General features: G+C 29.0%; 69 protein-coding genes, 1 tRNA gene and 1 riboswitch (2 of these 71 running past the window's edge). Of the genes, 7 read left to right on the forward strand and 63 right to left on the reverse strand.

Annotation, left to right across the window (positions count from 1 at the left end; genetic code table 11):
* Nucleotides 1–506, forward strand: partial view of an ABC transporter ATP-binding protein gene (locus AC4FQW_RS09865; protein ID WP_491148852.1) — the final stretch only. Its footprint begins 1,369 nt before the window's first position; 506 of the gene's 1,875 nt are visible here — the last part of the coding sequence; the start codon falls outside the window, past its left edge; it ends in the stop codon at nt 504–506.
* A 42-nt stretch (nt 507–548) separates the two neighbouring features.
* Here the strand turns inward: AC4FQW_RS09865 and AC4FQW_RS09870 are convergent, their stop codons facing one another.
* The 3 genes from AC4FQW_RS09870 to AC4FQW_RS09880 form a co-directional block, all read right to left on the reverse strand.
* A complete protein-coding gene (locus AC4FQW_RS09870) occupies nt 549–1,646 on the reverse strand; it encodes a hypothetical protein (RefSeq protein WP_491148854.1) in 1,098 nt (365 codons plus the stop codon).
* A gap of 95 nt (nt 1,647–1,741) precedes the next feature.
* Nucleotides 1,742–2,896 carry a tRNA uracil 4-sulfurtransferase ThiI gene (thiI, locus tag AC4FQW_RS09875; protein WP_303130603.1) on the reverse strand — a complete coding sequence of 385 codons (1,155 nt, stop codon included), beginning with the start codon at nt 2,894–2,896 and terminating at the stop codon, nt 1,742–1,744.
* Complete coding sequence (locus tag AC4FQW_RS09880) at nt 2,893–4,038, reverse strand: cysteine desulfurase family protein (RefSeq protein WP_491148857.1); 1,146 nt, start codon at nt 4,036–4,038, stop codon at nt 2,893–2,895. The genes thiI and AC4FQW_RS09880 overlap by 4 nt, the downstream gene beginning before the upstream one ends.
* A 191-nt stretch (nt 4,039–4,229) precedes the next feature.
* Between AC4FQW_RS09880 and AC4FQW_RS09885 the strand changes: the two genes are divergently transcribed.
* Together AC4FQW_RS09885 and AC4FQW_RS09890 are read left to right on the forward strand one after the other, a co-directional pair.
* The gene (locus tag AC4FQW_RS09885) at nt 4,230–4,394 is read left to right on the forward strand and encodes a hypothetical protein (protein WP_491148858.1); all 165 of its coding nucleotides are present in this window, start codon (nt 4,230–4,232) and stop codon (nt 4,392–4,394) included.
* 70 nt (nt 4,395–4,464) lie between these two features.
* A tRNA-Met gene (locus AC4FQW_RS09890) sits at nt 4,465–4,540 on the forward strand.
* A gap of 88 nt (nt 4,541–4,628) precedes the next feature.
* On the opposite strand, the gene AC4FQW_RS09895 is transcribed toward AC4FQW_RS09890, so the two are convergent.
* Nucleotides 4,629–5,261: a cyclase family protein gene (locus AC4FQW_RS09895; RefSeq protein WP_491148860.1), complete on the reverse strand. Its 633-nt coding sequence runs from the start codon at nt 5,259–5,261 to the stop codon at nt 4,629–4,631.
* 436 nt (nt 5,262–5,697) lie between these two features.
* Nucleotides 5,698–5,804: riboswitch (TPP riboswitch) on the forward strand.
* Nucleotides 5,805–5,840: 36 nt separating this feature from the next.
* On the opposite strand from AC4FQW_RS09895, the gene thiT reads away from it, so the two are divergent.
* Nucleotides 5,841–6,542, forward strand: coding sequence for an energy-coupled thiamine transporter ThiT (thiT, locus tag AC4FQW_RS09900; protein WP_491148861.1), 702 nt, complete (start codon nt 5,841–5,843; stop codon nt 6,540–6,542).
* A 52-nt stretch (nt 6,543–6,594) separates the two neighbouring features.
* On the opposite strand, the gene glmM is transcribed toward thiT, so the two are convergent.
* The 8 genes from glmM to cdaA form a co-directional block, all read right to left on the reverse strand.
* Entirely contained in the window at nt 6,595–7,941 is a 1,347-nt protein-coding gene (gene glmM, locus AC4FQW_RS09905; protein ID WP_491148863.1) for a phosphoglucosamine mutase, read from the reverse strand.
* Nucleotides 7,942–8,014: 73 nt separating this feature from the next.
* Nucleotides 8,015–8,329, reverse strand: coding sequence for a YerC/YecD family TrpR-related protein (locus AC4FQW_RS09910; protein WP_491148865.1), 315 nt, complete (start codon nt 8,327–8,329; stop codon nt 8,015–8,017).
* A gap of 89 nt (nt 8,330–8,418) precedes the next feature.
* Nucleotides 8,419–9,246 carry an AIM24 family protein gene (locus AC4FQW_RS09915; protein ID WP_491148867.1) on the reverse strand — a complete coding sequence of 276 codons (828 nt, stop codon included), beginning with the start codon at nt 9,244–9,246 and terminating at the stop codon, nt 8,419–8,421.
* Nucleotides 9,247–9,367: 121 nt separating this feature from the next.
* Nucleotides 9,368–10,435, reverse strand: a complete 1,068-nt coding sequence (gene buk, locus AC4FQW_RS09920) for a butyrate kinase (protein ID WP_491148869.1) — start codon at nt 10,433–10,435, stop codon at nt 9,368–9,370.
* A 23-nt stretch (nt 10,436–10,458) separates the two neighbouring features.
* Nucleotides 10,459–11,367, reverse strand: coding sequence for a phosphate butyryltransferase (gene ptb, locus AC4FQW_RS09925; RefSeq protein ID WP_303130385.1), 909 nt, complete (start codon nt 11,365–11,367; stop codon nt 10,459–10,461).
* A 190-nt stretch (nt 11,368–11,557) separates the two neighbouring features.
* On the reverse strand, nt 11,558–13,156 hold the full coding sequence (locus AC4FQW_RS09930; protein WP_491148871.1) for an NAD(P)/FAD-dependent oxidoreductase: 1,599 nt from the start codon (nt 13,154–13,156) through the stop codon (nt 11,558–11,560).
* An 11-nt stretch (nt 13,157–13,167) separates the two neighbouring features.
* Nucleotides 13,168–14,472, reverse strand: coding sequence for a CdaR family protein (locus AC4FQW_RS09935; protein WP_491148872.1), 1,305 nt, complete (start codon nt 14,470–14,472; stop codon nt 13,168–13,170).
* Nucleotides 14,442–15,296, reverse strand: coding sequence for a diadenylate cyclase CdaA (gene cdaA, locus AC4FQW_RS09940; protein ID WP_303130390.1), 855 nt, complete (start codon nt 15,294–15,296; stop codon nt 14,442–14,444). Before cdaA ends, AC4FQW_RS09935 begins: the two co-directional genes overlap by 31 nt.
* Before the next feature lie 166 nt (nt 15,297–15,462).
* Here cdaA and AC4FQW_RS09945 point away from each other — a divergent pair, with 166 nt between their 5' ends.
* Nucleotides 15,463–16,467: a hypothetical protein gene (locus AC4FQW_RS09945; protein WP_491148874.1), complete on the forward strand. Its 1,005-nt coding sequence runs from the start codon at nt 15,463–15,465 to the stop codon at nt 16,465–16,467.
* A 62-nt stretch (nt 16,468–16,529) separates the two neighbouring features.
* Nucleotides 16,530–17,153, forward strand: a complete 624-nt coding sequence (locus AC4FQW_RS09950; protein WP_491148875.1) for a cell wall hydrolase — start codon at nt 16,530–16,532, stop codon at nt 17,151–17,153.
* Between the two features lie 28 nt (nt 17,154–17,181).
* Here the strand turns inward: AC4FQW_RS09950 and AC4FQW_RS09955 are convergent, their stop codons facing one another.
* The 14 genes from AC4FQW_RS09955 to AC4FQW_RS10020 form a co-directional block, all read right to left on the reverse strand.
* On the reverse strand, nt 17,182–18,639 hold the full coding sequence (locus AC4FQW_RS09955; protein WP_303130396.1) for an NADP-dependent glyceraldehyde-3-phosphate dehydrogenase: 1,458 nt from the start codon (nt 18,637–18,639) through the stop codon (nt 17,182–17,184).
* A gap of 246 nt (nt 18,640–18,885) precedes the next feature.
* Nucleotides 18,886–20,433 carry a nitrite/sulfite reductase gene (locus AC4FQW_RS09960; protein ID WP_491148876.1) on the reverse strand — a complete coding sequence of 516 codons (1,548 nt, stop codon included), beginning with the start codon at nt 20,431–20,433 and terminating at the stop codon, nt 18,886–18,888.
* A gap of 489 nt (nt 20,434–20,922) precedes the next feature.
* A complete protein-coding gene (iadA, locus tag AC4FQW_RS09965) occupies nt 20,923–22,128 on the reverse strand; it encodes a beta-aspartyl-peptidase (protein WP_491148878.1) in 1,206 nt (401 codons plus the stop codon).
* Nucleotides 22,129–22,242: 114 nt separating this feature from the next.
* Nucleotides 22,243–22,881: a biliverdin-producing heme oxygenase gene (locus tag AC4FQW_RS09970; RefSeq protein WP_303130404.1), complete on the reverse strand. Its 639-nt coding sequence runs from the start codon at nt 22,879–22,881 to the stop codon at nt 22,243–22,245.
* Nucleotides 22,882–23,130: 249 nt separating this feature from the next.
* Complete coding sequence (locus AC4FQW_RS09975) at nt 23,131–23,661, reverse strand: chromate transporter (RefSeq protein ID WP_303130405.1); 531 nt, start codon at nt 23,659–23,661, stop codon at nt 23,131–23,133.
* Between the two features lies 1 nt (nt 23,662).
* The gene (locus tag AC4FQW_RS09980; RefSeq protein WP_303130407.1) at nt 23,663–24,199 is read right to left on the reverse strand and encodes a chromate transporter; all 537 of its coding nucleotides are present in this window, start codon (nt 24,197–24,199) and stop codon (nt 23,663–23,665) included.
* 148 nt (nt 24,200–24,347) lie between these two features.
* A complete protein-coding gene (gene ptsP, locus AC4FQW_RS09985; RefSeq protein WP_491148880.1) occupies nt 24,348–25,967 on the reverse strand; it encodes a phosphoenolpyruvate--protein phosphotransferase in 1,620 nt (539 codons plus the stop codon).
* Nucleotides 25,968–26,406: 439 nt separating this feature from the next.
* Complete coding sequence (yjeM, locus tag AC4FQW_RS09990) at nt 26,407–27,906, reverse strand: glutamate/gamma-aminobutyrate family transporter YjeM (protein ID WP_303129673.1); 1,500 nt, start codon at nt 27,904–27,906, stop codon at nt 26,407–26,409.
* A 363-nt stretch (nt 27,907–28,269) separates the two neighbouring features.
* On the reverse strand, nt 28,270–29,307 hold the full coding sequence (locus AC4FQW_RS09995; RefSeq protein ID WP_491148881.1) for a ribonucleotide-diphosphate reductase subunit beta: 1,038 nt from the start codon (nt 29,305–29,307) through the stop codon (nt 28,270–28,272).
* Between the two features lie 22 nt (nt 29,308–29,329).
* Complete coding sequence (locus tag AC4FQW_RS10000) at nt 29,330–31,519, reverse strand: ribonucleoside-diphosphate reductase subunit alpha (protein ID WP_491148966.1); 2,190 nt, start codon at nt 31,517–31,519, stop codon at nt 29,330–29,332.
* A gap of 311 nt (nt 31,520–31,830) precedes the next feature.
* Nucleotides 31,831–32,187 carry an arsenate reductase family protein gene (locus AC4FQW_RS10005; RefSeq protein WP_303129670.1) on the reverse strand — a complete coding sequence of 119 codons (357 nt, stop codon included), beginning with the start codon at nt 32,185–32,187 and terminating at the stop codon, nt 31,831–31,833.
* Nucleotides 32,188–32,243: 56 nt separating this feature from the next.
* Entirely contained in the window at nt 32,244–34,109 is a 1,866-nt protein-coding gene (locus AC4FQW_RS10010; RefSeq protein ID WP_303129669.1) for a HAMP domain-containing sensor histidine kinase, read from the reverse strand.
* On the reverse strand, nt 34,087–34,770 hold the full coding sequence (locus AC4FQW_RS10015) for a response regulator transcription factor (RefSeq protein ID WP_303129666.1): 684 nt from the start codon (nt 34,768–34,770) through the stop codon (nt 34,087–34,089). Before AC4FQW_RS10015 ends, AC4FQW_RS10010 begins: the two co-directional genes overlap by 23 nt.
* Before the next feature lie 83 nt (nt 34,771–34,853).
* Nucleotides 34,854–35,015: a hypothetical protein gene (locus AC4FQW_RS10020; RefSeq protein ID WP_303129663.1), complete on the reverse strand. Its 162-nt coding sequence runs from the start codon at nt 35,013–35,015 to the stop codon at nt 34,854–34,856.
* A 264-nt stretch (nt 35,016–35,279) separates the two neighbouring features.
* Between AC4FQW_RS10020 and AC4FQW_RS10025 the strand changes: the two genes are divergently transcribed.
* On the forward strand, nt 35,280–36,137 hold the full coding sequence (locus AC4FQW_RS10025; protein WP_303129661.1) for a YitT family protein: 858 nt from the start codon (nt 35,280–35,282) through the stop codon (nt 36,135–36,137).
* 43 nt (nt 36,138–36,180) lie between these two features.
* Here the strand turns inward: AC4FQW_RS10025 and AC4FQW_RS10030 are convergent, their stop codons facing one another.
* The 37 genes from AC4FQW_RS10030 to rpsS all read right to left on the reverse strand — a co-directional run.
* On the reverse strand, nt 36,181–36,741 hold the full coding sequence (locus AC4FQW_RS10030) for a Fe-S-containing hydro-lyase (protein ID WP_303129659.1): 561 nt from the start codon (nt 36,739–36,741) through the stop codon (nt 36,181–36,183).
* A gap of 10 nt (nt 36,742–36,751) precedes the next feature.
* On the reverse strand, nt 36,752–37,594 hold the full coding sequence (locus AC4FQW_RS10035) for a fumarate hydratase (RefSeq protein WP_491148883.1): 843 nt from the start codon (nt 37,592–37,594) through the stop codon (nt 36,752–36,754).
* Nucleotides 37,595–37,805: 211 nt separating this feature from the next.
* Nucleotides 37,806–38,465 carry an N-acetylmuramoyl-L-alanine amidase gene (locus AC4FQW_RS10040; protein ID WP_491148885.1) on the reverse strand — a complete coding sequence of 220 codons (660 nt, stop codon included), beginning with the start codon at nt 38,463–38,465 and terminating at the stop codon, nt 37,806–37,808.
* Nucleotides 38,466–38,578: 113 nt separating this feature from the next.
* The gene (locus AC4FQW_RS10045; protein WP_303129655.1) at nt 38,579–40,198 is read right to left on the reverse strand and encodes a Na/Pi cotransporter family protein; all 1,620 of its coding nucleotides are present in this window, start codon (nt 40,196–40,198) and stop codon (nt 38,579–38,581) included.
* Between the two features lie 239 nt (nt 40,199–40,437).
* Complete coding sequence (gene rpsI, locus AC4FQW_RS10050; RefSeq protein WP_024615630.1) at nt 40,438–40,830, reverse strand: 30S ribosomal protein S9; 393 nt, start codon at nt 40,828–40,830, stop codon at nt 40,438–40,440.
* A gap of 28 nt (nt 40,831–40,858) precedes the next feature.
* Entirely contained in the window at nt 40,859–41,293 is a 435-nt protein-coding gene (rplM, locus tag AC4FQW_RS10055; RefSeq protein WP_024615629.1) for a 50S ribosomal protein L13, read from the reverse strand.
* A 160-nt stretch (nt 41,294–41,453) separates the two neighbouring features.
* The gene (gene truA / locus AC4FQW_RS10060) at nt 41,454–42,191 is read right to left on the reverse strand and encodes a tRNA pseudouridine(38-40) synthase TruA (protein WP_303129648.1); all 738 of its coding nucleotides are present in this window, start codon (nt 42,189–42,191) and stop codon (nt 41,454–41,456) included.
* Nucleotides 42,192–42,206: 15 nt separating this feature from the next.
* Nucleotides 42,207–43,007: an energy-coupling factor transporter transmembrane component T family protein gene (locus tag AC4FQW_RS10065; protein ID WP_303129646.1), complete on the reverse strand. Its 801-nt coding sequence runs from the start codon at nt 43,005–43,007 to the stop codon at nt 42,207–42,209.
* Nucleotides 43,008–43,883, reverse strand: a complete 876-nt coding sequence (locus tag AC4FQW_RS10070) for an energy-coupling factor transporter ATPase (protein ID WP_491148888.1) — start codon at nt 43,881–43,883, stop codon at nt 43,008–43,010. It abuts the gene before it with no gap.
* Nucleotides 43,868–44,713: an energy-coupling factor transporter ATPase gene (locus AC4FQW_RS10075; RefSeq protein WP_491148889.1), complete on the reverse strand. Its 846-nt coding sequence runs from the start codon at nt 44,711–44,713 to the stop codon at nt 43,868–43,870. Before AC4FQW_RS10075 ends, AC4FQW_RS10070 begins: the two co-directional genes overlap by 16 nt.
* 224 nt (nt 44,714–44,937) lie before the next feature.
* Nucleotides 44,938–45,279 carry a 50S ribosomal protein L17 gene (gene rplQ, locus AC4FQW_RS10080; protein ID WP_303129641.1) on the reverse strand — a complete coding sequence of 114 codons (342 nt, stop codon included), beginning with the start codon at nt 45,277–45,279 and terminating at the stop codon, nt 44,938–44,940.
* 12 nt (nt 45,280–45,291) lie between these two features.
* Nucleotides 45,292–46,239: a DNA-directed RNA polymerase subunit alpha gene (locus tag AC4FQW_RS10085; protein WP_024615623.1), complete on the reverse strand. Its 948-nt coding sequence runs from the start codon at nt 46,237–46,239 to the stop codon at nt 45,292–45,294.
* 93 nt (nt 46,240–46,332) lie between these two features.
* On the reverse strand, nt 46,333–46,953 hold the full coding sequence (gene rpsD / locus AC4FQW_RS10090) for a 30S ribosomal protein S4 (protein ID WP_024615622.1): 621 nt from the start codon (nt 46,951–46,953) through the stop codon (nt 46,333–46,335).
* Nucleotides 46,954–46,981: 28 nt separating this feature from the next.
* Entirely contained in the window at nt 46,982–47,371 is a 390-nt protein-coding gene (gene rpsK, locus AC4FQW_RS10095) for a 30S ribosomal protein S11 (protein ID WP_303129638.1), read from the reverse strand.
* Between the two features lie 15 nt (nt 47,372–47,386).
* Complete coding sequence (gene rpsM, locus AC4FQW_RS10100) at nt 47,387–47,752, reverse strand: 30S ribosomal protein S13 (RefSeq protein WP_024615620.1); 366 nt, start codon at nt 47,750–47,752, stop codon at nt 47,387–47,389.
* Nucleotides 47,753–47,986: 234 nt separating this feature from the next.
* Nucleotides 47,987–48,100: a 50S ribosomal protein L36 gene (gene rpmJ / locus AC4FQW_RS10105; protein ID WP_003373491.1), complete on the reverse strand. Its 114-nt coding sequence runs from the start codon at nt 48,098–48,100 to the stop codon at nt 47,987–47,989.
* 39 nt (nt 48,101–48,139) lie between these two features.
* Nucleotides 48,140–48,358 carry a translation initiation factor IF-1 gene (gene infA, locus AC4FQW_RS10110; RefSeq protein ID WP_024615619.1) on the reverse strand — a complete coding sequence of 73 codons (219 nt, stop codon included), beginning with the start codon at nt 48,356–48,358 and terminating at the stop codon, nt 48,140–48,142.
* Nucleotides 48,359–48,365: 7 nt separating this feature from the next.
* Nucleotides 48,366–48,647 carry a KOW domain-containing RNA-binding protein gene (locus tag AC4FQW_RS10115; RefSeq protein ID WP_491148892.1) on the reverse strand — a complete coding sequence of 94 codons (282 nt, stop codon included), beginning with the start codon at nt 48,645–48,647 and terminating at the stop codon, nt 48,366–48,368.
* Nucleotides 48,648–48,721: 74 nt separating this feature from the next.
* Complete coding sequence (gene map / locus AC4FQW_RS10120) at nt 48,722–49,471, reverse strand: type I methionyl aminopeptidase (protein ID WP_491148894.1); 750 nt, start codon at nt 49,469–49,471, stop codon at nt 48,722–48,724.
* Entirely contained in the window at nt 49,471–50,121 is a 651-nt protein-coding gene (locus tag AC4FQW_RS10125; RefSeq protein ID WP_303129593.1) for an adenylate kinase, read from the reverse strand. Before AC4FQW_RS10125 ends, map begins: the two co-directional genes overlap by 1 nt.
* A 24-nt stretch (nt 50,122–50,145) precedes the next feature.
* Nucleotides 50,146–51,423 (reverse strand): preprotein translocase subunit SecY, encoded by a 1,278-nt coding sequence (gene secY / locus AC4FQW_RS10130; RefSeq protein ID WP_303129591.1) that lies wholly within the window; start codon nt 51,421–51,423, stop codon nt 50,146–50,148.
* Between the two features lie 2 nt (nt 51,424–51,425).
* Nucleotides 51,426–51,866 (reverse strand): 50S ribosomal protein L15, encoded by a 441-nt coding sequence (gene rplO / locus AC4FQW_RS10135; RefSeq protein WP_491148896.1) that lies wholly within the window; start codon nt 51,864–51,866, stop codon nt 51,426–51,428.
* A gap of 21 nt (nt 51,867–51,887) precedes the next feature.
* Nucleotides 51,888–52,067, reverse strand: a complete 180-nt coding sequence (gene rpmD, locus AC4FQW_RS10140; protein WP_303129587.1) for a 50S ribosomal protein L30 — start codon at nt 52,065–52,067, stop codon at nt 51,888–51,890.
* Between the two features lie 13 nt (nt 52,068–52,080).
* Nucleotides 52,081–52,578 (reverse strand): 30S ribosomal protein S5, encoded by a 498-nt coding sequence (gene rpsE, locus AC4FQW_RS10145; RefSeq protein ID WP_303129586.1) that lies wholly within the window; start codon nt 52,576–52,578, stop codon nt 52,081–52,083.
* A gap of 19 nt (nt 52,579–52,597) precedes the next feature.
* Complete coding sequence (rplR, locus tag AC4FQW_RS10150) at nt 52,598–52,957, reverse strand: 50S ribosomal protein L18 (protein ID WP_303129585.1); 360 nt, start codon at nt 52,955–52,957, stop codon at nt 52,598–52,600.
* A 23-nt stretch (nt 52,958–52,980) separates the two neighbouring features.
* Complete coding sequence (gene rplF / locus AC4FQW_RS10155) at nt 52,981–53,520, reverse strand: 50S ribosomal protein L6 (RefSeq protein WP_303129584.1); 540 nt, start codon at nt 53,518–53,520, stop codon at nt 52,981–52,983.
* A gap of 73 nt (nt 53,521–53,593) precedes the next feature.
* Nucleotides 53,594–53,992, reverse strand: coding sequence for a 30S ribosomal protein S8 (gene rpsH / locus AC4FQW_RS10160; RefSeq protein ID WP_024615609.1), 399 nt, complete (start codon nt 53,990–53,992; stop codon nt 53,594–53,596).
* 32 nt (nt 53,993–54,024) lie between these two features.
* Nucleotides 54,025–54,210 carry a type Z 30S ribosomal protein S14 gene (locus AC4FQW_RS10165; RefSeq protein WP_024615608.1) on the reverse strand — a complete coding sequence of 62 codons (186 nt, stop codon included), beginning with the start codon at nt 54,208–54,210 and terminating at the stop codon, nt 54,025–54,027.
* A gap of 12 nt (nt 54,211–54,222) precedes the next feature.
* Entirely contained in the window at nt 54,223–54,765 is a 543-nt protein-coding gene (gene rplE / locus AC4FQW_RS10170; RefSeq protein ID WP_303129583.1) for a 50S ribosomal protein L5, read from the reverse strand.
* 22 nt (nt 54,766–54,787) lie between these two features.
* Nucleotides 54,788–55,102, reverse strand: coding sequence for a 50S ribosomal protein L24 (gene rplX / locus AC4FQW_RS10175; protein WP_303129582.1), 315 nt, complete (start codon nt 55,100–55,102; stop codon nt 54,788–54,790).
* 15 nt (nt 55,103–55,117) lie between these two features.
* The gene (gene rplN / locus AC4FQW_RS10180) at nt 55,118–55,486 is read right to left on the reverse strand and encodes a 50S ribosomal protein L14 (protein WP_024615605.1); all 369 of its coding nucleotides are present in this window, start codon (nt 55,484–55,486) and stop codon (nt 55,118–55,120) included.
* Nucleotides 55,487–55,518: 32 nt separating this feature from the next.
* Nucleotides 55,519–55,773, reverse strand: coding sequence for a 30S ribosomal protein S17 (gene rpsQ / locus AC4FQW_RS10185; protein ID WP_024615604.1), 255 nt, complete (start codon nt 55,771–55,773; stop codon nt 55,519–55,521).
* Between the two features lie 22 nt (nt 55,774–55,795).
* Nucleotides 55,796–56,008 carry a 50S ribosomal protein L29 gene (rpmC, locus tag AC4FQW_RS10190; RefSeq protein ID WP_024615603.1) on the reverse strand — a complete coding sequence of 71 codons (213 nt, stop codon included), beginning with the start codon at nt 56,006–56,008 and terminating at the stop codon, nt 55,796–55,798.
* Nucleotides 56,008–56,442 (reverse strand): 50S ribosomal protein L16, encoded by a 435-nt coding sequence (gene rplP / locus AC4FQW_RS10195; RefSeq protein WP_029699407.1) that lies wholly within the window; start codon nt 56,440–56,442, stop codon nt 56,008–56,010. Before rplP ends, rpmC begins: the two co-directional genes overlap by 1 nt.
* A gap of 24 nt (nt 56,443–56,466) precedes the next feature.
* A complete protein-coding gene (rpsC, locus tag AC4FQW_RS10200) occupies nt 56,467–57,132 on the reverse strand; it encodes a 30S ribosomal protein S3 (RefSeq protein ID WP_491148900.1) in 666 nt (221 codons plus the stop codon).
* A 19-nt stretch (nt 57,133–57,151) separates the two neighbouring features.
* On the reverse strand, nt 57,152–57,484 hold the full coding sequence (rplV, locus tag AC4FQW_RS10205) for a 50S ribosomal protein L22 (RefSeq protein ID WP_491148902.1): 333 nt from the start codon (nt 57,482–57,484) through the stop codon (nt 57,152–57,154).
* Between the two features lie 26 nt (nt 57,485–57,510).
* A protein-coding gene (gene rpsS, locus AC4FQW_RS10210; protein WP_491148904.1) for a 30S ribosomal protein S19 crosses the window boundary here: on the reverse strand, nt 57,511–57,671 show its 3' portion. 115 nt of this gene lie beyond the right edge of the window; the window shows 161 of its 276 coding nt (coding positions 116–276); its start codon lies off the right edge, out of view — the gene reads right to left on this strand; the stop codon is at nt 57,511–57,513.

Consider the following 57,671-nt stretch of genomic DNA (forward strand, 5'->3'; position numbering starts at 1 on the left):
GTATGGTTCTACAAGACACTTGGCTATTTAATGGTAGCATTAAAGATAATATAGCTTACGGAAAAGAAAATGCTACTTTTGAAGAAGTTGTAAATGCAGCAAAAGCTGCTCATGCGGATTATTTTATAAGAACATTACCTCAAGGTTATGACACAATATTAAATGAGGAAGCTTCAAATATATCACAAGGTCAAAAACAATTATTAACTATAGCTAGAGCAATACTTGCTAATCCTAAAGTATTAATACTTGATGAAGCTACAAGCTCAGTTGATACTAGAACTGAAAGTTATATTCAAAATGCAATGACAAGACTTATGAAAGGTAGAACAAACTTTGTAATTGCACATAGACTTTCAACAATAAAAGACGCAGATCTTATATTAGTTATGAATCATGGTGATGTTATAGAACAAGGTACTCACAACGAACTTCTTGAAAAAAATGGTTTCTACGCAGACCTTTATAATAGTCAATTTGCTCATCAAGATGTAGAAACTGCATAATAAAAAAATATGCTACTAAAAATTAGTAGCATATTTTTTATTTTAATTAAGCTTTATAATTGTAAAATATGATATATTTTCATCTCTACAACTTAATCTTATATCTTCATCTCCAAATGATTCTACTGATATTGTTGTCCCTTCAGTTAAAAATATTATTCTATCAAAGTATACTTGAGTTACAGATTGACAATTCGAAAATACAGGAATTATATCGCCTTCATTTCCTATGCCATTTACCCTTAATCTATTTATACAACTTCCTTCTGGTATAGCTATATTAAATGTTATTCTATAATTTCCACTTTCCCCGATAATAATTTGATTATTATTATGCTCTAGTGAACCACTCTCATTAACTATATTATTAAACAAATTTAATAATCCACAAGAACTATTTATTGAATTGATTTTTGTATATGAACCAAAAGTGTTTATATTTGCTTCACCAGCTGGCCCTTGTGGTCCTTCTGGTCCCTGTGGTCCTTCTACACCTCTAGGTCCTCTTGCTCCTTGAGCACCCTCTGGTCCTACAGGTCCTATACAACCTCTTTCACCTTGATATCCTCTAGGCCCAATTGGTCCTCTCTCACCTTGAATACCTCTTGGTCCCCTTGGACCTACTGGTCCTTGTGGTCCCTGTGGTCCTACTGGCCCTACAACTCTTTCAGATTCTAAAAATATAAATGGATTTCTCGCTGTATTATTTGAAGCAAATACGGCTACTCCATTTCCTTCAGGTGATACATTTATATTTATTTCATTAATAGTATTTAAATTTAAATTTTCAAAAGCTTTTGCTAGGTTTATACTAATATATCTGCCTACTTCAGATGAATTTATTCTATAACTTATACAGCTATTTTCTATATTATTTCCACATTCTCTTATTTCAACATTTATTTTTATTAACATAGAATTTGTGCACCTTAGACTATCAAGATATAAATATAATCTAAATACATCCCTATTTAATTGATTAAATTCTAAATTAACATTAAATCTTAAATAAAATGATCCTTTAACAGTTGAACATACACAATTATTTCTTTGACAAATGACTATTAATTTATCTTGTACATCTCTAATTTCTCCATTTAAATACTGTTTTTCTTCAATAGGAGTAATTTTAAATTGCATAATTTAGCCTCCCCTTTTAATATAAAGTACACTATTTTTTAAAATATTCCTTTATATCAATATATTAAAATATTAAAAGAAGGTTAAAATAAAATTTAAAATACTACAATTTCTGTTTGTTCTATAGCTTTTTCTACTAATTCATCTATATTTAGGCTTTCTTCTGATTTTTTTATATATTTAACTACTGGTTTTGTTTTTGGGTGTTTTGGCACAAATATAGTACAACAATCCTCATATGGAAGTATTGATGTTTCATAAGTTCCTATTTCTCTTGCTATATCCATTATGTCACCCTTATCCATTGTTATAAGAGGTCTAAATACTGGTCTATCAGCAACTTCAGTACTAACAGTAAGCCCTTCCATAGTTTGACTTGCAACTTGACCTATGCTTTCCCCACTTGATATACATTGAATTCCCTCTTTTTCTGCCATCTTACAAGCAACTCTCATCATAAATCTTCTCATTATAATAGTTAATTCATCTTCTGGACAATTATTTATTATTTCCATTTGAATATCAGTAAATGGAACTATAAATAGTCTAACCTTTTCTGTATACTCACTTAATATTTTTGCAAGCTCTTTTACTTTATCCTTTGCTCTCTCTGATGTGTATGGATGACTATGATAGTAAATGCAATTAAGTTCAACTCCACGTCTCGCCATTAAATAACCAGCTACTGGAGAATCAATTCCTCCTGATAACATAAGCATTGTACTACCATTTATTCCATAAGGAAGTCCTCCTACTGCTTTTATTCTATCTGCATTAGTATATATATAAGCTTTATCTCTTATCTCTACATTAACTAAGCACTCAGGATTTTTAACATCAACTTCCAAACTATCTTCATATATAGAAAGAACATATGCTCCTATTTCTCTTGATATATCCATAGACGTTCCTTTAAAACTCTTATTAGCTCTATTAGTTTGAATTTTAAATGTATTTGGTTCTGATTCTTTAATTTTCTTTAAAACCTCTTCCTTAATAGCATCCATATCTCTTTCAACTTGTGTCACTACACATATTTCTGCTATTCCAAATACTTTTCTTATTCTTTTAATTCCTTCTTCTATATTATCTATTTTAATAAAATATCTATTTTGATCATTTAATATTTCAAAATCTAATCCTTTAAGCTTCTTCTTTATATTATCTCTTAACCTTTTCTCAAACTTATTTCTGTTAAGTCCTTTTAAAAATATTTCAGATGCATATTTCACTAATATAAGTTTACTCATCTTTTTATCCTCCTTAAAAATGATAATGACCTTTTTAAATTATTTATAACTATATCAATTTCTTCTTTTGTGTTATCTTCACTAAAAGAAAATCTTACTCCACCTTCAGCATCTTTATCACAAAGACCAATTGCTTTTAAAACATAACTTCCACTTGCTATATTAGTCTTTGATGTACAAGCAGATCCAGTTGAAACATATATGTTATCTTCTTCTAACATATGAAGTAACACTTCAGCTCTTACCCCTTTAAATGTAATATTTAATATATATGGAGAGTGTTTTTCATCATTAGGACTATTTATATAAATATTATCTATTTCTTTTAATTTATTTATCATATATGCCTTTAATTCTAGAACATTCTCATAATTTTCTAATATATGACCATAAGATATTTCACACGCCTTTTTAAGTGCAATTATTCCTGGAACATTATGAGTGCCAGCTCTTAATCCACTTTCTTGACTTCCTCCATGTATTAAAGAATTTGGTCTTATTCCTTTTTTTAAATATAAGAAACCAGTTCCCTTAGGACCATGAAATTTATGTCCTGTTGTAGTTAGGATATCTATATTCATTTTCTTAACATTTATAAAAAATTTTCCATAAGCTTGAACTGCATCAACATGAAATTTCGCTCTACTACTCTTTTCTTTTATAAGTTTTCCTATTTTTTCTATATCTTGAATAGAACCAATTTCATTATTTACAAACATTATAGATATAAGTACTGTATCTTTGTTTATTGAATCTTCTAATTGCTTTAAAGAAATCATTCCATCTTTATCAACATCCAAATATGTAACATTAATACCTTTTTTCTCTAAATCCTCATATACTTTAAGAACTGAATGATGTTCAAATTTAGTTGTTATAACATGATTTCCGCTCTTTGGTATACCTTTTATAATTAAATTATTTCCTTCACTTGCACCAGAAGTAAAATAAATTTCGTCTTTATTTGCATTTATAGTACTAGCTATGTATTCTCTACATTCATCTAACTTTTTTTCTGCTTTTATTCCTATCTTATGTAAAGATGATGGATTACCATAATATTTTTCCATTGCATCTCCCATAACTTCAATTACTTCCTTATAAGGTTTTGTAGTTGCAGAATTATCTAAATAAATCTCCAAAGTAATACCTCCTTTTTATTAGTATTTACCTTTAAAATAAACTTAATTCTAAATTATATTCTTAGTATTCCTATATGTTTACTATGATTTAACTTTATTGATATAATATCAGCTTTTTCTATTTTTTTAAAGTAATATTTTCATTTTACTTTTTTCAGTAATGTGATATCTTATTTTTAGGAGATGATATCATGAATAATAAAACTAAAATTTCAAATAATAATTCAAAAACTTTAATTTGTCCTATTTGTGGAGATATTATGAATGAATACTTATATGCTTATGATAATTCAAAGATAGAAAAGATTAATTTTAAATGCCCTACTTGTGGTCATAAAGAAGTAAAAATTATATAATTTTATAAATTAGTTGACAAAGTGTTTATTTAGGAGTATAGTTAACCTACTGAATGATTTAAATAAATATCGCGGGATGGAGCAGTTGGTAGCTCGTCGGGCTCATAACCCGAAGGTCGTAGGTTCAAGTCCTGCTCCCGCAACCAAAAAAAAAGCTAGTTAGATTTCTAACTAGCTTTTAAGTTTAATTAAAATTTTATTTTTAATTGAAGTCTTCTTTAACTTATATTTTCTTTAATTATTTATTCCATAAACTCTGCAAGGTGCTCCATCTCCAGATTTTATTTTTAATGGTGCTATTATTATCTTAAAATTACCATTTATTTTATCTAATCCACAAAGGTTTTCTATTATAAGCTTATTATTTTTCAAAAGATTTTTATGATTTATTAACTTTTCATCATCTTCACAATCAATAGATATACAGTCGATCCCTATGCCTTTTAATGTTCTTATGTTACTAAGAAATCTTGATGCTTCATAAGATAATATAGGATAATTTAAAAAATATTTTTTATCATTCCAATATTTTTCATATCCTGTATTTAATATTAAATAATCACACTCTTCTATTTCTTTTTTATACTTTAAAATAAACTTTAAATCTATTATATTTCTTTCTTTACAATTTATCATATATGCTCTTCCTATAAAATCTTCTACATTAAAAGAATCTAAGAATTTCCCATCACTAAATACGTGTTTTGGAAAATCCATATGAGTTCCAGTATGTGATGATAAAGATATTTTTAATACATTGTATCCCTCCTTATCTATTGTACTTAATTCTTTTTTAAAATATCCTTCTTCTTCTGAATAAGAAGTCATATTATCTTCTAAATAATGTGTTAAATCATATATTTTCACTTTAATCACCTTTTCATTTTAATATTTTTATTTAATCTTTATAGATGCTTTAACTATATATTTAAAATAATAATTACTATTTTAAATTACTCTATCTATTATTAACTTAATTCACTCCTTTAATATATTCAGGAAAATTTCTTAACTTAGATACATGACCTATTCTATAAATGATGTTCTTGCTAACTCAACATATAAATAAAAAAATTATATTCGTATTTTAAATTACATTTTCTCCAGTCTATATGATAAAAAGTTTATAGCTATTTGTATTTTAATACGATTATTTAAATCCAACTATATACTATAATTATTTTTATAAGCTTTAATCACCATTAAATTTTACCACTTATTAACTTATATTTCATTTAATGTTTGAAATTTATTGACATTATAAACCTGTAATATTACAATAAGCTTGTCAATAAAATATTATTTTATGTGCTAGGGGTGCCTTTGTGGCTGAGAAATGCTTATATATTAGCATTAACCCTTTAACCTGATCTGGATAATACCGGCGTAGGAAAGCAAAAGACTCAGTTCTTTTACGTCCTTCTAGCACAAATAGGAGGTTTTTTTATGGAATTTTTAAATGATTGGGGAGAAAGATTTACAAATCTTTATACAAATATCCCTGAAAAATTTAGGACAATTTTAGAAAGTCCTATGTCTATACTAACTATAATCGCTTGTTTGGTTCTATTCTTTGCTTTATTTAAATTTAGAAAAATTAAATTAAATGCAAGGATAATGACCAATATAGCTATCGCCTTAGCACTTTCTACAATTCTTAATGTTTTTAGACTATATAGATTTCCTCAAGGAGGAAGTATAACCTTAGGCTGTATGGTACCAATACTTATAATAGCATTTGCTTATGGTAAAGAAATAGGTTTTTTAACTGGATTTCTGTACGGAATAATTAATTTATTCACTGATCCATATATAATACATCCAATTCAAATGCTTTTTGATTATCCATTACCATCGCTAGCTATGGGACTTGCTGGAATAAATTATTTCAGAAAAAATCATAGAATGCTTGGTGTGTTTGTAGCATTCTTTACAAAATTTTTATGTCACTTTATATCAGGAGTCGTGTTCTTTGGTTCATTTGCCCCAGCTGAAATGGGTGCGTTATTATATTCAGCAGTAGTAAATCTTCCTTTAGTTGGAGCTGAAATGATAATATGCATGATTATTTTAAAACTTATTCCAATAAGTAGATTATTAAGAACCTTAAACCCCGAGTTTACTGATAATTCAATAAAAGCTGTATAAAAAAATGAGAAGTTATTTTAAAATAACTTCTCATTTTAACTATAATTAAAATTTATTTACACTTATCTAATATCATATCAGCTAAGTTATGAGCTATCTTATCTATTTCTTCTTGATCTTCACCTTCTAGCATAACTCTAACTAATGGTTCTGTTCCTGAAGGTCTTATCAAAACTCTTCCTCTTCCATCCATTAATTTTTCCATTCTTTCTATTTCAGCTATTATTTCAGCATCCTTTAAGTAAATATCTTTTTTATCATTAGGTACTGTTGCATTTACTAAAACTTGAGGAAGCTCTCTCATAATTGAACATAACTCACTTAAAGTTTTATTGCTTCTCTTTAATATTGATGCAACTTGTAATGCAGTAACTAATCCATCTCCTGTTGTATTACATTCTAAGAATATAATATGACCTGATTGCTCTCCACCAATTACGTATCCCTTATCTAGCATTTCTTCTAATACGTATCTATCTCCAACTTTAGTTTTTACAGTTTTTATTCCTAATTCTTTACAAGCAATATCTAGTCCTAAATTACTCATAACCGTAACTACTAAAGTGTCTTCTTTAAGTCTTCCTATTTCTTTTAAATATTTAGCACATAAAGTTAATATAAAATCTCCATTAACTAAATTTCCCTTTTCATCAACAGCTAAACATCTATCTGCATCTCCATCAAATGCGAATCCAACATCACAACCCTTTTTAACCACATATTCCATAAGTTCTTCTGGATGAGTTGATCCACAATTTTCATTTATATTTGTTCCATCTGGATTATCATTTATAACATAAACTTCTGCTCCTAAATCTCTAAAAGCTTGCACAGCTGCTTTATATGCCGCTCCATTTGCACAATCTAATGCTATTTTTAATCCTGAAAGATTTACTGCTGTTGTACTTTTTGCAAACTCAATATAATCTTCTAAAGCTGAAACTTCTACTCTTTCCCTTCCAAGTGCTGTTCCTACTGGACTTGGTACTCCTTCAAAACCTGATTCTATTACTCTTTGTATTTCATCTTCAAGTTCATCAGAAAGCTTGTAACCTTTGTTGTTAAAGAATTTTATACCATTATATTCTACTGGGTTATGTGAAGCTGATATCATAACTCCAGCATCTGCTCCATACTCTCTAGTTAAGTGTGCAACTGCTGGTGTTGGTATAACTCCAAGCACAACTGCTTCTGCTCCAACAGATAATATACCAGCAACTAATGCAGCCTCTAACATATCCCCTGATATTCTAGTATCTTTTGCAACTAATATTTTGGGTTTATGAGCACCTTCTGTTAATACATAAGCTCCAGCTCTTCCTAAATTATATGCAAGTTCAGCAGTAAGTTCTGTATTTGCTACTCCTCTTACTCCATCAGTTCCAAACATTCTACTCATAAAAATTTACCTCTTTCTGTTCTTTTAAGTTAACTATTTTTAACTTTTCTACTACTATATTATATTTGTTTCATTATTTATTGACAACTTTTTCATTATTAATTCTATCTAAAATAATTTTATATCCGTCACTTCCATAATTTAAACATCTATTTACTCTACTTATAGTAGCAGTACTAGCTCCTGTTTCTTCTGCAATTTCTGTATAAGTTTTCTTTTCTTTCAATAACTTAGCTACCCATATTCTTTGAGATAAGCTTTTTAATTCAGTAATTGTTGCTATATCTTCAAAAAACTTATAACATTCATCCTTATTTTCTAATTTTAATATACATTCAAAAAGTAACTCTATATCCTCACCTTTTATCTTTGAATTTAGTGTACTCATAATTTCTCCTCCGTACTTTATAAATATACCCTATATTATATCATCTTTAATTTAATAATTCACAACTTTATTACACAAAAGAATTTACATTATTTATCATAAAAATCTTCTCTTTTAAAATTATCTTTTTTATTTATCTCTCTAATTTTATCATAAACTATTTTAGTTGGAACTAACCATACCTCACCAGTTCCCCTATAAACATTTAAAAATCCTTCTCCACTTGCTGCACTTCCTATCATTGAAGTTGCAGACTTTTCTACTGAAAACTTTATATTTCCACTTCTTAAAATTGCAAAACTACCATCAATTTTTAAAGTATCATTATTTAATCTACAAACAAAAACTTCATTTTCTGGTACAGGAAGTTCTAATGCAACAATTCCACTTCCATAAACTTTTGTTTGAAATAAACCTTCTTCTCCAAAAAGTACAGCAGAAAATGTTTTTTGACCAGTTGCTTCTAAATAAACCTCTTCTTCACTTGCCAAAAACATTCCATCATCTATTATTATCTCATCATCTTGAAGTTCTATAAGTGCATAATGTTTAAAAGATGGCTCTAAAAAAATTTCTCCACTACCTTCATATGTAGGCTTGAACATTTCCTCCCCTGTCAATTTGCTTGATATAAATTTTTTTGATATACCAATTAAACCTCCAGTTTTATTTATTATATTTATGTCACCTTTCATGTAACTTAAAGCTCCACTTTCTACTTTAACACGACTTTCATTTAATATTATTCTTATTTGTTTTAATTTAATTCCACTTTTTTTCATAATATTTAAATCAAAAGCCGTATCTACATCAACAGCACCATTTAACTCATCATATTCTAAAACTTGAAACCTAGAATCATTTGTCATCTGAGCTATCATAGTTAATTGATTTTCAAAATTTAAGCTTGTCCTCATAATAACCTCCAATAATTAGGTATTATGTATCTAAAAAAGAGATACATCTACATTATAGACATATCTCTTTTTTTTATTCAACGGATTAATAAATTAATATCTATTCTCAAAACTAAATTAATTAATAAACTTTAGCTTCTTCTTCACCATTTAATACTCTTATAGCACCTTGTGCTAAAGCTAATAATTCATCTTCTCCTGGATATGCTTTAACTTCTGAAATCCAATCTACTCTCTTGCTTATATCTCTTACAACTTCTTCTGAGTAAGCTATACCACCAGTTAAAATTATCTTATCTACTTTTCCTTCTAATACTGTTGCCATTGCCCCTACTTCTTTTGCTACTTGATATATAAATGCATCGTATATTAATTTAGATTCCTTATCCCCTTTAAAAGCTGCATCTCTAACATCTCTAAAATCATTTGTATCAAGGTAAGCTACACATCCACCTTTACCTACTAACTTAGTATAAACTTCTTTTTCACTGTATTTTCCACTAAAACACATTTTTATAAGATCACCTGATGGAACTCCACCTGCTCTTTCTGGTGAAAATGGACCATCTCCATCTAATGCATTATTTACATCAACAACTCTACCATGTTTATGAGCTCCAACGGATACTCCTCCACCCATGTGTACAACTATTAAATTTAAATTTTCATATCCTTTTCCACTTTCTTTTCCAAATCTTTTAGCTACTGCTTTTTGATTTAATGCATGAAATTTACTTTTTCTTGGTAGTTCTGGTACACCTGAAATTCTTGCTACATCATCTAATTCATCTACAACAACAGGATCAACTATAAAAGCTGGTATATTTAATTCTCCGGCAATTTCCTTTGATAATATTCCACCTAGATTTGAAGCATGTGGTCCTTGAACTCCAATTTTTAAATCCTCTGCTAATTCATCTGTTACTTTATAAGTACCACCTGGAATTGGTTTAAGCATTCCACCTCTACCAACTACGGCATTTAATGTATTTATATCAAAGTTCTTTTCTTTTAATACATTTAATATAACTTCTTTTCTAAAATCTAACTGATCAAATATTGTAGCATATTTTGCTATTTCATCTGATGAATGTCTCAAAGTCTCTTCTAATACTTCTCTTTCATCTTCATAAACTCCAATTTTAGTTGAAGTTGACCCTGGATTTATAATTAATAATTTATATGACATCTATTACTACCTCCCAATAAATTCTACTTTAATGATTCAGCAACTAATGCTGCTAATGCTATTGAATTAACTTTTGTTTCAAATGAATCTGCTCTTGAAGTTAATATAACTGGTGCTGATGTTCCAACTAATAGTCCACCATTTTTTGATTTTGAAGTATAAGTTAAACATTTGTACATAACATTAGCTGTTTCTATATTTGGAAGCATTATTATATCTGCTTTTCCTGCAACTGGTCCTGATATTCCTTTATGATGTGCTGCTTCTTCTGATAATGCATTATCAAGGGCTAAAGGTCCATCAACTATACAACCCTTTATTTGTCCTCTATCATTCATTTTTGATAATAATGAAGCATCTAAAGTTGCTGGCATATCTGGATTTACTACTTCAACTGCACAAATTGGTGCTACCTTTGGCATTTGTAATCCACAAGCATGAGCTACTGAAACTGCATTATCTATTATTTGTTTTTTCGCTTTTAAATCTGGGTACGTATTAAAAGCTGCATCTGTTAGATATATTAATCTATCTATTCCTTCTATTTCAAATACTGCAACATGTGACATAAGTCTTCCAGTTCTTAATCCAACTTCCTTATTTAACACGCTTCTTAAAAATGTTGCAGTGTCTACTAATCCCTTCATGACCATATCTGCTTTTCCGCTTGATACAAGTTGTACTGCAAATAAAGCTGCTTTTTTATTATCTTTTTCATGTACTATTTCATATCCTGATAAATCCATTCCTATTTTATCAGCAATTTTTTTTATTTCATGTTTATCTCCAACTAATATTGCATCTGCTATACCTTTATCTTTTGCTGATTTTACAGCCTCTAATACTGGTTCATCTTGTGCTACAGCTACAGCTACCTTTTTAGGTTCAACTTCTTTAACCTTTGATAATAAATCTTCAAAATTCTTACTCATTTACCGCACCTCTTACCTTTTATATTTTAAAATCATTGATTTAGTGTACTTTTAATAATACTTCTGGTATTTTTTGTTGTTAATTTTGTAACAAATTATATTTATATTGTATCAGATAATTACTTTAAAACTTAAATTGTCAGAAAATTTATTTCAAAAAAAGTAGCTCAAAAAGCTACTTTTTTTCATTTTATTTTACACAATATTCTTCCATTATTCTTTCTGCAACTTTTATACCATCAACAGCAGCAGATACTATACCCCCAGCAAAACCAGCTCCTTCTCCTGTAGGATATAAACCATTAACAGTTACACTTTTAAGCATTTCATTTCTTGGCATTCTAACCGGTGCAGATGTTCTTGTTTCAATTGCAGTTAATACAGCATCATCCATATCATATCCCTTTATTCTTTTGCCAAATACTTTTATTCCTTCTTTAATTGTATCTACTACATATGAAGGTAAACATTCCCTCAAATCTTTAAATACATATCCCGGTTTATAACTTGGAATAACACTACCAAGTTTTGTTGATATGTTATCATTTAAAAAGTCCCCAACTAATTGTATAGGTGCATTATAGTTTTCACCACCTACCTTAAATGCAAGATTTTCATAATATCTTTGAAATTCCATTCCAGCAAGCGGATGATTTCCTTTAAAATCTTCAGGACCAACAGTTACAACTAATGCTGAGTTTGCATTATCTAAATCTCTAGCATGATAACTCATTCCATTTGAAACTAACCTACCTTCTTCTGATGCTGCGCCAACAACTACTCCTCCTGGACACATACAAAAAGAATAAACTCCCCTATTTTGAACTTCACTTTGATATGCTAATCTATATTCTGCAGCTTTTAATTTTGGATGATTTGCGTATTCTCCATATTGACTTTCATTTATAACTTCTTGAGGATGCTCTATCCTAACGCCTATAGCAAAAGCTTTTTGTTCCATTTTAACTCCACTTTCATAAAGCATTTCATAAGTATCTCTTGAACTATGTCCTATAGCTAAAACTAAACATTCACATTTAACTTCTTTTCCATTTACTATTATACTTTTAAGCTTTCCATCCTCTATATTTATATTTTCTAATTTTGAATTAAAATAAACTTCTCCACCTAGTGATTTTATTTCTTCTCTTATATTTTTAACAACTGTTTTTAATATATCAGTTCCAACATGTGGTTTTGCTACATAGGTAATTTCTTCTGGAGCTCCATTTTTTACAAGTTCCTCTAATACAAATGAACATCTTTTATCTTTTATTCTAGTTGTAAGCTTTCCATCAGAAAATGCTCCTGCTCCCCCTTCACCGAATTGAACATTTGAGTTTAAGTTTAATTTTCTATTCTTCCAAAACTCTTCAACAGTTTTTGTTCTACTATCAACATCTTCTCCTCTTTCAAAAATTATTGGATTATATCCATGCTTTGCAAGAGTTAAAGCTGCATATAAACCTGCTGGACCTAATCCTATAACAACAGGCCTTGAAGTTAATCTTTTATCTCCATATATAAAAGTTTCTTCTTTTATCTCTTCTTCAAGCTTTACACTATTACTTTTAATTTTATTAACTATCTTCTTTTCATTATTGCACTTTATATCAATACAATAACTAAATTTTATATTATCTTTTTTTCTAGCATCTAAGCTTTCCTTTATTATTTTTAATTCTTTTATTTCACTTTCTTTTATTTTTAACTTTTTAGCTACTTTATTTTTTAATAATGATTTATCTTCATCTATACTTAAAGTAACCCCATTAACTCTTATTGCCATACCATTTTCTCCTAAGTTGTTTTCTTATTATTATCTTGTTTATTTTCATTATTATCAGTTGAAGTTGCTTTATCCTTATCTTTTAAAGAGAATTTTACTTTTTCAACATTTGATATTTTAGCATCAATATTTTTATTTAACTTTACATTTGGTTCTCCTTCAAAAGTACCACTTTGGTTATAAGAACCTAAATCCAATGTAGCAGAAAAATCTCCACTTGTTAAGTTATCTAAATCAGTCTGTTTTCCATTTACAGTAATGCTAATTGTTTCAGTTTTATTATTAATCTCTAACTTGTCATTTAAACCTGTATATGTAATTGGAATATCGAAATTTTTTGTTGTATTTTTTTCAGTTTCATCTTTTTTATTTTCTTCTTTTAAAACTTCTATTTTTACATTTACATATCCATCTCCAGTTGCTAATTTAACTCCTTCTGGCAAAATTATTTTAACTTTTTTATCTGTTGTTTCTGTTATGCCAGACAAATCTATTGGCTCAGTTTTTAATGATTTTAATTGAGATATAAAATTTGTATCTCCAACTACCTGTACCGCAGTTATATCTGGTGTTATCTTAGATATTTTATATCCATCTGGTAATTGTCCTGTAGTACTTGTCTCTATATCTATTGATTTACCATTATTAACAGAAACACTAATTTTACCAATAGTCTTACTTAATGTAACATCTTTTACTACTTCCCCATTTGAGTCTAATGCTTCAAGTGGAAATTGTTTTGTTATATTTCCACTTACATTTTTTAATTGCCCTACTAACGCAACTCTATCTATTTTATTAATAGAACTTTCAGGACCTGAAACTTGTACTTTTTCAGATGTAAAACTTTCATTTTTTTTATAAACATTATTTGAATAAGTTATATTTACATTTGATACTGTATCAAATTCTTTTTTAATTAATTTTTCTAATTTTACAGCAACTATAAGATTACTATCATTTTGTATATTTACTTGACTTGGAGAATTAACAACTTGAACAGGTATATTATTAATACCTGTTTTTAATGCATATTCTCCCATATCTGCAACTAACGAAAATTCCTCTTTAGTAACTGAATAAATATATTTAGAATCTCCTTCTATTTTAATATCTACAGTAAATTCTTGACCTGGTGATATAGCTAAATTAAACTGATTTAAAGATTGTGTATTAACAAGTCTAACAGGAATACCCTTTAATGTATAAGTTCTTATAGAACTTTGAACATTAGTTACATAAAGCCATAGACCAAATGATAGTAAAACACATACTAATTTTACTATTATTTTTTGTCTTTTATCCTTTTTATCCATGTTTTCACCCTCTCACCAGCTGATTTTACTTTTCTATTTTCATTATTTTTCATCATAGTTAACAATGTTGTTTTTAATTTTTCTTTATCATAGTTTCTTGTTAATCTTCCACTCATTGCAAGAGAAATTGTTCCAGTTTCTTCTGATACTATTATTACTAATGCATCTGAATTTTCTGAAAGGCCTATTCCAGCTCTATGTCTAGTACCTAGCTTCTTATTTATAGAATTATTACTTGTAAGAGGTAAAACACACCCTGAAGCATAAATTCTATCTTGCCTAATAATTGTTGCTCCATCATGAAGTGGTGTATTAACAACAAATATATTTTCTAAAAGTGCAGAACTTACAACAGCATCTACTATAGTTCCTGAGGCTAAAACCTCTCCAAGACCTGTTCCTTGTTCTATTGCAATTAATGCACCTGTTTTTGTTTCAGCTAAGTCTTGTACTGCCGTTACGATTTCATCTATTACTTTTTCTCTTTCTTGAACATCTCTAATATTATGTGTTTCATCAAATGCACTTCTTCCTAAATGTTCAAGAGCACGCCTTATTTCAGGCTGGAATATAATAACAACTGAAAGAACTCCTATAGTTAAAGTTTTATTTAATATAAAATATAACATATCTAATCTTAGAATATAGCTTATTGGAATTAATGCAACTATTAAAATTATTCCTTTTAATAACTGTTCAGCTCTAGTTTCCTTTATTAACATATATCCTTTGTAGAAAATATATGAAACAACTAATATATCAACTATAGACCAAATTGATATATGTCTTATTGAATTCATTGCTCCAATAAAAAAATCTTGCATCAGTTTCACCCCTTTTTTTCTTATGTCTTTTATAAATTATACACCAAATACACAAAGCTTAATATAACAAGTCTTTTACTTTTTTCTATTTTTAATAATAATTTAAAACCTTATCTAATATAATTTAAAGATTACTTTATTTAGATTATGAAAAGGAGGCACTTAAGTGGAAAATAATAAAAAATTAAATTTAGAAAAAATACTAAAATACATTAAAAACAAAAAAAAACTTATAATCATTTTTTTAATAATTATGTTAACTCCATTTTTACTGCTTATTATAACCAAAATAACTCCTTCTAGTAGAAGCATTACAAAACTTAATAAAATTTCAAAAGAAATTTCATCAATAAATGATACTTTCAAAGATTCTATAGAAGCAGAAAGTATAAACACAGACTCTGCAAAAAATTCACTTTCTTTAGCAATAGTTAATTTAAATAATATTAAAATACCTCTTGAAACAATGAATGTACCAGAGGATGTAAATCTAGCTAAAGAACAACTACTTAATACATTAAATTTAAACATATCATTATGCGAACAAAGTCTTTCTATATTCATGAATCCAGCAAACCCAAAATTAAATGATAAAATAACCCAGTATAAAACATCATTAGATGATTTTAAAGATAATAACTCAAAGTTATCAAACTTTAGAATAAAAAAAGTAATTTCAGAAGATTCTATTGAATTCTTTAATAAATCAATATCTTATTTTAATACTATGATTAAAATTAACATAATGAAAGATATTAACAAAGAAAAAATATCAGATTATATTTTAGGCGTAGATAAAATATCAAATAAATTTATTGAAATAAAAGAAGATTTAAAGCCAGCATTAGAAGACATAAAGAAGAATAATAGAAGTTTATATGTTTTAATAGAAGATTTAGAGAATAAAAATTTAATTTTTACGAATATTAAAAATGATTTATATTCATTAAGCATTCCCGAAGATGCTATTAAAATAAATGAATTATTAAAAGACACAATTAAATGTTATGAAAATTATTCCTACTCATTAAAGGATATATTATATAAAGATCTTAAAGAAAATAATGAATTACCATTATCACATTATGATGACTGTTTTTCTAATTATAATAAATTTATAAGTTCCTTAGATAACTTCAATAAAAACTTAGATTTATTTAAAAGAAATTAAGAATAAAATCTCTTTTTTCAGGTAATACTATTATTCGACTAGCTTGTAAAAGGAGGTTATTTATGAAAAAGTTTATAAGTCTTATATTATTTTCCTTAATGATGATATCTTCCATAGAAGCAAACGCTTCTGTAATTAATTTATTTGATTATATATCATTACAAGATGAAAAATTAGACTTAATCGCAAGCAAGACTAATATTGATACTTCTAAAGATTTAAAAAATAAAACTACAAGCAATAATACAACTACTAATGATAGTAAAAAAATTTCAAACAATAATATAGAAGTCTTCAACCACAATGGTAATCAATTAATAATATCTAAAGCAGATATTGATTTAATGGCTAAGCTTGTTTATTGCGAAAGTCGTGGAGAACCATTTGAAGGGAAAGTAGCAGTAGCGTCTGTTGTATTAAATAGAGTTATGCACCCTCAATTTCCAAATACAATAAATGGCGTAATATTTCAAAAAAATGCTTTTTCATGTGTTGTAAATGGAAAATTAGAAGCTAATCCTACTAATGCGTGCTATGATGCAGTTTATGAAGCTATAAGAGGTAAAGATCCGACTAATGAAGCTTTATTCTATTATAATCCTTCAATAGCTACTTGTTCTTGGATGAAGGAAACATCAAAAAAGGATACTAAAAGAATTGGTAATCATACATTTTTTAAAAAATAAAAAGAGGTTCCTAGTTAGGAACCTCTTTTTATTTTAAGTTTATTACTGTAGCTTTAGGTCTAGACATAGCCTCAATTGAATATTGAACACCTTGTGTTCCCATACCTGATGATTTTACTCCTAAGAATGGGAAATGGTCTGGACCTCTTTCTGTTTTATTATTTACTTGAACTGTACCAACTTCTAATCTATTTGCAACATAAAAAGCTTTATTTATATCATTTGTAAATACAGATGATTGAAGACCATATTCTGATTCATTTGCAATTTTTATTGCTTCATCTGCACTTTTTACTCTAATTATAGGAAGAACAGGACCAAAAGGTTCTTCCCAAGCAATCCTCATATCAGTTGTAACATTATCAAATAATGTTGGCATTATAATATTTCCTTTTCTCTCTCCACCTAATAAAAGTTTAGCACCTTTATTTTTAGCATCTTCTATTAAACCTTCTACAAAATCACATGATTTTGAATTAATTAAAGGTCCTACAGTAAAATCTCCTTCTAAAGGATTACCAACTGTAACAGAATCTATTTTATGTAATATTTCTTCTACTAATTTATCTGCTATAGTATCTAATACCAATACTCTTTTAACTGCTGTACATCTTTGGCCTGAGTAAGAAAAAGCACCAGAAACTATATTCTTAGCAGCTAAAGTTAAATCTGCATCTTCTAATACTATTGCAGCATCTTTTCCACCAAGTTCCATTAAAAGTGGTTTCATTTCAGTAATTCTTGATATTCTTTTACCTACTTCACTACTTCCAGTAAAGTTTACAAAATCAATATCTTTATGTGTTACTACATAATCTCCTATTTCACTACCTTTACCTGTTATTGTATTTAATACTCCACTAGGTATTCCTGCTTCATTAAATGCTTTAGCAAGATAAAGTCCACAAATGCTTCCCTGAGTTGCAGGCTTAAATACAACGGTATTTCCCGCCATTAAAGCTGGTGCAATCTTTGATGCAGCTAAATTAACTGGATAATTAAATGGTGATATTGCAAGAACTACTCCTAAAGGTTCTCTAGTAACTATTGAGATTTTATCATTTTTAAATCCTGGGAATGAATCTCCTGGAATTGATTCCCCTTTTATATTTTCAGCAGTATCAGCGGTAAACCTTATTAAGTCTGCAGTTCTTTTTATTTCTGACATACAACTTCTTCTATCTTTACCTATTTCAATAACCATAACATCTGCCATTTCTTCTATTCTTTCTTCTAAAAGATCAGCAACATTATGAAGTAATTTTGATTTTTCATTTGTAGGTACATCTCTCCAGCTTAACTGAGTTTCCTTTGCTACATTTATTGCTTCATCAACAGCTTCCTTACTCATAGCTTCAACAAAACCTACTGTTTCTCCATTTATTGGAGACTTTATTTCTATTATATTATCATTATTTTTAATTTCCCATTTTCCTTTTAAAAGATTTGAATAAATCTTTTTGCCATCTATATTTTGAAAAAACATATTCCACCTCCATCAATAAAATATTTCTATTAATATTTATTATTAATTATAAATTATTTTTAATTAATTTTCTAGTTAATTCTTATTAATTAAGTAAGAATTAAAAGATTTTTAATAATTCTATATTATTATTTGACTTTATAAAGAAATTTATATGATATAATCCAAAATTTCATCTTCCAAATTTAAACAATTAAACTTAAATAAAATAAAAGGGCAAACATTATATGCTTACCCTCTTATTAATTAAACCAAATATTTTTTAGCTATATTATTAAATTTTTCAGTATTGTCACAGTACCATGATTCAAAGTTTAAATTAGCTTTTTCAAGTTCTAAGTATAAATCATATATGAAGTTTGGAATTTCTTCTTCTAACATATCTCCATAATATTCTCCTAATCTTGCACTTCCTACTTCAAAGCTACCATTAACATGTAACTCAAAGCAATTTTTTGGTGCATCATTAACTCTCTTTGTTTTTCCTGCAAATCCTATACTTCCTATTTCATGAACTCCACATGAATTTTGACAACCTGAAATATTAACTAAAGGAAGTAAATCTTTATGAATCTTTTCATTTGATAACTTATCTAATATGCTTTTTAATAAACCTTGACTATTTCTTAACCCCATTTGACATATTGGCACACCTATGCATGATACAGATTGCATTATTTTTAGCTCTCCACCTTTTCCTTTAGTAAGCTCTAATAATAATTCTGCTTCTTTTCCATTAAGATTTCTTATAAAAATTCCTTCTTTTAATGAAAGTCTAAAATCTACATAATCAATATCTTTTGTTGCATCTATTATAGATTTTAAATCTTGCATTTTTAATATTCCACCAATCGGATGAAAATACACACTATAAAGACCATCTTGCTTTTGTTCTATAAGTCTATTATCCTTAATTTCTGTTTTTATTCCTTTCTTAATTATTTCTGTTTCTTTTACATGTATTTTTAAATCTTGTGACTTAACTTCTTCTAAATGTTTCTTATAACACTTAATGAATTCTTCATTTCCCATTCTATCTGCAATATATCTTATACGAGCTTTATTTTTATTTTCATAATCTCCTTCAGCTATAAATAGATTTTTCATAGCTTCAAAATGATATAAAACATCTTCTGCTTTTATAAGCTCATCATATTCTATTGAAAGTCTTGGATTTCTTCCAAGTCCACCTGCTAAATAAACTTTAAATAACTTTTCACCATCTTTGTTTATTGCTAAAAATCCTAAATCTGTTGAAGTTACATGAGGTGCATCTTCAATATTTGTTGCCATAGCAACTTTTATTTTTCTTGGTAATTTATATGTATAAACTTTTTGCATTATATGCTTATTTAATTCTTCTGCATAAGGAGTAACATCAAATGCTTCATTTTTTTCTACTCCTGAAAGAGGTGATATAGCAACGTTTCTTGGGAAGTTTCCACCTGAACCTCTTGTATATATTCCATACTCTAAAGCTTCTTCCATTATATCACATACATCATCTATTCCTAATCCATGTAATTGTATTGCTTGCCTTGTTGTTGGATGAACCCATTCTAAATTATATCTATTAGCCCATTCATATATTTTGCACAAGTCCTCTTTAGATATTCTTCCTGAAGGAGTTTTTAATCTTATCATAAACTCCTTTCCACCTCTGTGCGCATATACACCTAATCCTCCAGATATTCCTTTAAACTGTGCTACATTAAGTTCTTTATTTAAAAACTTATGTCCATTTTCTCTAAATTGAATGATTTCTTCTCTTAATATCTCATTTAATCTATTCACTCTAATTCACCTCTAATAATTTTTTAATTATAACTCTATAATTAATTTTACTCCCTTTATTTGGACATGTAAAAAAGTTATTCTTTATTGTTATTATAAGTAATAACCTATAACCACATAATCCTACATTGTTTATTATAAATAACTTAATTATTTTTATTACATATTTACTTAGGTGAATAATATTAATTAGTTATCAACATATTAGTAAAATATATCCACATAAAACCTAATCAATTCACACTATAAAATAAATATATGTGGACAAATTTGCTCAAAAAAAGTGTAAGTACCTACTTCAGAAAATCAAATAACATATAAGCCGTATACTTACACTAAAAACCTTATAAATTTTACTTAAAAATTGAATCTTAATTTGAAAAATATGCTTTAAATAAAATTAATATTTCTAATAAGAATATTATCCAAAGCTAATTTAATTTATTTATTCTAATATCAATCCTCAACATTAATTTAATTATATTGATTTTACTTTTTTATATAGAAAGATTTTTCTATAGCTTCCTCAAATGTTCCACGTAAAATAGGCTCTCCACTATTAACCATTAACCTTCCCATAGCAATAACTTTATCTATTGATAAGTCATCCTTATTAACAATAACCAAATCTGCATCCTTAAACTTTTCTATTCTTCCTTTATTATTTAATTTAAGTGCATCAGCCACATTTGATGTTATAACTTTAATTGCATCTTCTATTTTTACATTACCCTTATTAATAATCTTTTTAACTTCATCATAAAGACTATCTACACTACAAATACCTAAACCTTCTAATTCTCCTGATTCATTAAAAACAGGCATACTTCCATTTCCATCTGAGGTAAATGTTATTTGATTTATTTTAACTTTATTATTTAATAAATATTCCAAAGCATCTGAAGCTATTAATTCTCCTTCTTCTAAATGCTTTGGGTCTGAGCTTGTTGTGATATCTATATATCCCCCTTTCTTTGTCCATTCAATTCCAGCATTTAATAGTTCTTTTGTCCTACTCATATGAGTTGGTATAACTTGAGTAGACGGAATTTCAGACTCTTCTAACATTCTAAATAAGAAATCCAACTTTCTTGCTCCTCCACCTAAATGAGCATTAACAACTCCTGCTTTTCCAGACAAAAGACCACCAACTCTCGCCTGTGCTACTAAATTTATAAACTCATCAAATCTTGGTTGAGAACTTCTATTATCAGATAATGCAATTTCTCCAACACCTATTACTTCATTAATAAGCATTAAATCACCTTTAATACTATCTGTCATTGTTTTTACTGGAACTTCATAAGAACCTGTATAACATGTTGCAGTAATACCTTCTTCATTAAGTGACTTAACCTTAGCTAGTAATTCTCTCATATTTCTACACACACCATCTGTTCCAATGCATCCATTAACCGTTGTTATTCCTGCTCTTGTTAAATTACTAAGTTGAATTTCTGGTGTTCTTGTTTTAAATCCTCCTTCACCACCGCCACCAATTAAATGTACATGTGCATCTATAAATCCTGGAAATAAGTACTTATTTTCTCCATCATAAACATCAATATTAATAAAATCTTTTGGAATTGAAATATTATTATATATTCCTTCTATTTTATCATTAACTATTACAACATCCTTTTTTCCTAAACTTTCTGGACTATAAATCTCTATATTTTTTATAATCTTAATCATATAAATATCACTCCTAATAAAATATATCTTTAGTTTTTCCCATTTATAACTTATTTAAAATACAAAAAGAGATAATCTAAGTTAGATTATCTCTTTAAATTTATTAAATATATTTTATTGTTTTGAGAATACCAATTCATTTGAGATAGCTATGTTATAAACATATGAATTAGCCACTTCATCTATAAATTTCTCTTTTAAACTATCATTTAAATTAATATTATTTAATTTATTATGATAATTCATAATAAATACTCTCATACTATCTCCATCTTCTAATGATTTATATTTATAATAATTTAAGCCTTCTTCTTCGATTTTATATGTTTCTTTTAACATAGCATATATAGTTCTTCCACCAAAAAGATCCGCTAAATATCTAGTATAAGCATGTGCAACTAAAAGTTCTGGATTTTCTCTTCCAAGTTCATTAATTCTTTCAATATAAGCCTTTGTTGATGCAAGGATATTCATTGATTTTAATTTTTCTCCTAATAAAAATCTCAAATCCTTATATATTTCTTCTGAACGATATACTTCTTTAATTGCAAATTCCTTAACAACTTCATTAGTTGAATACTTTTCTAAATTAAATTCTATAGTTTTATATATTTCATAAAGATTAAATAAGTATTCTGAATAACTTTCTCTTGTTACTTTACCATCAAGTAAATCCTTTAAAAATCCTGTTTTCTCAGCAACATCATGTAATACATCACTATTTTTTTTAATATCTTTCATAAAAGAATTCATAAAAAACAACCTCCTAACGTTTAACTAAAATAATTTATATTTAAATTCCGCCTTAATGTCTATCCCTAATATGGATAAATAATATTACTTTAATTTAAAATATTCAATCTCATTATTTTATTAAATTTTTTTAAAATTAACCTTTACAGATGTTTTTTATTGAATTATATATATATATCTTAATAATACTCAATAATGATTGTTAATTAATAACTTATTAACCTTATGTTAATCATAGTGATTATCTGTTTAAAAGTTAGAATATATTATAATTCCAAATATTGCTGAAAGTATTATAGATATTATTGGATGTACTTTCTTAGAAAATAGTAATATACCAATTATTATAGTTATAATAATTGATTTTATATCTACATAAGCATCTTTTGCTAAATCAAAAAAAGCTTGTATTATTAAAGCTATAAGTACAGGTCTCATTGCAAGTAATGCACCTTTTAAAACTTTTGATTTTTTAAACTTTTCCATTGCCTTTGATGCAATAGATACTAATATAAAAGACATTGTAACAACACCTAAAGTTGCTGCTAAGCTTCCTAAAATACCAGAAACCTTAAATCCAACAAAAGTAGCAGAATTTATTGCTATCGGACCTGGCGTCATTTGAGAGATTCCTATTATATCCATAAATTGATTTATATCTATCCATTTATAATTGTATATTATTTCTCTTTGAATAAAAGGTATCATAGCATAACCGCCGCCAAAACTTACAGCACCTATTTTTAAAAATACTAAATATAGTTTTAATATTAAGTTCAAGCTATTCAACCTTCTTTCTTAAAAATATAGCTCCATATATAGCGGAAGTTACTATTACTATTATTGGATTAATGTTAAATACTATTAATGCAATTAATGCTAATAATAATATAATTATGTTTCTTAAATTTCTATTTATACCTTTAGCTAAGCTAAACACTCCCGTTAAAACCAAAATTGGAACTGCAGAAGATATCCCCTTAAAAGCAAGATTAACATAGTAATTATGTCTAAACTGCATAAATAATGTTGCAATAAAAAGTATTATTAAAAAGGATGGTAATGCAACTCCAATAAGAGCAACAACAGCGCCAATAAAACCTGCTATATTATATCCGATAAAAATAGAGCAATTTACAGCCATTGCACCTGGAAAACTCTGAGATACAACTAAAATGTCCATAAATTCCTCTTTAGATACCCAACTCTGTTTTTTAACTACTTCTTCTTCAATTATAGGAATCATTGCATATCCTCCACCAAAAGTAAATGCTCCTATTTTGAAAAAAGTAATAAACATCTTAAAAACTTTATCCACAAAGTCACCTCCAATAACTATTAAATATACACATATTTTATCACAACTTATTATAATACTTTTAAATTATAATAAGCGTGAACAAAAGTTCACGCTTAAATACTGGGTAATTATCTTATTTAAATTGTGTTATTTATAGAAAAATATATTATTCTTGATCTAAAATAATCTTCTTAGCAGTTAATATTGATGATGCACTCATTGAGAATTCATCTAATCCATATTCTACTAATGTTGGTATAGCAGCTTCATCTCCTGCCATTTCTCCGCACATTCCAACCCATTTACCATGCTTGTGTGCTCCATCTATAGTCATCTTTATTAATCTAAGTACAGCTGGATGCATTGGGTTGTAAAGGTATGATACCTTTTCACTCATTCTATCTGCAGCTAATGTGTATTGAATTAAGTCATTTGTTCCTATTGAGAAGAAATCCACTTCTTTAGCTAATTCATCAGCCATAACAGCAGCAGCTGGTATTTCTACCATGATTCCCCATTGAATTGAATCTGAGAATTCTTTTCCTTCTGCTTTAAGTTCAGCCTTACACTCTTCAACAACTTCCTTAGCTGATCTGAATTCTTGAATTCCTGAAATCATTGGGAACATTACTGCAAGATTTCCGTATACTGAAGCTCTAAGTAATGCTCTTAATTGTACTTTGAATAATTCTTTTCTATCTAAACAAAGTCTAATTGCTCTATATCCTAAGAATGGATTCATTTCTTCTGGTAATGGTAAATATGGTAAAGTCTTATCTCCACCAATATCAAGAGTTCTTATAACAACTTGATTTCCATTCATCTTTTCTAAAACATATTTATATGCTTCATATTGCTCTTCTTCTGTTGGAGCACTATCTCTATCCATATATAAAAATTCAGTTCTAAATAGTCCTATTCCATCTCCACCATTAGCTAAAACACCTTCAACATCCTCTGCTTTTCCAATGTTTCCGCAAACTTCAATTCTTTTTCCTGATTTAGTTACTGTTTTAACTTCGATTAACTTCTTAAGTTCTTCTTGCTCTTTTAAGAAAGCTTCTCTTTTTGATTCATATTCTTTAACTGTAGCTTCATCTGGATTTATAATAACAATTCCTTCAATACCATCAACTATTATTGAGTCTCCAGTTTTAACTGATTTTGTTATATCTCCAAGACCAACAACTGCAGGAATTTCTAATGTTCTAGCCATAATAGCTGAGTGTGAAGTTCTTCCTCCAATGTTAGTTAAGAAAGCTACAACTTTACTTCTATCTAATTGAGCTGTATCTGATGGAGTTAAATCTTCAGCAACAACTATAGTATTTCCTTCAGTTATTGCAAAAGCATCTCCGCCTTTTCCAGCTAAGTTTGAAATTATTCTCTTTGAAACGTCTTTTATATCAGCTGCTCTTTCTCTCATGTAAGCATCTTCCATTGATTCAAATATCATAACGAAAGTATTTGTTACATTTTCAACAGCTTTCATTGCATTTAAGCTATTATTCTCTATTTCCATAGCCATAGCGCCTGTAAATTCTGGATCATCAAGTAAAGTTATGTGTGCCTCAAACACAGCAGCCTTTTCTTCTCCCATTTCAACAGCGGCTTTAGCTTTTATTCCTTCTAGCTGCTCCCTAGCTGCATCTAGTGCTTTTTGTAATTTTTCTTTTTCTGCGATTACATCTGTGATTTTCTCATCTGTTATTACTATTTCTTCATGCTCTTGTAAGAATACTTTTCCTATTGCGTATCCTTTTGAAGCAGCAATACCTTTTTTCATAATAAAACCCTCCTTAATTATGTTACTTTTCTGAAAATTAAGTACATAAAAAAAAATGTTATCTAATAACTAATCTTATGATAACTTTTACAATGTTAAGTACAACCTTTAATAATTATATCATAATTTATCGACTTGTTAAGACATATTATAATTTTTTTTGTCATTTATTATAATATTTAATACACATATTGTTGTAAATAATTTCATTTTATTGATTATTATTAAATTTATACAATTTTTATTTATTTTTTTAAATTAATACAATATATAGTTGTTCTATACTACATTTATAATATATATCTATATGTTATATTCTACTCAAACTAATACTTTTAATGTAATCTTTTTATTTTTTATAAAAACTTTTATCAATAATAATTCATTAAACTTTAATGTGCACAATAAAATTATAATTTTATTGTGCACATTATTTAAATTAACCTAATTTCTTTTTCTTTCTTTCATATCTATCATATAAGATTATTGCAGCTCCTCCAAATACTATTGGTCCTGCTATTTGGAATATTGTAGCTACGTAATCCTTTGATTCTATAATTGGTTGTATTATAGTGAATATATTTGCAAAAGTTATTGTAATAACAACAATTATTGTCCATATAGTTGTTGATGTATGTGTTTTAAACACTTCAAAAGGTTTATCTATATCCTTATTTTTCTTAAATGGGATAAATGCTAATGCTATAAACACATAAGGCACTGTCATTGCAACATTTCCCATAAGTATTAAGTAGTTTAAGAACTTAGATACTGATTCTCCACCAAAAGATGTAATTAATATTATTGCAATTACTATAGCACATTGAACTATCATAGCATTTCTTGGCATATTATTTTTATCAAGAACTACCCATGACTTTGGCCATATTCCTTTTGGAGTTCCTTCTATAAGTTGCTTAAGTGGTGAATATATAATTGTAAAGAATGCTCCCATTAAGGCTAAGAACATTGAAAGTCCTATAAATCTTGCAAATATACTATACAATATGTGACATGTTGATGCTGATAAATGTAAAGCCTGACCTAATGAATATCCTAAGTTACCCATTACTATATATGCTACATTTGCCATATTAACAGTTTTATCATTTAAAGCAACATTCCAGTTAGTAAAAAATCCTACACATAAAATTTCTATTGAATACGCTGTTGCAATAACTATAGCTGAAATTTTTATTCCTTTAGGGAATGTTTTTTCTGCATCTTTTGTTTGGTCAACTAAACCACCTATAACTTCAATTCCACCATAAGCAAATATAGCAAAAACTAAAAATCCTAAAATTCCTATTGGTGATTGGTATGATGGATTAGGTGATGAAACTAATGCATGTGCATCTATTGGTTGTGCAAATTTAAATCCATTTAAAGCAAGAATTATTATTGATATTATAAATAATAATATGTTAGCAAAAGCTGAAAAAGCTCCTCCTATTGATGTAACTTTTGTTATTTTATTTAATCCCTTTGATGCTGTAAATGTAATGACAAGAAGTAATATTACTGCAAATATTGCCATTGTCTTTGGTGCACTTAATCCAAATATTGATAATGTTGATGTTCTATCTATACCAAATACTAAATTTGATAATGGAACCCATATTGATGAAGAAACTGATACCATCCAAATTATATTTGATGCATACCACATAAATGTAACTATAAATGCATACTTTTCTCCAACTGACCTATTCATCCATGAGTAAATACCGCCTTTTTCTTTTCTAAATGCAGCTCCATATTCACACATCATAAATGCATATGGTATAAAGAATGTTATAGCAGATATTATGTACCATGGAATAGCAGCATATCCCATAAGATAATACGCTCTAGCTATATTAGTAAATCCAAATACTGATGTAAATATCATTAAAATTAATGATATTAAAGTTAACTTTTGACCTTTTCCATCACTCATAATTATACCCCCAAAATTTATATAAATTCTTTAATTATAATTTACACTTTTTATTTATCCATATTTTTTATTTAATCATATTTTTTTAATAAAGTTATCTATTTTTATGAATATTTATTTTCAATACACTTTAATTTCACAAACTTCAAATTTTATTAATAAAAATCATTATAATTTTGATAAATTAATTTTTATCAACACAAATATTTTTAATTTTGTGGGTAATATATTTTAATTTGTTAATTATTTATTTAAACAAGGAAAGCTATATTTAATAATATATTTATAAGTTATTAATTTTTTATTCAAGTGCAAAAAAGAACTAAATTATTTTTATAATTTAGTTCTTTTTATGAATATCTTTTATAAATCATCAATAAGTGTTGCTGCTTTTGCATACGCAGTTGATTTTGCTTCAAAGAAATCTGTTTTAACTGAATTAGCATTTGCTTGCCTATCCACCCATTCTGCTGGATTATTATCATATCCTTCATATAATTTAGGAAGCCCAATTGCTATTAATCTTATATTACCTAAATATTTTATATAGCTTTGAATAAGATTTTTATTTATTCCTTGTATAGTATCACCTATTACATAATGTCCCCAAGCAATTTCATTCTCTACACCTATTTTCATCATTTCAATTAATTCTTCTTTAAGTTCTTTTGTAAATATTTCTGGTTCTTCTTTTTGAAGTTCTCTTATAATATTTCTAAACAACCAAAGATGCGTATTTTCATCTCTATTTATATATCTTATTTCTTGAGCTGAACCTGGCATCTTTCCGTTTCTTTCTAAATTATAGAAGAACATAAAACCTGAATAAAAATATACTCCTTCTAGTATATAGTTAGCCATTATTGTTCTTAATAAATTATGTTTTGTTGGTTCATTTAAAAATTTATTGTATTGATCTCCTATAAATTTATTTCTTTCAAGAAGTATCTTATCATCTTTCCATTGATATAATATCTCATTTCTTTTCTCAGGTGAACATATTGTATCTAACATATAACTATAGCTTTGTGAATGAACAGCTTCTTGGAAAGCCTGAATAGTTAAACAAAGATTAACTTCACTTGCAGTTATATAGTTATTTATATTAGAAAGATTTGCTGTTTGAATTGAGTCTAAAAATATTAAAAATGATAATATCTTATCATAAGCAGTTCTTTCTTCTTCTGTTAACTTCTTATAGTCTTTTAAATCTTGTGCTAAATTTATTTCTTCTGGAATCCAGAAATTATTCATACCTTGCCTGTACCAATCTGATACCCATGTATACTTCATATTATTAAAATCATTAAGATTTGTAGTATTTCCATTTATCATTTTCTTTTTTGAAGTTTCTGTATCTCCAAATTCATTGAACAATGGTTTTTTATTTATATCAAACATTTAGTATTACCCTCCTAAAATTCTATGCAGAACAACTTTCACAATCTGATACTTCTAGTGATTTACTTCTTACATAATATATTGACTTAACTCCAGCCTTACACGCATCTATATAAAGGTTCATTATTTGTCTCATTGTATAATTAGTTGTTATATAAAGATTAAATGATTGACCTTGGTCTATATGTCTTTGCCTTACACCATTCATTTCTATACACCATTTTTGATCTATATTATATGCTGAATTATAATACCAATAAGTATCTTCTGAAAGATTTGGTGCAGTCTTTGGAACTATACTACCTTTTTTCTCTTCAAGCCAAAATCTTGATATTACAGGATCTACCCCTTCTGAAGTTCCAGCTAAAGTTGCAGTTGAACCATTTGGTGCTATAGCCATAAGATATCCATTTCTCATACCATAAGTATTTATTTCTTCTCTTAGTTTATTCCACTTATCTGAAGTATATCCTCTTAACTTAAAGTAATCTCCATTGTCCCAATCTGAACCTTCAAATTCACTATACCTTCCCTTTTCTTTTGCTATCTTCATGCTAGCTTTTATAGCATAATAATTTATATTTTCATAAACTTTATCAGCAAATTCTCTATGTTCTTCAGCAGTAAAGTGAATACTATTATTTGCAAGCATATGATGATAACCTGATGTTCCAAGTCCTACCCCTCTATATTTTTTATTTGTTATTTCTGCATAAGGAACTGAATAATAATTTAAATCTATAACATTATCCATAGCTCTTATCTGTGTTTCAACAACATATTCTATTTCTTCTTCTCTTGTAAAATCAATATTTCCAAGAACTATTGATGAAAGGTTACATACAACAAAATCTCCTGATTTAGTTTTTTCAACTACAATTTTCTCTCCATCTTCATCAATTATTTCTGCTTCTCTTATATCCATGGCACTCATATTTTGCATTATTTCTGTACAAAGATTTGATGAATATATCATTCCTTTATGCTTATTTGGATTCATTTTATTTGCTGCATCTCTAAAGAATGCAAAAGGTGTTCCAGTTTCAGCAGCACTTTTAATTATTAAACGTACTATATCTTTGACTTTCATTATACGCTTATCTATTCTATCATCATGAACACAATCATAATATCTTTTTTCCCATTCTTCTCCATAAAAATCTTCTAAAGAATATCCTTTAACCTGTCTTATCTCATGTGGGCACATCATGTACCAATTAGCATCTATATCCTCCTCTGCAAGTCTCCAGAAAAGATTTGGATAACAAAGTGCTGGAAATATATCATGAGCTTTTTTTCTATCATCCCCATTATTAGTTCTTACTTGTAGAAACTCTGGTATATCTTTATGCCAAGCATCAAGCCATATAGCAACTGAACCATTTCTAACTCCAAGTTGATCTACTGCTATTGCTGTATCATTAAATAGTTTAACCCAAGGTATTACTCCGCCTGATGCTCCTTTAAATCCTCTAATAGGTGATCCAAGAGCTCTTATTTTCCCAATATAAATTCCCATTCCGCCACCAAACTTTGATACTTCAGAAAAATTATCTAATGACTTATATATACCTTTTAAACTATCATTTACAGTATCTATAAAACATGAACTTAATTGATAGAAAGGCTTTCTTGCATTTGCCATTGTTGGAGTTGCCATTGTTGCTTTTAATGAACTTAAAACATTATAAAATCTCTTTGCCCAATATATTCTATTTTCTTTCTTTTCTGGAATAGCTAAATGCATAGCTATTCCCATAAACATTTGCTGTGGTAACTCCAATACCTTTCTATTAAAATCTTCTATTAAATATCTCTCACTTAATAACTTTATTCCACTATAAGTAAAAAGAAAATCTCTTTCTGGTTTAATTTCTTTTTCTAATTCATATATATCTTCCTTTGAATAATTTTCAAGTATATATTTACCATATAACTTTTCTTCCGTTAACTGTTCTATAAATTTATATAAATTGCTATATAGATTTTCATCATTATTTAAACCTCTATTACTTTTTACTTCATCATAAAGCTTATGAACATATAGCCTTGAAGCTACATTTTGCCAATCTGGTTCCATATCTGTAGTAAGCTCTAAGGATACCTGAATTAATGAGTTCCTTATATCTTTATATCCCATATTAGGTCTTATTATTAAATTTAACTTTTCTTGTAATCTTTCTATTGTATATATATCCGATCTATTATTAATTGACTTTAGTCCTATCTCACAAAGTTCACGTATTATATCCACTAGCCTTCTCCTCCAACTATATATAGTATATTTATATTGCATTTACTCCAAACCAACACAATATATTGACTAATATATTATAGTTTTTATAATTAATTGTGTAAAATTTTATAAAGGTTGCTATACTATTATATCACCTCTTTTTATTTAATAATCTTTAAAATTCTCACTATTTTAATAATCTTTATCCTTTGACAATTCAAACTATAAGATATTAATTATTTACTTACTAATATAAAAAAGACCCATAACATTATGGATCTTTTCTATTACTTTAACTTTTCTTCCCACTCAGCTTCTTTAAAACCAACTAATACTTCATTATCGCCTATAATTAATGGTCTTTTTACCATCATTCCATCTTCTGATAATATATCTAAAAGTTCATCTTCTGATAAAACTTTTACCTTATCTTTCATTCCCTTTTCTCTATACAATACTCCACTTGTATTAAAAAACTTTTTAATCTCTAAGTTACTCTTTTTAAGCCATTCTTTTAATTCTTCTTTACTTGGGTTATTAAGTTTTATATCTCTATCTTCAAAATCTATTTTATTTTCTTCTAACCATTTCTTTGCTCTTCTACAAGTTGTGCATTTTGGATATTCTACAAATAAATATTTCATATTATCACTCCTTAAATAAATATTATTTAATATTTATTATTAATATATCACATATTTTATTTAATCTCATCTATTTTTGTATAATTATCTCCATCAAATGGTAAGAAAACATATATCTTGAATAAATCACCATCTCTTTTAATTCTAGTAACTCCATTATGAAGTTCTACTATGCTTTTTGTTATTGCAAGACCAAGACCAGAACCTTCAACAACTGAAGTTCTAGATTTATCCCCTCTTGCAAACCTTTCAAACATTTCCGTTTCATCAAATTCCATTTCATAATTTGCTACATTTTTAAATGAAATTAACGCACCATTTTCTTCTTTAATTATAGAAACATATACCCTTGTTTCTTCAAGAGAATATTTAAGTGCATTTATTACTATATTTTCAATAACTCTTGAAATCATTATTCCATCTAAATCCATTATTATTTGGTCTTCTTCACACTCTACTTTAAACTCAATCTTTTTATTTTCATATAAAGATGAATATTCACCTATAACTTGATAAATTAAAGAAACTATATCTATTTTTTCTTTTTTAAGTTGTATTTTTCCTGAATTTATCTTTGATACTTCAAATAAGTCTTCTATAAGTGATTTTAATTTATTAGATTTTTTCTCTAATATCTTTAAATAATCTTTTCTTTCTTCATTTGATATTCTATCATCTTGAAGAATATTTACATAATTTATTATTGATGTTAATGGAGTTTTTAAATCATGAGAAACATTTGATATAAGTTCTGTTTTTAATCTTTCATTTTGAAGTGCTTCTTCAACAGCTATATTATATCCTTCTTTCATTTTATTTATATTTTCGATTAATTCTCTAGTTTCTCCGCCTCCAATTTCTTTTATTGTATGCTCAAAATTACCATCATTTATTATTTTAAGGTCATCTTTAATCATTCCGATTTCTATATTTCTTTTTATTGAATACAATAAAACTATCATTTGCAACGCAATAAGTAAAAAACTTCCTTTAAAAGGATATGCTGCAAAGAAATTTACTATTATATTTTTTTCTGTTCCACCAATTGCTAAAAGATATAAGTACACTATATAAAAAATTATACTTATAACTATTGCTGTTATTAAAGTCCTTCTAGGTCCTTTATATTTAAATACATGTTTAAATACATATATTATATCTTTTATTATATTACCTCTTATTAAAACTTTTCCTTTTTTACTTAAGAATACATATAGTACTTTAAATATTAAAAATACATCTATAAGAATCATTATTATAAATAAAATAAACTCTTTTATATATGAATTTATTTTATTTACATATTTAATTTCACTTGTGTAATATATTTCTTCAAAGTTCTTAAGTATCTTTCCTGAATACTCGGGTAGATTATCATCAGGGTCGTTAATTAAATCATTAAATAAATTAACATTATTGCAACTATATGTAATTATATGATCTCCTTTATATTTTTCCTCAATAACTTTATAAAGACTATCACCTTGAACCTTTTTTACGCCTTCAAAAAACGGATCATTTGTAAATATATCATCATTATATTTATTTCTTATTATAAAATAAATTCCCTCTGGTAATTCTTTTTGAGAATTACTTTTTGAGTAAAAACTATTATTAAAAATTTCTTTTCTTATTTCATCCTTTTGCTGTTCTGTTGAATATAATAACTTTTTTAATCCATCAGTTCTGTCATATATATCTTTACTTAAAGACTTGCTGTCTGCTTTTAATGAATTTTTGCAAAATGTACTTCTATCAAATACAGCTTCTATAACTCCAGTACCAGATTTAGTACTAGGGCTATTTTTATACTTTATTAGTGCATCCATACATATTCCTGTTATTACAATTACCAATAAAATCTCTATAAGCCAGACATTATTAAAGTATTTTTTTACTTTATTTTTCAATCTTATATCCAATTCCCCATACCACCTTTATATACTCTGGGTCTTTTGTGTTAATTTCTATTTTTTCTCTTATTCTTCTAATATGAACTGTTACTGTATTTTCACTTTTATAAAAAGGTTCTTCCCAGACTTTTTCATAAATTTCTTTTATTGAAAAAACTCTTCCAAGATTAGATGCTAAAAGTAAAAGTATCTTATATTCTGTCGCTGTAACTTTAATCTCCTCTCCCCTAACTCTAACACTTTTAGCTATAGTATCTATTTCTAAATCTTTTACTTTTATAAAATCTTTATTATCTACTGATAATGGATTCTCATATCTTCGAAGCTGTGATTTTACTCTAGCTACTAATTCTAAATGATTAAACGGTTTTGTTATATAATCATCTGCCCCTACGTTTAATCCTAATATTTTATCTGAATCCTCACCTTTAGCAGAAAGCATTATTATAGGAATATTATTGTTTTCTCTAATTTTTAAGCACGTCTTTATACCATCTAATTTAGGCATCATTATATCAAGAATTATTAAATGCACATTTTTTTCTTCTAAAATTTCTAATGCTTCAATACCATTACTTGCATTAAATACATTTAAATTTTCACCTCTTAAGTAAATATTTATTGCATCTCTTATTTCTCTCTCATCATCTACTACTAAGATATTATACATATTAAAATAACACTCCTTCCTTATATTTATATTATCGTAATTTAGCTTAAAAAAACATCTATCTTTGTTACGAAAATATTAAACTATTTATTTTCTATTTTAGTTTCTGAATTTATTTCATTGTTAAAACTGTTACTTTTATTATTTATAGATGTCTTTATTAAAATAAAAATACATATAAAAATTAATATAAATAATATAATCTTTTTTGTCTTTAAATTTCCAGGTAATCTAACTCTATTCATAATCATAAACCTCTCTTTTTTATAATATATTTTAATTATGTTTTATTTAAATAATACTGTCTATAAATTATATCTATATAATATAGATATATCCTTTTATTTAAAGGTATTTATACTATTAATGATTATATTAACCCTATTAGTAAATAATCCTAAATTCTAGCTAATTGTACTGCTTTTTACACATTAACTTTATTGTAAATTTTATATATAATATACGAAGGTATTTATATTTTTTTATGATAAATTTTTAGGAGAATTTTTATGATTAAACTATTAAAAAGTAAAACTTTTTTACTTGATGTAATTTTAATTTTTATTGGATGTATAATAGCTTCACTTGGAGTTAATTTATTTTTAACTCATGCTAGATTGTTAAGTGGTGGAGCTACCGGTGTTGCACTTATATTTCAATACTTAACCGGCGTCCAAGCAGGTATAGTTGTATTCTTATTAAATGTACCTTTATTTTTATTAAGCTATAAAAAACTTAGTAAATCTTTTACTCTTTATTCTGCTATTGGTATGTTATCATTATCCCTAGCACTTATTATAACAAAACCACTATCAACACTTATAGCAGTTAATGATATTTTATTATATTGTATTTATGGTGGAGTTCTTTGTGGTGCAGGATATGGAATAGTTTTTTTAAGAAACGGATCTACTGGCGGAACTGATATTATAACTATGCTTATTAGAAAAAAATACTCTAATTTTGAAATTGGTAAGCTTGGATTTATATTAAATTGTATAATAGTTATATTAGGTGCTATAATTTTCGGTATACCTAAAGCACTATATACATTACTTTCTATATTTATTCAAGGAGTTGTCTTAGATAGAGTACTTAGAGGTTTAGATAGTAAAAAACTAATGCTTATAATAACAAGTCAAAGTCAAAATGTTATAGATTTTGTTATTAAAGATATTCATAGAGGTGTTACTTCAATTCCTATTGAAGGTGAATACACTCATAAAAAAGCTAAAATGCTTTATTGTGTTGTAAAAACTAGAGAAATGGTAACTTTAAAAAATAAAATTTACGCAATTGATCCCATGGCCTTTATTACAATAATGGATACATCTGAAGTAAAGGGTAAAGGCTTTAAAACAGTGTAAATAACAAAGGTAAGAGAATACTCTCTTACCTTTTATTAATTTATTACTTGCAATATAATTTTTTATACTCTTTTCTTCCTTTTAAATAAAGATTATTTCCCTCTGAATCTATTATAACAACTACTGGAAAATCCTTAACCTCTAATTTTCTTACTGCTTCTGCACCCAAATCCTCATAAAGTATTATCTCTGATTTTACTATACTTTTTCCTATAAGTGCAGCAGCTCCTCCAATTGCTCCGAAATAAACTGCTTTATTTTTCTTTATTGATTCAATTACTTCATCATTTCTAAGGCCTTTTCCAATCATTCCTTTAAGACCTAAATCTAAAAGTTTTGGTGAATAAGCATCCATTCTATAACTAGTTGTTGGACCTGCTGATCCTATAACTTGTCCTTCTCTAGCCGGAGTTGGTCCTACATAATATATTATTTCATTTTCTATATTTATAGGTAATTTTTCATCTTTGTCTATAAGTTCTATAAGTCTTTTATGTGCCGCATCTCTTGCTGTATATATAGTCCCTGATAAAAGAACAGAATCTCCACATTTTAAATCTTTAACTTTATCAATTGTTAAAGGTGTTGTTAGTTTCTTAACCATATATCCTCCTTTATATTACCGCATCTTTATGTCTTGTTGCATGACAACTTATATTTACCGCAACTGGTAAGCCTGCTATATGTGTTGGATAAGTTTCAATATTTACTCCTATTGCAGTTGTAAGTCCTCCAAAACCTTGCGGTCCTATACCCATTTTATTTATTTCCTTTAAAAGTTCCTTTTCTAAATTCTCATAAAATTCATTCTTATTTTTCTCATTAAGATTTCTAAGTAAAGCTTTTTTTGAAAGTAATGCTGCTTTTTCAAAAGTACCACCAATCCCAACTCCAACTACCATTGGTGGACATGGATTAGGTCCTGCCTCTTCTACAGTCTTTAATATAAACTTTTTTACACCTTCTAATCCATCTGAAGGTTTTAACATAGCTATTTTACTCATATTTTCAGAACCAAATCCTTTAGGTGCAACAGTTATTTTAACTTTATCTCCACTAACAATATTATAATTAATAATGGCCGGTGTATTATCTTTAGTATTAACTCTATCAATAGGGTCTTTAACTACTGATTTTCTTAAGTATCCCTTCTCATATCCTAATTTAACACCTTCATTTATCGCATCTTCAAGATTTCCATCTATAAAATGTACATCTTGTCCAATTTCTAAAAAAACACATGCCATACCAGTATCTTGACACATAGGCATATTTTCATTTTTTGCAATATTTGAATTATCAATTATCTTTTCCAAAACATCTCTTGCTATCTCATATTGTTCATTATTCTTATAAGATATCAATCTTTCCTTTACATCATCACCTATGTAATAATTTGAAGCTATACATAAATCTTTTACTGTATCTCTAACCATTTTTACACTTATTTCTCTCATAAAATCCCTCCCAATTTATAGTTTATAAATTTTCTATTAAATTTACAATATATTAATAAATATTATTTTAAAGTTTTCTTTAAAATAGATTAATCCTTTACTTTAATAATTATTAAATATACAATTTTATATTTTTTAAACTTTAAAAAGGGATTAATATTTTACATTAATCCCTAATTTCCTAGGAAATATGACTTTTGCTTTAATATTATTATTGATGCTTTTCACTAAAATATTTTTCTATACCAATTGTTATAGCCTCTACTAATTTATTTTGATATTCATCATTTTTTAAATTTTGCTCGTCTTCATAATTTGAAAGAAATCCACATTCAACTATTATACTTCCACCATCATACCCATCTCTTAATATTTTGTAATCATTTTTTGCATTTTTTGCAACCCTATTATTATTATTTTGAAGCTGTTCTTTAACAGAAAGTTGTATAGATTCAGCTAAATTTTTGCTTTTTTCATTATTAGAATACCAAACTTGAAGCCCTTTAGTATTTCCTGTTTTAAAAGCATTTTGATGTATTGATATAAAAATATCACAATCAGTTTCTTTTTTCATTTTACATCTTAAATTTAAGTCTTCTATTTTCTTATTAGCTAAAGCTATATCATCTTCTCTAGTCATACTAACGTTATATCCCTTATTCTTTAAAATATCTTTAAGTTTTAAAGATATTTGAAGGTTAATATCTTTTTCTAATGTTCCATTTTTAGATTTTGTACCTCCATCATATCCACCATGACCAGGGTCTATCAATACTTTATAACTATTTTCATTATTCTCTAAAGCATTTACTCCTGTTGTCCCTAATAAAAAAAATAGTAATGTTATAATAATGCTCTTTAGAAATTTCATAAACTCTCCTCCTAATTTAAGACTTATACATCTATTATGTGATTAAGCATTTTAATTATTCTTGTAATAATTTTTATAAAAAAAGGACTAGATTAACTAGTCCTTAATTATTTCTAAAGTTCACTATCTTCAATAACACTTTCTGCAATATTCTTTGCATGATCACCTATTCTCTCAAAATTAGATATTAAGTCTAAGAATATAGCACCTGCATAAGCATTACACTTTCCATTATATAATCTCTTAATATGTTTCTCACTATATTCTTTCTGTGATGAATCAATTCTTTCCTCAACATTTTCAAGCGTTCTTGCTTTTTTAATATCTCTATTTTCATAACTTTCTATTGCTATTTCTAAAGCTGTTAATGTATAGTTATATATTTCTTCTAATTCCTTAATTGCATCTTCACTATACTGTAACTTCTTATTTGATCTTTGTATTGCAAGATCAGCTATATTTTCAGCATGGTCTCCAATTCTTTCAATATCATTTACTATATAAAAAGTTGATGCAACTATACTTTTTTCTTTATCTGATAATTCACATTTTGATAGTTTTACTAAATATGTTGTTATTTCTTCTTCTAAAGTATTTATTATACTTTCATTCTCATAAACCTTTTTTATCTGCTCTTCATCTTGATTCATAAAAGCACTCATTGATAACTCAAGATTTTGTTTTGCTTTATTTGCCATTCTTATAGTTTCTTTAATAACTTGTCCAGCAGCTATAACTGGTGTTTCAAGTAATCTATCATCAATGTACTTAGGACCAGCTTTTTCAATTTCATCCGTTCCTGGAACTAATTTATTTACTGCAAGAATTAAGTAATTTCTAAGTGGTAACATAATTAATGTATTAGCTATATTAAATACTGTATGTGAATTAGCTATTTGTCTTTGAACATCTCCAGGGCTCATTTGAGTGACAATGTTACCAATAATCCCTAAGAACGGTAAGAAAATTATTGTTCCTCCAACATTAAATATTAAATGTATTAAAGCTGCTTTATGAGCTGTCTTATTTGTTCCTATACTTGCAAGCATTGCTGTTATACAAGTACCAATATTACATCCAAATAATATTGGAAGAGCTGCATCTATATTTATTGCACCTGCTGTAGCAAGAGCTATAAGTATACCAGTAGTTGCTGATGAACTTTGAAGTATTGCTGTTATTGCTGCACCTGCTATAACACCTATAAACATATTATCACTAATCGCTATTACTAATTGTTCAAACATAGGTGATGCAGCAAGAGGCTTCATCGCATCGCTCATCATTCCCATTCCAGTAAATAATATACCAAATCCTAAAATTATATGTCCAATTTCTTTTCTCTTCTGAGCTTTTGCCATCATTACAATAGCTGCACCAACAAAAACAAAAATTGGAGCTATATCATCAAGTTTAAAAGCAACTAATTGAGCTGTTATAGTCGTACCTATATTAGCTCCCATTATTACACCAGCTGCTTGAGCTAAATTCATTAATCCTGCATTAACAAATCCAACTACCATTACTGTTGTTGCACTAGAACTTTGTATTACAGCAGTAACTGCTGCACCAACTAATACTGCAACTAATGGATTTGATGTAACTTTTTCAAGAATCTTTTTCAAACCCTCTCCAGCAGCATTTTCAAGACCATCTCCCATTAATTTCATTCCATAAAGAAATAGTCCTAATCCTCCCATTAAAGTTATAACTGTTGTAACTATAGAATTCAATATTGTTTCCTCCATCTACAATTTATTAATCATCTATTTAAATCATTAATTTTATGACTTAAGTGTACATTATTTATTAACATTTGTTAATATTAATAAATATTTTTTAACGTAGATTTAATATAAGGTTACATTTTCTTACAATTAAAATTTTGTAGAGATATTTATATAAATTGGTACAAAAAAAGAAGTATATACTGAGTATATACTTCTCTTTCCTGATATCCGTACCCCAAATATTATCTCTTTGAGAATTGTGGAGCTCTTCTTGCTTTTTTAAGACCGTATTTCTTTCTTTCAACCATTCTTGGGTCTCTAGTTAAGAATCCAGCTTTCTTTAATTCTGATTTTAAAGCTTCATCTGATTTAACTAATGCTCTAGCTATTCCGTGTCTGATTGCTCCAGCTTGACCTGTGAATCCTCCACCGTGAACATTAACTAATACGTCAAACTTATCTTTAGTTCCAGTTAAAACTAAAGGTTGGTTTACGATAACTCTTAAAGTTTCTAAACCAAAGAAGTTTTCGATTTCTCTCTTATTTATAACTACTTTACCGTTTCCAGGTACTAGTCTTACTCTTGCAACTGATTTCTTTCTTCTACCAGTTCCCATGTATTGAACTTTTGCCATTTTAAATCCTCCTCCCGAGTTTCCGTTATTAGTATCTTAATTCTAATACTTCTGGTTTTTGAGCTTGATGGTTATGCTCTTCGCCTCTGTATACATTTAATTTCTTTAACATTTTTCTTCCTAAAACTCCGCTTGGAAGCATTCTTCTAACTGCTTCTTCAAAAGCGAATTCAGGCTTCTTGTCAAGAACTTCTCTGTATGGAATTTCTTTTAATCCACCAACGTATAAGCTGTGCTTTCTCATCATTTTTTGATCTAACTTCTTACCAGTTAAAACAACTTTTTCAGCATTGATTACGATAACGAAATCTCCGCAGTCAACATTTGGTGTAAATGTTGGCTTATTTTTTCCTCTTAAGATTGAAGCAACTTGGCTAGCAACTCTTCCTAGTGGCTTACCAGCAGCATCAACAACATACCATTTTCTTTCAACTTCTTGTGCTTTTGCAATGTATGATTTCATCTATGTTTCCCTCCTTGAACTTACGATTAGCAATATGTAATATTGCATTTATGTTAAGATCTTTCAAACTAGATCTTATATACATAAATATTCTAACAAACATACACTATTATAATACACGCTTACGGGCGTGTCAATGTATTTATTTAAAATTTTTATATTAATAATAAACTTTTTCTAAAAGAAGCCCATTAGCCGGAACACAAAAACCAGAACGTTCTCTTTTACCTTCATTTATTATTGATTTTATATCATTTGAAGCTATTTTTCCTCTTCCAACTTCAATTAAAGTTCCAACTATTATTCTAACCATATTATATAAAAAACCATCAGCAGTTACATATATCTTTATTATGTTATTATCATTTTCTATATGTAAATCTTTAATGGTTCTAACGGATGTTTTCACAGAACTTCCGCTACTTTTAAAAGCACTAAAATCATGAGTTCCTATAAAATAATTACAGGCTTTCTTCATTTCTTCTATATTCAATACTTCTCTTACATGATAAGAATAATTTCTATATAAAGAAACCTTCTCAAATCTGTTTATAATAGTATAACAATATGTTTTTCCTTTGCTATCATATCTTGCATGAAACTCTTTGTCTACTTCTTCTGATTTTATTATGGCTATATCATCTGGAAGCTTTGTATTTATAGCTTCTCTAAACTTATCTGCTGGAACTCTACTATCTGTTAAGAAATTAGCTACCATACCTTTTGCGTGAACCCCTGAATCTGTCCTAGAACTTCCTATTAATGAAACTTCTTTCTTTACAATTTTTTGTATAGCTTTTTCTAATACTTCTTGAATAGTTTTACTATTATTCTTTTGTTTTTGCCATCCAAAATAATTTGTTCCGTCATATTCTATTGTAAGCTTTATATTTTTCATCTAAAATCACCTTTACTAGTAAATTCTAATAATTATACTAATTATAAATAAAACACCAAATATAACCCATGCTATAAAATCATTTTTAGTAAACTTTAATTGCTTCATTCTAGTTCTTCCTGAGCCACCTCTATAACATCTTGCTTCCATAGCCATAGCAAGTTCATCAGCTCTTCTAAACGAACTAATAAATAAAGGTACTAAAAGTGGTATTAAACTCTTTGCTTTTTGAATTATTCCACCTGATTCAAAATCTGCTCCTCTAGCTTTTTGCGCTTTCATTATTTTATCCGTTTCATCCATTAATGTTGGTATAAATCTTAATGCTATAGTCATCATCATAGCTAATTCATGTGCTAATTCTTTTCCTATAGGTCTAAGCAGTCTTTCTATACCGTCTGTTAACTCTATAGGTGATGTTGTTAAAGTAAGAAGTGAAGTTCCAACAACTAAGAATATTAATCTAAGAGCCATAAATACAGCAGTTCTAACGCCCTCTGTATAAATTTTCAAAAATCCAAAATGGAATAATAAAGTATCTTCAGTTCCTCTTATCATAAATATATTAAGTATTGATGTAAATACAACTAAAAAAATAATTGGTTTTAATCCCTTTAATATAAATTTTGGTGGCACCTTTGAATTTATAATCACTGCTGCAATAAAAGCTACAACAAAAATATACCCCACAAACTTATCTATTATAAATAAAGATACTATAAAAAGTAATGATATTAATATCTTTGTTCTAGGGTCTAATTTATGTGTAAATGATTCTCCTGGTACATATTGCCCTATAGTTATATCTTTTATCACCTATTTCACTCCCTCACTATTTTTATTATTTTTAAATATCTTTAATAATTCTTTTTTGCACTGCTCTATTGTATACACTTCATCACTTACATTAAACCCTTTATTTCTAAGTTCTCTCATAAGATAAGTAACTTGTGGTACACCAAGTCCTATCTTTTCTAGTGTATCAACTTCTTTAAAAACTTCTGAAGGAGTACCTTGTAAAGCTACCTTTCCTTTATTCATAACTATTACTTTTTCTGCTATTTTAGCTACATCTTCCATACTATGACTTACAAGTATTATTGTCATATTATATTTTTCATGAAGAATCTTTATCTGATCTAATATATCATCTCTTCCCTTCGGGTCTAACCCTGCTGTAGGCTCATCCAAAATTAAAATTTTTGGTTCCATAGCTACAACTCCTGCTATAGCTACTCTTCTCTTCTGACCTCCACTTAAATCAAATGGAGACTTATTCTTATAAAACTCATAATCAAGACCAACCATTTCCATTGATTTTATTACACGTCTATGTATCTCATCTTTATCTAAACCTAAATTTGTAGGACCATATGATATATCCTTTTCAATGGTTTCCTCGAATAATTGGTATTCCGGATATTGAAATACCAAACCAACCTTTTTTCTAACATCTGAAAGCTTCACACCTTCTTTTGTTATATCATCACCATCTACAATAATTTTACCTGATGTTGCTTCTAATAATCCATTCATATGTTGTATTAATGTTGATTTTCCTGAACCAGTATGACCTATTAAAGCAACAAATTCCCCATCTTTTATATCTATATTTACATCATCTAATGCTTTTTTTTCAAAAGGCCCATTTTGCATATATACATGTGTTAAATTCTCTATTTTAATTGACATAACGCATTCACCATCTCATCTACATTTATTATTTTGCTATCTAAATTTATACCTTCTTTTAATAATTCATAACTTAACTCTGTTACTTGTGGCACATCTAACCCAATTTTTTTCATAAGCTCTACTTTTGAAAAAACCTCTTTTGGAGTTCCACCCATAATAAGCTTCCCATCGTCCATAACTACCATTCTATCAGCTTCAGCAGCTTCATCCATATAATGAGTTATTAAAACGATTGTAATACCATATTCTTTATTTATCTCTTTTATATTCTTTATAACTTCTTTTCTGCCTGATGGATCAAGCATTGCTGTTGGTTCATCAAATATTATACATTCAGGCTTCATAGCTAATATTCCTGCTATAGCAACCCTTTGTTTTTGTCCTCCTGATAAAAGGTGCGGAGCGTGTCTTTTATATTCACTCATTCCAACCTTTTCTAAACTTTCATCAACACGTTTTCGTATTTCTTTAGGATCTATTCCTAAATTCTCAGGTCCAAAGGCTACATCTTCCTCAACTATTGTTGCTACCATTTGATTATCTGGATTTTGAAATACCATACCAGCCTTAGCTCTAACATCCCATATTCTCTCTTCATCCTTTGTATTAATTCCATCAACATAAACAACACCATCTGTAGGTAAAAGTAAAGCATTCATATGTTTAGCAAGCGTTGATTTACCTGAACCATTATGTCCTAATACAACTAAAAATTCACCCTTTTTAACTGTTAAATCAACACCATTAATAGCATATTTTTCAATACCCTCTTCATGTGATGTATACTTAAAAACTAAATTCTCACATTTTATCATTTCTTGACTCATTTGGTCCTCCATAAAATTATATTAACTATTATTTTATTTGCTATTTAAATAATATACTATATACAAGTGTAATTTAAATGTATATACATTTAAGAATATTATATACCATAAATTTCAACTTTCAACTGTATTCAGAATATTTAAATCATTACACCTCTATATAATTTACTTTTATATATAACAAAACGGGGACTAAGATCACATCTTAATCCCCATCAAAATGATTAAACTAATTCAAGTATAACCATTTCTGCTCCGTCTCCTCTTCTAGGACCTTTTTTATACATTCTTGTATATCCACCGTTTCTTTCAGTGTATTGTGGAGCTATATTATCAAATAAATGTTTTACTACAGCTTCTTCTTGAACAAAAGCTAATACTTGTCTTCTAGCGTGAAGATCTCCTCTTTTAGCAAGAGTGATCATTTTTTCAGCTAAACTTCTAGTTTCTTTTGCTCTAGTTTCAGTTGTTTCAATCTTACCATGCTTTAAAAAACTAGTTACTAAGTTTCTTAGCATAGCTCTTCTTTGGTCTGATGAAAGACCTAACTTACGATTAACTGCCATGGATTTACCTCCTTACTCGTCGCCTAGCTTTAAGCTTAAGCCTAACTCTTTAAGCTTCTTTTCAACTTCTTCTAAGGATTTCTTTCCTAGATTTCTTACCTTCATCATATCATCCATTGATCTGTTAGCAAGTTCTTGAACTGTATTTATACCAGCTCTCTTTAAACAGTTATATGATCTAACTGATAAGTCAAGCTCTTCTACAGTCATCTCTAGTACTTTTTCCTTTTTATCTTCTTCTTTTTCTATCATAATTTCAACATCATTAGTCTCATCTGTTAATGACATGAATAATTTAAAATGTTCTATTAAGATTTTAGCTGATAAGCTTATAGCTTCATCAATCTTTATAGTTCCATTAGTCCAAATTTCAAGTGTTAACTTATCGTAATCAGTAATTTGACCAACTCTAGTATTTTCTACTTTAAAGTTAACTCTCTTAACTGGTGTATATATTGAATCAACAGCTATTGCTGATATTGGTAGATCTTCACTCTTATTTTTATTTTGAGTAACATATCCTCTACCTCTGTTTACAGTTAACTCCATATAAAGTCTTCCGTCGTTGTCTAAAGTTGCTATATGTAAATCTTTATTAACAACCTCAACATCTCCATCAGTTTTTATATCTGCTCCTGTAACAACACCAGGTCCCTTTGCATCTATATATATAGTTTTTGGACCTTCACCATTCATTCTTAAAGCTAAAGCTTTAATGTTAAGAATTATTTCTGTAACATCTTCTTTAACTCCTTGTATTGTAGAAAACTCATGAAGTACACCATCAATTTTAACTGAAGTAGTTGCAACTCCAGGTAATGATGATAATAATATTCTTCTTAGGGCATTTCCTAATGTAATACCATATCCTCTTTCTAATGGTTCAACAACGTACTTACCATAAGTACCGTCTTCATTTGCCTCTACACATTCAATTATTGGCTTTTCGATTTCTAACATACGAACCCTCCTTATTTTTAAAATGGCAACCTTATTCTGAGGGCAACTGATTCTATATTTGTTATAAATTTATATTTCTAACAAATACTACAATTATTTGCTGTATAACTCAACGATAAGAGTTTCATTAACTGGTACGTCAATATCTTCTCTTGTTGGTTCAGCAACTACTTTGCCTTCGTAGTTTTCAACGTTAGCTTCTAACCATTTTGGTAAAGTCTTTGGATTTTCAACGAAAGTTTTGAACTTTTCGCTTCCTCTACTCTTTTCAGCAACAGTTATTACATCGTTAACTGATACTCTGTATGAAGGAATGTCAACTCTCTTACCATTTACTAAGAAATGTCCGTGGTTAACTAATTGTCTTGCTTCTTTTCTTGAAGCTCCGTATCCTAATCTATAAACAACGTTATCTAATCTTAATTCTAATAACATTAATAAGTTTTCACCAGTGATACCCTTCATGTGTTCAGCCTTTTCATAGTATGATCTGAATTGACCTTCTAACACTCCGTATATTCTTCTAGCTTTTTGCTTTTCTCTAAGTTGTACACCATAGTTAGATAATTTCTTTCTAGCTGCTCCGTGTTGTCCTGGTGCATAACTTCTTCTTGTGAAAGCACATTTATCTGTATAACATCTATCCCCTTTAAGGAATAATTTCATGCCTTCTCTTCTACATAATCTACATGTAGCTCCAGTATATCTTGCCATTAATTACACCTCCTGTATGAATCAAATACTAGACTCTTCTTCTTTTTGGTGGTCTACATCCGTTGTGTGGGATTGGAGTAACATCTTTTATTAAAGTTACTTCTAATCCTGCTGCTTGTAATGATCTGATTGCTGCTTCTCTTCCAGCACCAGGTCCTTTTACATATACTTCAACGCTCTTTAAACCGTGTTCCATTGCTGCATTAGCTGCAGTTTCTGCTGCCATTTGTGCTGCGAATGGTGTACTTTTTCTTGATCCTCTGAAACCTAGAGCTCCAGCACTTGACCATGATAACGCATTTCCTTGAGCGTCTGTTAAAGTAACTATTGAATTGTTGAAAGTTGACTTGATATGTGCTGCACCATGTTCAACATTTTTTCTATCTTTTCTTCTTCTAGTTTTTTTAACCTTTGCCATTGCTTTCCCTCCTAACTATTTCTTTTTGTTTGCAATAGTCTTCTTTGGACCTTTTCTTGTTCTTGCATTAGTCTTAGTTTTTTGTCCTCTTACTGGAAGACCTTTTCTATGTCTAATTCCTCTATAACATCCAATTTCTACTAATCTCTTGATGTTTAAAGCTACTTCTCTTCTTAAGTCTCCTTCGATAGTAAGATCCTTAATGTAAGTTCTTAAAGCATTAACTTCATCTTCAGTTAAATCCTTAACTCTTGTGTCTGGATTTATTCCTGTAGCTGCTAATATTTTATGAGAAGTAGATAATCCTATTCCATAAATATAAGTTAAACCTATTTCAACTCTTTTTTCTCTTGGTAGGTCTATACCTGCTATTCTTGCCATTAAAATTTACACCTCCTGGTAATTGAAATGCCTAAAAATTTATTATCTTCAATCTTTGAAGATATGAATATATATAATAAAATTTTAGGTAATAGAGAAAATTTTCTCTATTATCAGCCGCTCCTAAAATCTAATTATTTAATTAAATGCCTATATAATGATATTTGACTTTGACAAAAAAGTCAATAAATTTTAAATACCTAATCTGTATTTTTTGTCTAATATTTATCTATATTAGCCTTGTTTTTGCTTGTGCTTTGGATTTTCACAGATTACCATTACTCTTCCTTTTCTTTTAATTACTTTGCACTTTTCGCAAATAGGCTTAACTGATGGTCTTACTTTCATCGCTAACCCTCCTTGTAATATTTGATAGACTATCCTATCTTATTTTGCTCTCCAAGTAATTCTACCTTTTGTTAAGTCATATGGAGAAAGCTCCACTGTAACTTTATCACCAGGTAAAATTCTTATGAAGTTCATTCTTAATTTTCCTGATATATGTGCTAGAATTTTGTGCCCACTTTCAAGTTCAACTTGGAAGTTAGCATTAGGTAAGGATTCTAAAACGACTCCTTGCATTTCTATAACATCATCTTTTGACATAAGGTAATCAACCCTCCTTAACAATGCCTTTTAATTTTAAAAATCTCTTAATTTTTAAGTCAGTATCTTTCCTATCGCTGACAATGGCTGATTTTATTTCTTCATCTATATCTTCCAAAATTCTCAAATGCTTAACCTGTTTTTTCTTAGGTTTATTGATTGTTTTTGTATCACCATTTGATAATAACACAAACTTATCATCAATTACATCTATTATTATATATAAATGATTTTTATCTCTACCAGCTAAAGAAAGTACTACCTTCCCAATCAAGTCATTGTTTTGCAAATTTTTCACCTCGATGATTACCTTAGCAATAAACTGCTCCAATAACTTAAGCAAATTTATAACTAAGCAACACTTTATTTAACTAGTGTTAATATTTCGGGACCATCTGGTAAAATTGCAACTGTATTTTCGTAATGTGCTGACAGTTTTCCATCACTTGTTACAACCGTCCAATTATCTTTTAAAGTTCTTACTCTAAAGGATCCTTCATTAACCATTGGTTCTATAGCTAAAACCATGCCCTTTGTAAGTATTGGACCTCTACCTGGTCTACCGAAATTTGGTACTTCAGGATCTTCATGTAGATCTCTGCCTATCCCGTGTCCTACAAAACTTTTCACAACTGAAAATCCATTTGATTCAACATAATTTTGTATTCCACTAGATATATCTGATAATCTATTTCCAATTTGAGCGAACTTAATTCCCTCAAAGAAACAATCTCTTGTAACTTGTATAAGCTTTTTTGCACTTTCTGAAACATTTCCTACTGGAAAAGTTCTCGCTGCATCTCCATGATACCCATCAATTAAAGCTCCACAATCGATACTGACTATGTCACCATCTTTTAATATGTAACCTCCCGGTATACCATGAACTACTTGCTCATTAACAGAAATGCATAATGTAGCTGGAAAACCATATAATCCTTTGAAAGATGGTATAGCTCCTTGCTCTATTATAAACTTTTCTGCTATTGTATCCAATTCTTTAGTGCTTATACCTGGTTTTATATTTTTTTCTAATAATAGAAGTGTTTCTCCTACTATTTTTCCTGCTTTTCTCATCAGGTTAAGTGCTAAATCATCTTTAATTTCAATCATTATTTAGCGCTTCCTAATATATCGCATATACTTTCAAATACTTCATTAATGGCTTTTGTTCCATCAACTGTTGAAAGTAAATTCTTTTCTCTGTAAAAATCAATTAGTGGTTGAGTTTGCTTTTCGTATACGTCAAGTCTTTCTTTTACAGTTTCTTCTGTATCATCTTTTCTTTGTACTATATCACTACCACAAAGATCACATTTTCCTTCAACCGCTGGTGGATTGAACTTAACGTGATAACTTGCTCCGCATGCTGGGCATACTCTTCTTCCAGTCATTCTTTCTAGTATGAATTCACTTGGAACTTCAATACATAGCGCTGTATCTAATCCCTCATTTCTACTATCTAAGAACTCTTGTAGAGCTTCAGCTTGAGCAACTGTTCTTGGAAAACCATCTAATAGGTATCCATTTTTACAGTCTTCTTCTTGAAGTCTATCTTTAACCATATCTATAGTTACTGAATCCGGTACTAATTGCCCGTTATCCATATATTTTTTAGCTTCAATTCCTAAAGGAGTATTTTCTGAAATATTCTTTCTAAAAATATCTCCTGTTGAAATATGTGGAATTGAATATCTATTACTAATTGATTTTGCCTGTGTTCCTTTTCCTGCTCCAGGAGGACCTAGTAAAATAATTTTCACGGGCATCATCTCCATTATTTAATCTTATTTAAGAAATCCTTTGTAGTGTCTCATTATCATTTGTGATTCTAGTTTTCTTGTGAAATCTAGAGCAACACTCACTACAATAAGAAGTGCTGTTCCCCCAAATTGTATTCCTTTGAATGCAGTATAGTTATTTATAACTATTGGTGTTACAGCAAGTAGTGCTGCAAATATTCCACCTATGAAAGATACTCTATTAAGAATACTTTCAAAGTATAAAGTTGTAGGCTCACCTGGTCTAATACCCGGTATAAATCCAGCAGATTTATGCAAGTTCTCTGACATTTCTTCTGGTTTAAATGTAACTTGAGTATAGAACCATGTAAAGAATATAGTTAATATTGAATAAACGATTGGATACATCCAAGTTTTGCTATTAAATATACTCCAAGGACTACTAGTAACCCATTTTGCCCATTCATGTTGTGGAAAGAATCCAGCAATTGTTGGTAGGAATTGCATTACTGACATAGCAAATATTATTGCTATTACAGCTGATCCTACAATGCTTAAAGGAATATGAGTTGACTGTCCCTTCATAACCTTGTTCCCAACTGCCTTGCCTGCGTATTGCACAGGAATTCTTCTTTCAGCAAGTGAGAAGAATATTACTCCTGCAAGTGTTGCTAAAGCAAACACTATAAATAATGCTATTTCTACAATACTTATTTCTCCTGAGTTTTCTAAAATCATCATAGACTTAAGTGTCATTGGTAATCTAGAAACTATATTTACAAATATTAAGATTGAAACACCGTTTCCAAAACCTTTAACGGTAATTTGGTCTCCTAACCACATACAGAATGTAGATCCAACAACTAATGCTAAAATGACTACTATCATTTGTACAGTTTTCATACCAATGGTTGCTCCCATTTGAGAAATAGTAGCATACATTCCAAATGCAAGAATTACTGCAATTACAATAGATACATATCTAGTAGCATTTTGTATCTTTTTCCTACCTTCTTCACCTTCTTTTTGAAGTTGTTCTAATGAAGGTATCGCGATTGTTAAAAGCTGCATTATAATTGATGCATTGATGTATGGCATTACACCAAGAGCAAAAATACTAAATCTACTGAAGGCTCCTCCTGATATTAAATCATAGAAACCCATCAAATTACCTGATTGAGTTAAACTTTTTAAATAATCAGCGCTAATCCCAGGAACAGGAATATGACTTCCCATCCTAAAGATTGCCACTAAAAATATTGTCCAGTAAAATCTCTTCCTTAACTCAGGTACCTTCCAGGCGTTACGTAGGGTTGATAGCATTCTTATTTCACCTCAACTTTTCCTCCAGCTGCTTCGATTTTTTCGATAGCAGATTTTGAGAACTTACATCCTTTTACAGTTAAGTTCTTTTCTAAGTTTCCGTTTCCAAGAATTTTTACTCCGTCCATAACTTTAGAAATAACTCTTCTTTCTAATAATACTTCTGGAGTAACTTCTGTACCATCTTCGAAGATATTTAATCTATCTACATTAATGCTAACGATCTTTTTAGCGAAGATATTAGTGAATCCTCTCTTAGGAAGTCTTCTGTATAATGGCATTTGACCACCTTCGAATCCTGGTCTAACTCCACCACCTGATCTAGCGTTTTGTCCTTTTTCACCTTTACCAGCGTTTCTTCCTAAACCTGAACCAGTTCCTCTTCCTACTCTCTTAGGAGCTTTTCTGCTTCCAGCTGCTGGTTTTAATTCATGAAGTTTCATACGTCTTGCACCTCCTCTTTATTATACTTCTTCTACTTTTAACATGTAGCTTATCTTTTTGATCATACCATTGATTTGAGGAGTTCCCTCATGCTCTACTGTTTTACCTATTTTCTTAAGTCCAAGGGCATTTGCAGTAGCGATATGGTCTTTTTTTCTACCGATTAAGCTTTTTACAAGAGTAACTCTTAACTTAGCCATGCAATTTCCCCTCCTAACCTAATATTTCTTCAACAGATTTTCCTCTTAATTTAGCAATATCTTCTGCTGTTCTTAAGTTTGCTAATCCGTTGATTGTAGCTTTTACCATGTTGTTAGGATTGTTTGAACCTAATGATTTAGCTCTAACATCCTTTATTCCTGCTAATTCAAGTACAACTCTAGCTGGACCTCCAGCGATAACTCCTGTACCTTCTTTAGCTGGCATGATAAGAACGTCTCCTCTTCCAAATCTTCCGTGGATTTCGTGAGGAACTGTATTTCCTACCATTGAAACTGATACTAAGTTTTTCTTAGCGTCTTCAATTCCTTTTTTAATTGCTTCAGGTATTTCGATAGATTTACCCATTCCAACTCCAACGTGTCCGTTCTCGTCTCCAACAACAACTAGAGCTGCGAATCTGAAGTTTCTACCACCTTTAACAACCTTAGTAACTCTGTTTATGTTAACAACCTTTTCTTTAAGGTCTAGTGTACTAGGATCGATTCTCATTTATTTCCCTCCTCGTTTCTTAGAATTTTAAGCCTGCTTCTCTAGCACCTTCAGCTAATGATTGAACTCTTCCGTGATATACATATCCGCCTCTATCGAAAACAACTTCTGTTAATCCTTTTTCAAGTGCTTTCTTAGCAACTAATTCACCAACTAGTTTAGCGCCTTCTTTATTTCCGCCCTTAGCTGAGAAATCTTTCTCTAAGCTTGAAGCAGCAACTATTGTTACAGCGTTTATATCATCTATTATTTGTGCATAGATATTTTTTTCACTTCTGTATACTGAAAGTCTTGGTCTTTCAGGAGTACCGAAAACTTTCTTACGCACTCTTAAGTGACGTCTCTTTCTGCTAGCTTTTCTGTCTGCTTTTTTGAACATATAAAGCTCACTCCTTTCTTTTATTACTTACCAGTTTTACCTTCTTTACGTCTGATAACTTCGTCTTCGTATCTTATACCTTTACCCTTGTATGGTTCTGGTTTTCTCCATTTTCTTATTTGAGCTGCTGCTTCTCCAACTTTTTGCTTGTTGATTCCTTTTACAACAACTTTTGTAGCTTCAGGTATTTCGATTTCGATACCATCCATAATTTCTATTTCAACTGGATGTGAATATCCAAGGTTCATAACAAGTTTATTTCCTTGTTTTTGAGCTCTGTAACCAACACCGTTTAAGATTAAAGTCTTTTGGAATCCTTTTTCAACTCCATTAACCATGTTGTTTATAAGTGCTCTTGTTAATCCGTGAAGAGCTCTGTGCTCTTTAACGTCACTAGGTCTAGTTACAACAACTTCGTTGTTTTCAACCGTAATATTAATGTCTTTGTGCATAGCTTCTACTAACTCACCCTTAGGTCCTTTTACAGTAACAACGTTATCTGGTGTTACTGTAACTGTGATACCAGCAGGGATAGCAATTGGTAATCTACCTACTCTTGACATAATTGCACCTCCTGTTTTTCTCTATCTGCATACATATGTTAAAATCTCTCGATTATATAATCTTATTTAAATACTACCAAACGTAGCAAAGAACTTCTCCACCTACGCCATTCTTTCTAGCTTCTCTATCAACCATTATTCCCTTTGATGTTGAGATAACAGCGATTCCTAAACCATTAAGAACCTTAGGAGTTTCATCCTTCTTGCAGTATACTCTTAATCCTGGTTTTGATATTCTCTTTAATCCAGTGATTACTCTTTCATTGTTAGCTCCATACTTAAGAGTTATTCTTAACATTGGAACTACTCCATCATTGTATTCATCAATTTCTTTGATGTATCCTTCTTGTAATAATATATTTGCAACGGCCTTCTTTACATTTGATGAAGGTACCTCTACTACTTCATGTTTAACAGCATTTGCGTTTCTTATACGTGTTAGCAAATCTGCTATAGGATCTGTCATAACCATTTAATGTGCCTCCTTTCACTATATCTTCAGTATTACCAACTTGCTTTTTTACAACCAGGGATTTGGCCTTTATATGCAAGTTCTCTGAAACAGATACGGCATATACCGAATTTCTTTAATACAGAATGTGGTCTTCCGCATATTCTGCATCTAGTATAAGCTCTTGTCTTATACTTAGGTGTTTTATTCCACTTTTCTATCATCGCTTTACGTGCCATCTTTATCCCTCCTTATTGTTGAGCAAATGGCATGCCAAGGAATCTTAATAATTCTCTTGCTTCTTCGTCAGTGTTTGCTGTTGTAACGAAGATAATATCCATTCCTCTTACTTTGTCGATTTTATCGTACTCTATTTCTGGGAATATTAATTGTTCTTTAATTCCTAGTGAGTAGTTTCCTCTTCCATCAAATGATTTAGCTGAAACTCCTCTGAAATCTCTAACTCTTGGTAAAGCAATTGACATTAACTTGTCAGCAAATTCATACATATTTGCCTTTCTTAATGTAACTTTACATCCTAATGCCATATTTTCTCTAATCTTAAAGTTAGCAACTGATTTCTTAGCTCTTGTTAATATAGGCTTTTGTCCTGATATTAATGTTAAATCGCTAACAGCTGATTCTAAAACTTTTTGATTGTCCTTAGCTTCACCAACTCCCATGTTGATTACTATCTTTTCAAGTCTTGGGACTTGCATTATATTTTTATATCCAAACTTTTCTATCATAGCTGGAATTATTTCTTTTTCATACTTTTCTTGAAGTCTTGTCATATTGTTAACCTCCTTTCAGTTTTTAGAATGTTTCTCCGCACTTCTTGCATACTCTAACCTTAGAACCATCTTCTAAGATTCTATTGCTAATTCTAGTAGCTTTTTTGCACTTTGTACAATATAACATTACTTTTGAGCTGTTTATTGCAGCTTCTTTTTCGATTATAGCACTTTCAGCTTGAGTTCTACCTGCTTTTTGGTGCTTCTTTACTATATTAACTCCTTGAACTAGTACTTTACCAGTTTTTGGGTATACCTTTAAAACTTCACCTGTTTTACCTTTATCTTTTCCTGATATAACTACAACTGTGTCGTTCTTTCTTACATGGATTTTCAAATCAGCCACCTCCTCTTATAGAACTTCTGGTGCTAATGATAATATCTTATTAAATTCTTTATCTCTTAGCTCCCTAGCAACAGGTCCGAAGATACGTGTTCCTCTTGGTTGCTTATCATCTTTTATTATAACTGCAGCATTCTCATCAAATCTTATGTATGATCCATCTGCTCTTCTTAATCCTTTTACTGATCTAACAATAACAGCTTTAACAACGTCACCTTTTTTAACAACTCCGCCTGGTGTTGCACTTTTAACGCTGGCAACTATTATGTCTCCAATGTTACCGTACTTTCTCTTAGATCCGCCTAATACTCTGATACACATTATTTCCTTAGCGCCTGAGTTATCAGCAACTTTTAATCTAGTTTGTTGTTGTATCATTAGATTACCCTCCTTTCAGTCTTTAAGCTATATTACTTAGCTTTTTCAACTATCTCAACAAGTCTCCATCTCTTATCCTTTGATAAAGGTCTTGTTTCCATTATTAATACTCTATCGTTAACTTTAGCTTCATTATTTTCATCATGAACTTTGAATTTAGTTGTTCTGTTAACAGTTTTTCCGTATAGTGGATGTCTTACTTTAGTTTCGATTGCAACTACTATAGTCTTATCCATTTTATCGGAAACAACTCTTCCAACTTTCTTTTTTCTTAGTCCTCTTTCCATTAAGGCTTACCTCCTTCCAGATCTACTGTTCAACAACCCTTAACTCTTCTTCTCTTAAGATGGTCTTTATTTGGGCTATAGATTTCTTTACTTCTCTTATTCTCATAGGATTTTCTAATTGTCCTGTAGCTAATTGGAATCTTAAGTTGAATAATTCAGCCTTAAGTTCAGCTAATTTAGCTTTTAAATCTTGAGGATTACTTGCTCTTAAATCTTTTAATTCTCTAGCCTTCATTATTCTTCACCACCCATTTCCTCAAAATCTCTTCTTGTAACAAACTTAGTTTTTACAGGAAGTTTGTGTGATGCAAGTCTCATAGCTTCTCTTGCAACTTCTTCATTAACTCCAGATAATTCGAATAATACTCTACCTGGTTTAACTACTGCAACCCAGTACTCTGGTGAACCTTTACCTGAACCCATTCTTGTTTCAGCTGGTTTTTCAGTAACTGGCTTATCTGGGAAAATCTTTATCCAAAGTTTTCCTCCTCTTTTAATGTATCTATTTATAGCAATTCTGGCAGCCTCTATTTGGTTGCTTGTGATCCATCCACAAGTTGTAGCTTGAATACCGAAATCTCCATAAGCTAGGAAATTTCCTCTTGTTGCTTTACCTTTCATTCTACCACGTTGTACCTTACGATGCTTTACTCTTTTAGGCATTAACATGATTAATTCCTCCTTTCTTAACTCTTATGCGTTAGCTTCTTCTTTCTCAACTTTTTTAGTTGGAAGAACTTCTCCATTATAAACCCAAACTTTAACTCCGATTTTTCCGTAAGTTGTATCTGCTTCAGCAAATCCATAATCGATATCTGCTCTTAAAGTTTGTAGTGGAATTGTACCTTCATGATATTGCTCAGTTCTAGCTATTTCAGCTCCACCAAGTCTTCCTGAACAAGCAGTTTTAACTCCTTTAACTCCTTGCTTCATTCCTCTTTGGATAACTTGCTTCATAGCTCTTCTGAATGATATTCTCTTTTCTAATTGTGCAGCTATATTTTCTGCCATTAATTGTGCATCAGCTTCAACATTCTTAACTTCAACGATGTTTATTAAGATGTTCTTTCCTGATATAAACTTAGCAAGCTTTGTTTTTAAAGCTTCTATACCTGCACCACCTTTACCGATGATTACTCCTGGTTTAGCAGTATATATGTTTAACTTAACTCTTTTTGCTGCTCTTTCAATTTCAATCTTTGAAATTCCAGCAGTGAAAAGTTCTTTTTTAACGAATTCTCTGATCTTGTTATCTTCTATTAGATTGTCAGCAAAATCTTTCTTGTTAGCGTACCATTTTGCATCCCATCCCTTGATAACACCTACTCTAAGTCCGTGAGGATGTACTTTTTGACCCACTTCGATTTCCCTCCTTCTTCTATCTTTCTCTTACAACTATTGTAATGTTGCTTGTTCTCTTATTGATTCTGAATGCTTTACCGTGATCCATTGGTCTAAATCTCTTTAGTGTTGGACCTTGACCTACGTATGCTTCTGCTACATATAATCTATCAGCTTCTAATCCATTATTGTTTTCTGCGTTTGCAACAGCTGATTTTAACACTTTGTTAATAGCTACTGCTGCTTCTCTTGGAGTGTATTGTAAAATAGCACTTGCTTCTCTTACATCTTTTCCTCTTATTAAATCAAGAACAGCTCCTACCTTTACTGGAGACATTCTTACATATTTAGCTATAGCTCTAGCTTCCATTTATGATCCTCCTTTCCAGGCTCTTACTACTTTCTTTTTGATGATTTATCATCATGTCCTTTGTATGTTCTAGTTAGTGAAAATTCTCCTAACTTATGTCCTACCATATCCTCTGAAATGTAAACTGGGATATGCTTTCTTCCATCATGAACAGCTATTGTGTGTCCTATCATTTGTGGAAAAATTG

The sequence above is a fragment of the Clostridium sp. TJA085 genome (genome assembly GCF_058310235.1).

Bases quoted from the DNA above. Each gene is read 5' to 3' on its own strand.
- AC4FQW_RS09870 (WP_491148854.1), bottom strand. From the start codon at position 1,646: ATGCAATTTAAAATTACTCCTATTGAAGAAAAACAGTATTTAAATGGA.
- thiI (WP_303130603.1), bottom strand. From the start codon at position 2,896: ATGAGTAAACTTATATTAGTGAAATATGCATCTGAAATATTTTTAAAA.
- AC4FQW_RS09885 (WP_491148858.1), top strand. From the start codon at position 4,230: ATGAATAATAAAACTAAAATTTCAAATAATAATTCAAAAACTTTAATT.
- thiT (WP_491148861.1), top strand. From the start codon at position 5,841: ATGGAATTTTTAAATGATTGGGGAGAAAGATTTACAAATCTTTATACA.
- glmM (WP_491148863.1), bottom strand. From the start codon at position 7,941: ATGAGTAGAATGTTTGGAACTGATGGAGTAAGAGGAGTAGCAAATACA.
- AC4FQW_RS09910 (WP_491148865.1), bottom strand. From the start codon at position 8,329: ATGAGTACACTAAATTCAAAGATAAAAGGTGAGGATATAGAGTTACTT.
- AC4FQW_RS09915 (WP_491148867.1), bottom strand. From the start codon at position 9,246: ATGAGGACAAGCTTAAATTTTGAAAATCAATTAACTATGATAGCTCAG.
- buk (WP_491148869.1), bottom strand. From the start codon at position 10,435: ATGTCATATAAATTATTAATTATAAATCCAGGGTCAACTTCAACTAAA.
- ptb (WP_303130385.1), bottom strand. From the start codon at position 11,367: ATGAGTAAGAATTTTGAAGATTTATTATCAAAGGTTAAAGAAGTTGAA.
- AC4FQW_RS09930 (WP_491148871.1), bottom strand. From the start codon at position 13,156: ATGGCAATAAGAGTTAATGGGGTTACTTTAAGTATAGATGAAGATAAA.
- AC4FQW_RS09935 (WP_491148872.1), bottom strand. From the start codon at position 14,472: ATGGATAAAAAGGATAAAAGACAAAAAATAATAGTAAAATTAGTATGT.
- cdaA (WP_303130390.1), bottom strand. From the start codon at position 15,296: ATGCAAGATTTTTTTATTGGAGCAATGAATTCAATAAGACATATATCA.
- AC4FQW_RS09950 (WP_491148875.1), top strand. From the start codon at position 16,530: ATGAAAAAGTTTATAAGTCTTATATTATTTTCCTTAATGATGATATCT.
- AC4FQW_RS09955 (WP_303130396.1), bottom strand. From the start codon at position 18,639: ATGTTTTTTCAAAATATAGATGGCAAAAAGATTTATTCAAATCTTTTA.
- iadA (WP_491148878.1), bottom strand. From the start codon at position 22,128: ATGATTAAGATTATAAAAAATATAGAGATTTATAGTCCAGAAAGTTTA.
- AC4FQW_RS09970 (WP_303130404.1), bottom strand. From the start codon at position 22,881: ATGAATTCTTTTATGAAAGATATTAAAAAAAATAGTGATGTATTACAT.
- ptsP (WP_491148880.1), bottom strand. From the start codon at position 25,967: ATGAAAAAAGGTATTGCTGCTTCAAAAGGATACGCAATAGGAAAAGTA.
- yjeM (WP_303129673.1), bottom strand. From the start codon at position 27,906: ATGAGTGATGGAAAAGGTCAAAAGTTAACTTTAATATCATTAATTTTA.
- AC4FQW_RS09995 (WP_491148881.1), bottom strand. From the start codon at position 29,307: ATGTTTGATATAAATAAAAAACCATTGTTCAATGAATTTGGAGATACA.
- AC4FQW_RS10005 (WP_303129670.1), bottom strand. From the start codon at position 32,187: ATGAAATATTTATTTGTAGAATATCCAAAATGCACAACTTGTAGAAGA.
- AC4FQW_RS10015 (WP_303129666.1), bottom strand. From the start codon at position 34,770: ATGTATAATATCTTAGTAGTAGATGATGAGAGAGAAATAAGAGATGCA.
- AC4FQW_RS10020 (WP_303129663.1), bottom strand. From the start codon at position 35,015: ATGAATAGAGTTAGATTACCTGGAAATTTAAAGACAAAAAAGATTATA.
- AC4FQW_RS10025 (WP_303129661.1), top strand. From the start codon at position 35,280: ATGATTAAACTATTAAAAAGTAAAACTTTTTTACTTGATGTAATTTTA.
- AC4FQW_RS10030 (WP_303129659.1), bottom strand. From the start codon at position 36,741: ATGGTTAAGAAACTAACAACACCTTTAACAATTGATAAAGTTAAAGAT.
- AC4FQW_RS10035 (WP_491148883.1), bottom strand. From the start codon at position 37,594: ATGAGAGAAATAAGTGTAAAAATGGTTAGAGATACAGTAAAAGATTTA.
- AC4FQW_RS10040 (WP_491148885.1), bottom strand. From the start codon at position 38,465: ATGAAATTTCTAAAGAGCATTATTATAACATTACTATTTTTTTTATTA.
- rpsI (WP_024615630.1), bottom strand. From the start codon at position 40,830: ATGGCAAAAGTTCAATACATGGGAACTGGTAGAAGAAAGAAATCAGTT.
- rplM (WP_024615629.1), bottom strand. From the start codon at position 41,293: ATGAAATCATACATTGCAAAAGCACAAGAAGTTGAAAGAAAATGGTAT.
- truA (WP_303129648.1), bottom strand. From the start codon at position 42,191: ATGAAAAATATAAAGCTTACAATAGAATATGACGGAACAAATTATTTT.
- AC4FQW_RS10070 (WP_491148888.1), bottom strand. From the start codon at position 43,883: ATGTCAATTAAAATAGAGAATTTAACACATGTATATATGCAAAATGGG.
- AC4FQW_RS10075 (WP_491148889.1), bottom strand. From the start codon at position 44,713: ATGAGTCAAGAAATGATAAAATGTGAGAATTTAGTTTTTAAGTATACA.
- rplQ (WP_303129641.1), bottom strand. From the start codon at position 45,279: ATGGCAGTTAATCGTAAGTTAGGTCTTTCATCAGACCAAAGAAGAGCT.
- AC4FQW_RS10085 (WP_024615623.1), bottom strand. From the start codon at position 46,239: ATGTTAGAAATCGAAAAGCCAATAATTGAATGTGTAGAGGCAAATGAA.
- rpsD (WP_024615622.1), bottom strand. From the start codon at position 46,953: ATGGCAAGATATACTGGAGCTACATGTAGATTATGTAGAAGAGAAGGC.
- rpsK (WP_303129638.1), bottom strand. From the start codon at position 47,371: ATGGCAAAGGTTAAAAAAACTAGAAGAAGAAAAGATAGAAAAAATGTT.
- rpsM (WP_024615620.1), bottom strand. From the start codon at position 47,752: ATGGCAAGAATAGCAGGTATAGACCTACCAAGAGAAAAAAGAGTTGAA.
- rpmJ (WP_003373491.1), bottom strand. From the start codon at position 48,100: ATGAAAGTAAGACCATCAGTTAAGCCTATTTGCGAAAAGTGCAAAGTA.
- infA (WP_024615619.1), bottom strand. From the start codon at position 48,358: ATGTCAAAAGATGATGTTATAGAAATGCAAGGAGTCGTTTTAGAATCC.
- map (WP_491148894.1), bottom strand. From the start codon at position 49,471: ATGATTGAAATTAAAGATGATTTAGCACTTAACCTGATGAGAAAAGCA.
- secY (WP_303129591.1), bottom strand. From the start codon at position 51,423: ATGCTATCAACCCTACGTAACGCCTGGAAGGTACCTGAGTTAAGGAAG.
- rplO (WP_491148896.1), bottom strand. From the start codon at position 51,866: ATGAAACTTCATGAATTAAAACCAGCAGCTGGAAGCAGAAAAGCTCCT.
- rpmD (WP_303129587.1), bottom strand. From the start codon at position 52,067: ATGGCTAAGTTAAGAGTTACTCTTGTAAAAAGCTTAATCGGTAGAAAA.
- rpsE (WP_303129586.1), bottom strand. From the start codon at position 52,578: ATGAGAATCGATCCTAGTACACTAGACCTTAAAGAAAAGGTTGTTAAC.
- rplR (WP_303129585.1), bottom strand. From the start codon at position 52,957: ATGTTCAAAAAAGCAGACAGAAAAGCTAGCAGAAAGAGACGTCACTTA.
- rplF (WP_303129584.1), bottom strand. From the start codon at position 53,520: ATGTCAAGAGTAGGTAGATTACCAATTGCTATCCCTGCTGGTATCACA.
- rpsH (WP_024615609.1), bottom strand. From the start codon at position 53,992: ATGGTTATGACAGATCCTATAGCAGATTTGCTAACACGTATAAGAAAC.
- AC4FQW_RS10165 (WP_024615608.1), bottom strand. From the start codon at position 54,210: ATGGCACGTAAAGCGATGATAGAAAAGTGGAATAAAACACCTAAGTAT.
- rplE (WP_303129583.1), bottom strand. From the start codon at position 54,765: ATGACAAGACTTCAAGAAAAGTATGAAAAAGAAATAATTCCAGCTATG.
- rplN (WP_024615605.1), bottom strand. From the start codon at position 55,486: ATGATACAACAACAAACTAGATTAAAAGTTGCTGATAACTCAGGCGCT.
- rpsQ (WP_024615604.1), bottom strand. From the start codon at position 55,773: ATGGAAAGAGGACTAAGAAAAAAGAAAGTTGGAAGAGTTGTTTCCGAT.
- rpmC (WP_024615603.1), bottom strand. From the start codon at position 56,008: ATGAAGGCTAGAGAATTAAAAGATTTAAGAGCAAGTAATCCTCAAGAT.
- rplP (WP_029699407.1), bottom strand. From the start codon at position 56,442: ATGTTAATGCCTAAAAGAGTAAAGCATCGTAAGGTACAACGTGGTAGA.
- rplV (WP_491148902.1), bottom strand. From the start codon at position 57,484: ATGGAAGCTAGAGCTATAGCTAAATATGTAAGAATGTCTCCAGTAAAG.